We start from the raw sequence: 57,671 nt of genomic DNA, 5'->3' as shown, positions 1-57,671 counted from the left end.
AGGCCAAGGTGCCACCAGTCAACAACAGGATCAGGCAAGGCATAATCAGCTTGCTCCTCAAAGTAAGACATTGCTCACGGCAGAAAATGTACAGGATAGCGATACGCTGATCCTGCCCAAAGAATCCGTCTGCTATGACATGAAACACGTAGTTATCGATAAAACGGTCGCCCTCCCCCACTGGCTGACCTTTAACGATCTTATTCGCCAGGTTGAAAAGCATTGTATCGGAATACAGGGGATCACGGCTCTACATAAAGCCGTCCAGAATCGGTTAATCTCCCATGGATATATTACCAGTCGGGTGTTAGTTCCAGACCAAAATTTAAAAGAGGGAACATTAACCCTGCGAATTTTGCCCGGTCGTATCAGTGAATGGCTGTTACAAAATCAGGAAGGCCGCGCCGTTCATCGCTGGAATAACTTCCCGGAAGCTGAAGGCGACGTTCTTGATTTACGCGGTCTGGAACAGGGACTGGAAAATTTGCAGCGTATTCCCGGATCGCAGGCAAGTATTCATCTTGTTCCCGGTGAACATCCTGGCGATACTCGCGTAGAAGTCAGTCGCAGCCAGAATAAAGCATGGCGTCTGGGGACGTGGATGGATGACGCCGGAAGTAAAAAAACGGGGCGTTATGAAGGCGGTCTGGCCTTTTACCTTAATAACCCCACAACGCTGAATGACATTTTTTATGTTGCTTATGGCGGCGGTTTTAAAAATGAGTATGGACGTCGCAACGACAACACTTCCGCCTTCTACTCCGTCCCGTGGGGCTACTGGCTGCTTGAACTCTATGGCAGTAAATATCGCACGGTTCAGACAATCCATAGCGGTGATTACCACTATCAGTACAGCAGCAGTGAAAAATTACTGACTGCAGAAATCAAACGCGTTATCTACCGCAGCGCCAGTCAAAAAACAACGCTGGGTTTTAAAGGCATTAAACGTGATTCACACTATGACCTCAACGATGTTGAAGTGGAAGTACAGCGCCGGGACACCAGCAGCTGGCAACTCAACCTGGAACATTTAGCTTATCTGCCCTTTGGGCAACTCACCTCCCGACTGGGCTATCAACATGCCGCGCACTGGTTTGGCGAACAAGCCGATGCCGAAGAAATGGTAGGTAGTGCCGATCCCCTGGCACGCATTATTACCCTGAGCGTCGACGGCACATTTCCGTTTAAAGCTGGCGATCTGTCGATGAGCTATGAGCCGCATTTCATGCAGCAAACGTCACCGGATAAACTGACGCAGCCGGATAAATTTACTATCGGTAACCGCTGGACGGTACGTGGCTTCGACGGTGAATCCTCCATTTATGCTGATAAGGGTTGGTATCTGCGTAACGACATTAACCTGAATCTCCCCAGGTGGGGAATGCAGCCCTATCTTGGCTTTGATTACGGGGAAGTCAGCGGTTCGAAAAATGATTACTGGAGCGGCACACGCATCGCCGGTGCGGTTGCGGGTGTGCGAGGTGTTAAAGGCAACGTTGGCTATGATCTTTTCGCCGGCGTTCCGGTGATGAAACCTGATGATATGCAGACCAGTCCGTTTACACTTGGTTTTTCAGTGCAATGGCAATATTAAATCGATGCCTGAATGGATCAGTCTTAGAATGGACAGGACTTAAATAGCGCCATCTTGAGTGGGTACATACAACATCGATTTACCCACTCAAGAATATTATGCCCGCCCGAATGCTCGCGTTTTGCAAATCTGGGGAAACCTTCACGTCTTCCCGCCTTGTGCCGCTTTTTTTATACTTCCTGCTCAGTTTTTACTGGTTAGTGCTGATACATATTCCCTGGCCAAACAGCGTCGATTACGGCATGAATTTACCGATGAACCTGCTATCGTGGGCTGCGATTTTGCTTCAGGCGCTGATCGTCTGGCTGTCGCTGCAAGCGGATAAAATACGTCTGACACCCACGTTTTTATGCCTGCTGCTCAGTGCGATAGCATTTACGTTACCCGTCTTCTGGTCGCCTGATCAGGGACTCGCCATCGCTCTTCCTCGACTAACAGGGATCTGGGGAGGCGTGTTTACCTATCTCACCTTACTTCAGTACCCACCGCGGGAAAAAGAAATTGTTGCTCTGAGCTATATGATCGCTGCGGCAGCTTGCATTGAAACCGTTTATTCTCTGATGGGTTTCTGGTGCCCACAATGGCTTCCCTTCCCGCTTAACGCACTGGCTGAAAATTATTCCGGTGGTGCACCGGGTATTTTTCAACAGCGTAATGTCACCGCCACATTTCTGGCGACAGGTTTATCTCTTCTGCTGGTGTTGATGGCGGACAGGCAGCGAACGCTTAAATCGTTTCGTGCGGAAACTGCGCGGAGGTTCGCAATCTGTTTTGCAATTATCCTCATCTCTGCGACGCTAGTATTATGTCGTTCCCGAATTGGCTGGCTGGGCGGTCTGTGTGGAATTGCCTGCGCGTCGCTTCTTTTCTGTCAACAATGTTGGCGAGATAGAACCACGGCTTGCCAACGCCTTGCGATTATTTTCTTACCGATCATCGGTGGTCTGTTGGGTTCGGTTTTGCTCCAGGGTTCCGTATTAAATTCGTTGGCTCATGAAGAGTCAAATCAACAACGACTCCTGACGCTGGAATACACCGTGCGCCTTATCATGACGCATCCCTGGAGAGGGATTGGTTTAGGCATGCTTGAATCGGTGTATCAAAATTTTATGGCCGATCTTCCTTTCGCGAATCCTGGCCGGGAAATGATGCAGCATCCACATAATGAGACGTTATTTATTCAGGCGGAAGGCGGAATTGTCGCCCTCCTGGGCGGGCTGATTCTTTTATGGGGTTGGATTATTTTATTTCGCCGCCCAAAAAGCTTGTGGCAGTGGGTGACACTGTTAACCACCCTACCGATTTTGTTACACACTCAGGTCGAGTTTCCTCTTTATTACTCCGTTGCGCACTTTTTTCTCATCCTGCTACTGATGAGTGCAACTGAAAGCCGTAAATCCACGTTCACCTTGCCGGTAAAATATCTGCGTCCAGCCCTGGCCGCGACCGCACTGTACGGTATTGTGCTGTCAATGCAGCTCTTTCGCGCCAGTGTGACACTGGGATAATTCGAAACGGGCCGACTTGAACCACCGGAAAGTATTCGTCAATTATCCGTTCCCTGGCTGATGCAAATACGCTGGTAGCGGGATCTCTCCCGCTTACATCTGATGCATTTTAATCAAAGCGGTAATATTAATGAGCTAGATTTATTTGCTCAGGAGAATGCTGAGTGGATCACAATGCATATGGAAGAAGATGCCTGGAGCGACCAGATTAATATTCTGATGTTTCTGCAAAAGCGGGAAGAGGCACTGGCGCTAAGGCTGCGGGCTCAACGCTTAATGCCATGGGATGAGCGCTTTAATCCGGGTGAGTAAAAATAAAAGAAGCTGGCATCATAGTCGGCTTCCTGCATCATTTCACTGATAAGTCAGGTTTAGCATTGCCGTGGCGTTGGCAATAGCGGCTTTCACTTTATCTTTAGTCTGAATATCACTGACCGCAACTGTCGCCATCATCGTCGTTGATACAGTTGATTAAGAGTGACAATTTACGCTGGATTCATACACTGTCAGCGCCTGTCAGATAGGTTGATCGCGCTGTACAATTATCTGGGAGCGTTTATCTGTAACGAAGAATGGAATAAGTGCAGGTTATCGATATGGTCGCATAACAGTTTGTGGCACCCAAAAAGAGCATGTCCAACAGAAGGTTCATTCTTCGCCCCCAAACTGATTTTAAAATTGTGTACACACCGAACCTATCTACACACAGTTTTTATCAGGCATAGTTCACCACAATGAATCGCCACGGATAATCTAGACACTTCCGAGCCGTTGATAATACTGGTTTTCATATTCTGTCGGTGACATCTGTTCGCTAGAACCATGCCGACGCTTACTGTTATAAAACATTTCGATGTAATCAAAAATATCACTGCGGGCTTCTTCCCGCGTTCCGTAGATCTTTTTCTTTATCCGTTCACGTTTCAACAACTGGAAAAAACTTTCTGCAACCGCATTATCATGGCAGTTACCGCGACGGCTCATGCTACCCTCCAGGCCGTGTGATTTCAGGAACGACTGCCACTCATGGCTTGTGTACTGACTGCCCTGATCCGAATGAACCAGCACCTGTTTTTCGGGATTACGCCGCCATACAGCCATCAGCAGTGCGTTCAGGACAATGTCCTTTGTCATCCGGGATTGCATGGACCAGCCGATAATTTTGCGTGAGAACAGATCAACAACAACGGCAAGATACAGCCAGCCTTCGTGGGTCCTGATGTAGGTTATGTCCGTTACCCAACGCTCATCAGGAGCATCCGGATTGAACTGTCGCTGGAGCCTGTTGGGTGACACGATACTGGCCTCGCCTTTACGTGCCCGCGGGCTTCGGTATCCGACCTGAGCCTTTATTCCGACACGTTTCATCAGTCTCCAGACTCTGTTTACTCCGCACTGTTGCCCGCTGTCACGCAGATCCAGATGGATTTTGCGATAACCATAGACGCATCCCGATTCCAGCCAGAACTGTTTAATCTGTCCTGTCAGTCTCAGGTCTGCCTGATGGCGTTGTGAATGCGGCTGCTGAAGCCAGGCGTAAAAACCACTGGGATGAACATCCAGCACCCGACAGAGCAGGCGAACAGGCCAGCAACAGGAGTTGTCACGGATAAAGGCGTACCTCAGTCGGACAGCTTTGCGAAGTACGCCGCTGTAGATTCAATCTGTCAATGCAACACCCCTTTCAATTATCTCTTTCGGTGTTTTGAACTTCAGTGTCTTTCTCGGTCTGTTGTTTAGCTGAGCAGCAACCAGATCTAGTTCATGTTGAGTATATTGGGCAAGACATGTCTTTTTAGGAAAGTACTGCCGAATTAGCCCATTTGTGTTCTCATTTGTTCCCCGCTGCCAAGGACTCTGAGGATCGCAGAAGTAAACTTTAACGCCGGTGCTGACAGTAAATTCTAGATGTCTGGCCAGTTCCATTCCTCTGTCCCATGTCAGTGATTTTCTGAGTTCTGACGGTAAACTCAGGAATTTGTCGGTAAGAGCCTGATTTACTGAGACAGAATCTTTGCCCCTGAGTCTAAGGATGATCGTATAACGTGATTTTCGGTCTACAAGTGTGGCTATATGAGAGTTTTTTGTACCTGAGACTAAATCGCCCTCCCAATGCCCCAGAGAGCGTCTGTTATCGATATTTCGGGAACGTTCGTGAATTGGTGTTCCGTTCACTATGTTAATCGTACCTCTTTCGCCTTTGCGGGTATGACGCCTGCCATGGCGAAGGCTATGCGACCGTCGCAGATGCTGTATATTCAGGTGGTGTAGCGCTTCACGGCTACGAAAGTACAGCGTTTTATAAATTGTCTCAGGTGATATTCGCAGCGTTTTTTGACGTGGTTTTGTTCGCCTTAACCATCCTGATATTTGCTCTGGAGACCATTTCATCTCCAGCTTTTCCAGAACAAGCTTTCGCAATGGTAAATTTTGATCCAGTAAGCACGGTTTTGGCCTTTTCGCCATTCTGTTGGCTCGGTTATTAGCATCAACAGCTTTGTAATAGCGTCTGCCCCGATTACGCTGAACTTCACGTGAGATCGTCGAAGGACTGCGATTCAGCGCAGTAGCTATCGCACGAATGCTCATTTTGGCTGACAAACCAGCTCGTATCTCCTCGCGCTCAGACAGTGTCAGGTGAGCTACAGCCCGCTTACGCTCATGGGGTTTTATGCCGCCAGTATCCCTTAACATAGTGAAGATCGTTCCGGGTTTTGAACCCAGGATATTCGCTATTTCACTGAAGCCTGTTCCGTTCTTCCATAGTTCAAAAACAGAGGCTTTTTCCTCTGCTGTAAATGTTCGTCTCATTCAAAAAACCTCCGCAACCCCATGTTTTCACATAACTGTTGCGTTGACCAATTGAATCTACAGCGGCTTTTTTTAATATGTCCCGTTCGTCGGTAACCCGTTTCAGCTCTTTCTGGAGACGGCGGATCTCGGCCTGAGCATCTGACTGTTCTTTATTAGTGGAAGAATCCGGACCGTACTTCTTTATCCAGGCATAAAGGCTGTGGGTGGTGATATCGAGACGTGTTGCAACGCTGGCAACAGAATAACCGCGATCAACAACCTGTTTGACTGCTTCAGTTTTAAACTCTTCGGGATAACGCTTACCGCTCATGGGCACCTCTCTTTAAGCCATCTTAAATGACTCTGAGGTGTCTGTTAAACCCGTGGCGATTCACAAAGGTCACAGAAACATTTGCACTTCCTGGCGTCACATCATCAACTACAGACTGATAACTCGCTGAAAATTTAAGTTCAACGGAGTCCTCACCTCCTTTTAAAGGGATGCCTTCAGAAGGTTTATCGGGGGGGAGTAATTTCCCCTTACTGTCATAAATTGTATTAGCTCAGACCTGATCTGACAGTTACCGGTTATTTATACAGGTATCTGTCAGATTACATCTGGTTTAAGTTTTTCTCAGCCCAGATGCGTTTTCCATCAAGTAATGTTTCCACTGGCGTCCGGCCACAGCACATTTTCCCTGATGAGTTCGCTCATTATTATAGTGAGCCAGCCATTCATCAAGATCCGATTGTAATGAAGCAAGATCACCATATAACTTTTTGCGGAACGTTACCTGATAAAACTCGTTCAGGATCGTTTTATGGAACCGCTCGCAGATACCATTGGTTTGCGGTGACATTGCCTTCGTTTTCGTATGCTCAATGTCATTTATCGCCAGATAAAGCTGGTAATCGTGCTGCTCCACTTTACCGCAGTATTCGGTTCCTCTGTCAGTATCCTCAGCATCGGCAGGCCATGAGACTCATAAAACGGCAGTACACGATCATTCAGTAAATCAGCCGCTGTAATCGGCGTTTTAGTGACATAGAGCTTGCAGTGAGCCACTTTCGAGTACGTATCAACGGACGTCTGCTGATAGATACGCCCGACGCCTTTCAGATTGCCCACATAGAACGTGTCCTGTGGCCCCAAATAACCCGGATGAGCGGTTTCAATCTCACCACAGGCCTCGTCATCGCTAGCTTTACGTTCCAGCGCGGCGATCTGGCTGTCGGTCAGTTCAATACCATCGCGGGCCATTTTCTCTTCCAGCGCTTGCAGGCGTTTTTTGAAGTTCTCAAGGTTATGTCGTAACCAGACGGAACGGACACCACTGCCGGAGATAAAACGCCCTGTTTACGTAACTCGTTACTGGTCCGGTGCTGACCGTGAGCCAGGAATTCGACAACATAATCAACAACAGCTCGCTCAGTGGCCTCATCGGTACGGTTCTTTAGGTTAGGAGCACGACGGCTACGATTTAGCAGTGCATCCACGCCACCTTCATCGGCCAGTTCGCGATAACGGTAAAATGTATCGCGCGAGACGCCCATGATTTTGCAGGCTTTCGACACGTTACTGAGTTCTTCAGCCAGATTGAGCAAACCGGCTTTGTGTTTGATGACGGGATTGGTAGTATGAAGCATGAGAGTTACCTCGTGTTTTGTATAAGGATTCGACACCCATATCAAAACCGGTAACTCTCAACCTTTCAAGGCCATGTGTCAGATCAAGTCGCGACTAATACAACTTACTTTTGTGAGAACTGATACTATTGAGTCAGCGCTGTCGGTTGCTTAAGTCTGCAGCAAGAATACTGAGGTCAGTTATTTGCGACCTTTTAGACACATAATCCGTACGTACAGCACGTACTACGATCTGTGCAACTTTATCAATTTTAATTAGTTTCATGAATTATTCGCAGTCGTAAACTTTAACGCCAAATAAGCTCTTACACTTTCCTCATATAATATTCACCTTATAATATAATATAATCTTCAGATACCTTAATTAGAATTGCTATGCCATTATGAAGCCAGACACTCATGTCATCAATATAATCAATGCCGTTTCCGACACTTCTCGCATTTTGCATGCCCGGGAGCGGTGATCTTGACCCTCCATCTCCGAACAGCTTTTGTATCTTAAGTTAACGATGTCCGCTGCCGCCGGTATTCCCTCGGGGAGTGATATCCCAGCGCGCTGTGCGGGTGGTTTTCATTGTAATGCGTGAACGCTACTGCAAGGTTTCGCAGTGCTGTTCTCACATCCGGTTTTGGCATGAACGCGATATAGTCTTCTTTCATCGTTTTCACGAACCGTTCGGCCATGCCATTACTCTGCGGGCTGCTCACCGCTGTTGTGCAGGGCTCCAGATTCAGCTCTCTCGCGAACCTCCGCGTTTCATACGCGGTATACGCTGAACCGTTATCCGTCAGCCACTGCACCGCTGTGTCGGGCAACCTGTCGCCGAAGCGCTTTTCCACCGACCTCAGCATCACATCCTGCACGGTCGAACTGTCATAGCCTCCCGTGCTTGCTGCCCAGTCTATGGCCTCACGGTCGCAGCAGTCCAGCGCGAACGTTACCCGCAGTTTTTCGCCGTTGTCGCAGCCGAACTCGAAGCCATCTGAACACCAGCGCATATCGCTTTCTGCCACCGCTATCTTGCCCTTATGTTCACGCTTCGGTCGCTCTGGTTTGTGATGCAACAACAACAGGTTATGCTCACGCATTATCCTGTAAAGCCGTTTGGCATTCACAGGTGGCTGTCCCTCTGTGCGACGTTGCTTGCGCAGGATGCCCCACACGCGTCGATAACCATAACTCGGCATATCGCTGATAATGTTGAGGATAGCCGACAGTATTTCTGCGTCTGCTTCTTCATTACGCCGGTTACAGCGCCTGTCCTGCCAGTCGGCAGAACGGTTAATCCGCAGTGACAGTTGCGCACGCGACACGCCCATGGTCCGGCAGACCATGGCTATTCCCCGTCCTTTGGCAACAAGGGCGCGTGCGCTATCCATTTTCGCGACTGACCGTACTCCACGGCTTCTTTCAGGATCTCAACTTCCATCGTCTTCTTGCCCAGAAGGCGCTGAAGCTCCCGGACCTGCTTCAGAGCAGCAGTAAGCTCAGAAGCAGGAACGACTTCCTCTCCAGCCGCAACGGCGGTGAGGCTGCCTTCCTGATATTGCTTCTTCCACTTAAACAGCAGGCTGGGCTGGATACCATGCAGGCGGGCGACATGGGAGACATTCATACCCGGCTCCATCGTCTGCTGGATAATGGCGATCTTCTCCTGAGGAGTTTTACGTTTACGGACTTCTTGCCCTAACAGGATCCCGGTCATCTCAAAATTGGCGTTAGTGTTAGACATATATTCAAGCCTATCTCTTATCTGGAGATACAGCTACTGTCCGGTGTTTCAGGGGGCTACATCAGCATGCCCGGGAGCGGCAAATCATATCTCTCGGACACTATGCCGAATCGATGACTTTTGTATTACATAAAGGCACGGTAAGTGTTTACCGTAGCCACGACCAACTACTACTTAAGCATCTTAAAGCACCTATGATTGTTGGCATGAACTCGTTAATGAATACGAATGCTGATTTCTTCTACAAAGCCAACGGGGAAATCCTTTTCGAAATCATTCCGACATTACACGTAATGAGTGTCATTGCGGAGAAAAACCTTTGGCAGGACGCATCCTATACCTATATGTATGCCATAGATAAACTTCTTGAAGCACATCGTACCTCTGCTGGCCTCTCAACCTACGAACTGATCCGCACCAATCTTATTGCATTGTTGGCAGAGAAAGAAGAACTGCGTCTTGCGGTTAACGCGAGTGATTACATCCAGGAAAAAACGCATCTTTCGCGTAGCCGCGTGATGAAGATTTTGAGCGACTTGCGGCTGGGTGGCCATATCGAGATGGCGCGCGGTATTCTTACTAAGATCAATCGTCTTCCCGAACAGTACTGACCTGGCTCATTTGCATAATTTCCTTACAGCAGTCATCATAGGTCACTGTTTTGTAAAGGAGAGGTTATGCAGGAATTAATTACTCAGGTCGAGGATTTAGCGGGTATTGAAATGAATCACACCACCTCGCTGGTGATGATTTTCGGTATTATTTTTCTCACAGCCATCATTGTGCATATTATTTTGCACTGGGTGGTATTGCGCACCTTTGAAAGGCGCGCCGTTGCCAGCTCCCGTCTGTGGCTACAAATTATTACGCAGAATAAGTTATTTCACCGTCTGGCATTCACCCTGCAGGGTATTATCGTCAATATTCAGTCCGCACTGTGGTTGCAAAAAGGCAGCGAAGCCGCAGAGATTCTTACTGTCTGCGCACAATTGTGGATCATGATATATGCCCTGCTTTCATTATTTTCGTTACTCGATGTCATATTAAATCTGGCGCAAAAGTTCCCCTCTGCCTCTCAGCTTCCTCTCAAGGGGATATTTCAGGGTATAAAACTCATTGGCGCGATTATTGTCGGTATATTAATGATATCGCTATTAATCGGCCAATCGCCCGCGATTCTGATTAGCGGCCTGGGCGCGATGGCCGCCGTGCTGATGTTGGTATTTAAAGACCCGATTCTGGGGCTGGTTGCGGGCATTCAGCTTTCTGCTAACGACATGCTGAAACTGGGTGACTGGCTGGAGATGCCGAAATACGGTGCTGATGGCGCGGTCATTGATATTGGTCTGACGACGGTGAAAGTCCGCAACTGGGACAATACTATCACTACGATTCCGACCTGGTCGCTGGTCTCTGATTCGTTTAAAAACTGGAGCGGCATGTCGGCATCAGGTGGTCGGCGCATTAAACGCAGTATCAATATTGACGCCACCAGTATTCATTTTCTGGATGATGATGAAAAGCAGCAACTGTATAAAGCGCGCCTGCTGAAACCTTATCTGGAGACGCGCCATCAGGAGATAGATGAATGGAATCAACAACTGGATGCGCCGGAATCGGTATTGAACCATCGGCGGATGACCAATATTGGGACTTTTCGCGCCTACCTGAATGAATATCTGCGCAACCATCCACGCATTCGCAAAGATATGACCTTAATGGTACGTCAGCTGGCGCCAGACGATCACGGTCTCCCCCTCGAAATTTATGCTTTTACCAACACCGTCGTCTGGCTGGAATATGAAAGCATTCAGGCCGATATTTTTGACCATATTTTTGCTGTCGTAGACGAGTTTGGATTGCGCATTCACCAGTCACCTACGGGCAACGATATTCGCTCGCTGGCGGGAGTATTTCAACGATAACGCAAAAGCGCCGATCTCATTACGCGAATGAGATCGGCTTCCTCTCAGCGTACTTTGCGAGAAAGTTTAAACGCAACAAACAGGAAGATGACCCATACCGGCAGCAACATGGCTGACAAACGCATGTCGTCGATGGTGCACATCAGCACAAGGATCATCGCCAGGAAGGCGATGCAGATATAGTTTCCTGCCGGGTAGAGCAACGCTTTGAACTGGGTATCACGCCCTTTGCGACGCATCGCGGCACGAAAACGCAGATGCGCCAGACAAATCATGATCCAGTTCAACAGCAGCGTCGCCACCACCAATGCCATCAGCAGACCGAAGGCCTCTTTCGGCAGCAGGTAGTTGATGAGCACCACCAGCGAAGTGATCGCACCAGAGAGCAGTAATGAATTCACCGGCACGCCACGACGGCTGACACGGGTCAGAAACTTCGGTGCATTGCCCTGGACTGATAGACCAAACAGCATACGGCTGTTGGAGTAAACGCCGCTGTTATAAACCGACAAGGATGCCACCAGAATCACGAAGTTCAGCGCTGAAGCCACGACGTTACTGTTCAGATCGTGGAAAATCATCACGAACGGGCTGCTGTCAGATTTCACTTCCACCCACGGGTAGAGCGCCAGCAAAACCACCAGCGAACCGATGTAGAACAGCAGGATACGGTACACCACCTGATTAACCGCTTTCGGAATGCTTTTGTGCGGGTCACGCGCTTCCGCTGCGGTGATGCCGATAAGTTCCAGCCCACCGAAGGAGAACATGATCACCGCCAGCGACAGAATCAGCCCTTTCCAGCCCGTCGCCAGAAAACCACCATGCTGCCACAGGTTATCGATGGTCGCCCGCTCACCGCCGTTCCCCGAGAACAGCAGCCATAAACCAAAGCCGATCATGCCGATGATCGCCAGCACTTTGATGAGCGCAAACCAGAATTCGGTTTCACCGTACAGACGGACGTTCACCAGGTTGACGGCGTTAATGATGATAAAGAAGGACGCGGCCCAGACCCAGGTGGGAACCTCGGGTAACCAGTACTGCATGTAGATACCGGCGGCCGTCAGTTCAGCCATCCCGACCAGCACAAACATGACCCAGTAGTTCCAGCCTGACAGGAAGCCCGCAAACGGTCCCCAGTATTTATAGGCAAAGTGAGCGAAGGAACCCGATACCGGCTCTTCGACAACCATTTCGCCGAGCTGGCGCATGATCAGAAAGGCAATAACCCCGGCGATGCCGTAACCCAGCAGCACCGCTGGACCCGCCATCTGAATCGCGGGCCCGATGCCGAGAAACAGCCCGGTACCAATCGCGCCACCCAGGGCGATTAATTGAATATGTCGATTTTGCAAACCACGTTGCAGCGTCGGACTCTGTTCCGACGACGCTTCAAAACGGCCGTTGTCTGAAGCGGATGACGCGTCTTTCACGCCCTACCCCTGTCTCTTTTTTAGAAGGGGCACGTTTTAACACTTCATGCTGGAGGTAGCAAGTTAAAGGCACTGGAATGGAGGGGGCATCCTTGCCCCTGATAACGAGGTGGAACTCAGAACTCGTAACCAACGGACACTTTAAAGGTGCGCGCTTCTCCCTGGGTGACGTACGTGCCGGAATCATCAACACTGGCCCAGTAGTTTTCGTTGGTAACGTTGTCGATGCCCGCGCGAACGGTCATCTGATTTTGGTTCTGGTTAAGCGCGAAGCGATAGCGCATACCCAGATCCAGAGTAGTGTAGCTGTCGAGCTTTTTGCTATTAGCCAGATCCGCATACTGAGAACCGGAATGGTTCACGCGCGCGGTAGCGGTCAGACCTTCAATCGGCTTGATGTCGTACTCGGCACCCAGCACGGCGTAAAAATTCGGCACGCCGATCGCATCATTGCCCTGGTTCAAACCGTTGTTGGTTTTGGTCATCTCGGCTTGCAGCCAGGTGGCGCTGGCGTTCAGACGCATGCCCAGCATCGGTTCGCCGAAGATGTTCAGCTCAACGCCACGATTACGCTGCTCGGCATCCAGACCATAATGTTTGGTTTCACTGTCAAGAATTGCCGATGGCATTTTGATTTCAAACAGCGCCAGCGAACCGCCAACACGCCCGAAGTCCGCCTTCACGCCCACTTCATTCTGCTTAGAATGGACGATACCGGTGCTCTGACCATAGTTGGTTGCCGTGTTGGGCGCTGCTTTACCCGGCTGTAACGCTTCGGTGTGGTTGGCGTAGAAAGATATCTCTTCCCAAGGCTTGTAGACGACGCCGTAAGTCGGCATCCAGCGGCTACCGTCAAAACCGTCGGCGGCGTTTTCCGCGCCGGTAATTTTGTCATAACCCCGAATCACCACTTTCTGATGGCGTGCCCCGACGGTAAATAGCAGTTTGTCATCCAGCACGCCCAACGTATCGCTTAGCAACCAGCCCTGAGTCCGGGTGCGCCCGCTGGTCAACGGATCGCTGTAGTTACCGCCTTTACCGTTCGAGTTAGTACTGGCCGGCGCGTCAACGCCGCGGTTGTGATAGATGTTGGTATACGGGTTATCCGCCGCTTTAGACATTTTCCACGCGATTTTTTCGTTTTTGCTTTGTGCCGAGTAGCCAACGTTCACCTTGTGCGAGACAAAGCCCGTAGCGAAATTGCCGCGAATTCCCGCCATGCCGCTGACCGTGTCGCTGATACGGTTGGTATCAAGACGACTGGCGGTGGCCGTCCCGCTCTTATCCAGCAGTTTCGGCGCGCTGTAGAGACCTTCCTCGTGCGCGTGCTGAGCGCCAAGTGCTGTGTAGGCAGTCCAGTTGTCAGTGATGTCGTATTCGCTACGCCACATGCCGAACTCGTTTTCAATGTCGCTATACGCCCATTTCTGCGAGAAGTTACGGTCATTTTTTGGCGGCGCGGGAACGAAATCGACCAGAGAAATGTTGACGCTGGTTGGGCTGCCGTGGAAGGTTTTTTTCTGATAACCCACGTCCAGTGAGGTGCGGAAGTTATCGCCTCTGTAGTCCAGACCGGTGGAAAGCAGCGTAGTACGACGGCGATCGTCCTGAATCCGGGTTTCGCCTTCACGGTGGACCAGATTCACCCGCGCACCAAACTGATCGTTGTCGCCAAAGCGACGACCGGCATCCAGCGTGGTGCCAATCTGTGAATCCGACGTGTAGTCCACGCCGACTTTAGCCTGCGGGATGTCGCCTGCATGTTTCGGTTCAAGGTTGATCATCCCGCCGACGGCAGAACTTGCGGCGCCGTTCATCAGGGCGTTTGCCCCTTTGAAGATTTCGATGCGATCCACCATCTGCGCATCCACCACCTGACGCGGCAGAACACCAGACAGCCCGCCAAAGGTCATATCATCGCCGTCAAATTTCAAACCACGAATGCGAAAGCTTTCCGCGCTGTTGCCGTAGCCCTGGACATACTGCACGCCCGCATCGTTTGCCACGACGTCGGCGATGGTTTTCGCCTGTTGATCTTCAACCAGTTTAGAGGTGTAGCTGATGACGTTGAACGGTACGTCCATCGCACTTTGTTGACCGAGCATGCCGAGTCTGCCGCCGTTGGCGACTTGTCCATCAAGAAACGCCGCCAGCGGCGTGTCGCCACCCGGTTTGAAATCATTTTGGGTTGTCGCCTGGACCACAATGGTGTCCTCCGCTTTTTTCGCGGTGTCTGCCGCCCAGGCCGAGCCAGAGATTGCGCCCATCGTCAGCGCCAGAATAGTTTTGGTGTTGTTCATGTGAATGCCATCAAAAAGAGTCAATGTGGCGGGGGACAACATCCGTCCCCCGACTGATTTTTATTATTTATTCAGCTCAATACGCACAACGCTGTCCGGCACATCGGTTGAGTGGTCTTTATTAAATTTCTGTTTCACAGTGACATACAGCGTCTGGCCGTCAGCAGAGAGCAACAGGCTGTTTGGATTCGGCGGCAGGTCCCAGCTTTTTTTCACGCTGTAATCGCTCGCGTTGAGACTGAGCAGCTTCCCGGAATCACGCTGGGTGATGTAAATTTCGTTGCGTTTGGCGTTGAATGTCACCGCCAGAGAATCCCCAACGTCCAGTTGCTTCAGCACCTTGCCGGTGTGGATATCGAGCACCAGCGTGGTTTTCGCTTTGGCGTTATCGGTCACGAACAGACGTCCGGTTTGTGGGTCTTCCGCCATATTCAGCAACAGCGCCGGCTTGTCGCCCAGCGGCTTCCAGCGTTTCTCAACGTGCTGATTACGCGGGTTGATTACCAGGATTTCACCACCGCCATTCGCGGCGTAGATGCGCTGGGTCGTTTCGGAGTAGTGCAGACCGGTCATCCATTTGCCCGTATTTTTAATGCGCGTTTTCAGCTTCAGCGTTTCGGCATCAACCACCCAGATCACCGCAGGATCGGCGACCGCGCCGATATACAGCAGGCCGTTATGCAGCAACACCTGACGAGCGCCATACGGGAAACCTTCCGCGTTCCGCTCAGGAAACAGGACGCGATTTTTAACTTTGCCATCCGCAGTGTTCAACGCGCTCAGGCCACCGTCCAGCGAGTTGGTGACGTACACCGTTTTGCCATCAGGCGAAATCGCCATACCAAAGTTTTTCAGATCCGTGTGGCTGCGACCGATCGTCTTAAGGGTTTTGGCATCCAGTTTGTAGATCACTCCGCCCTGAACATCTTTAAAGCCTTCGGCACTGGCGACATACAACGCGTCCCCGGCAGGATTTAATGCCATCTCATACAGGCCATCCGCCAGCTCGCGTTTTAACGTATCGGTCGCCACCGCGGGCGTCGCCGCTTTTTCAACGGTATTTGACGGCGTAGTGACGGGCGTAGTGGTCGCGCAACCGCTTAATGCCGCCGCGATCAGCACGGCCAGCGCCGTAATATTTTTTTTCATCCTGGGTTCCTTACCAAAAAAGACACGCATCAAATAATAAAGAGAATGAGAACTATACTTATTCTCTTTTTCGAAGCAAGTGTCTTTCGCGCAAAAAATACCCTTAATGAAACAGAGGTTCGAATTGTGAGAGCTCAAACGAAAATGGCGAGTGAACGATAATTTCTGCGAATTATTCTGGACGAACAGGCCCCACAGGCCACAGAATGCGATTTGCACTTTTTTTATATTTTTCAAACGAATGACTTAACCTAAATATCGTCATTCATGTGTCGGTCACGCCAGGCAACGGTGTCATGAATAAAATCATCAAACGACTCGAAATCATTAAAAGCGCCATCGAACTTGAGGATGAGGAGATCATCCAGCAGCAGCTTGTGCATCTGCAGCGGGAATCTGGCGATCCTGTAATAACGGCAATTGCCCAGGCTATCGAGACGCGCCGCTTCAGTGATGCAATGCGTGAAATTGCTACCTGGCTACAAAATCAGCGCGCCATAACCAACTGGCAGGATCCGGCGATTGCCGCCAGCAAGCTGGAACTTAAGGCGCTGGAAAATCAGTTGCGTGAGCTGATTGACACCCGTAATACCCGCATTCAGATTCTGGATGAGTTTAACGACCAGTATCATCTGCGCCTCGGGCCATTAATGAGCCGTATTCTCGAGCTGCGTAAACAGCTCGCAGCCAGCGCCCTGCGTCGGCAGGAAGCGGAACGCAGACGCCGCGAGAAAGATTACCTCTCCTGTCAGCAGTACATCTCACTGGCGGTCGATCGGTTAGCCCAGCTTAAACAGCAATGGATGGGCATGGATTCAGCCTCTCGTGCCGCAGTCGACATCCGTCAGCGCATCCAACAGCAAACGGAGCTGATTACCGACCTGCTCGCCGAGATCCGTGAACTGGAAGCAGATTTTTCCCGCCAGGATGACAGCGACACGCGGCAGGCACAGGAAGAGGCAGCGCATGAATATGAGGAGTATCAGGAACAGCAGCAGGATGCTCAGCACCGTTTCGCACGCGATCAGCGCCTTTCACCGGATGAGCGTAATGAGCTTAAGCGCCTGTGGCGTCAGGCCAGCCGTTTGTGTCACCCGGACGTTGTCGCTGATGAACTGAAAGAGAAAGCGCACCAGATGATGGTGCAGCTCAATCTGGCGCGGCAAAACGCCGATCTGGCGGCCATTCGCGCCCTGCTCACTCAGTTGCAAAGCGGTCTGGAGCCAATGATGGCCAGCGACCGGTTGAACAATCTCGACCATCTGCGGCAGAAAATCCAGCAGTTGCGGATCCAGATTGATGCGCTGATAAAAGAGATCGCCGGGCTGGAAGCAGAAAATGCCTGGCGTCTGGCGACCTCGGTTCGCGATAAAGAAGCATACTTTTCAGAACAAGAACGCGCGCTGGCTGAGCTTCGCGATACGCTGGAGACCCAGGTTAAACATGTTGAACAGGATCTGCTGGCAGGTTAAGTTTTTTTGTAACAAAAGGGTGGCGAAGGAGTGCTGGCCAGTTGCCCGCCCATAAACAGCACAAAAAATCAAAAATAACACTTAATAACGTTAATTGAAAAACTCATAGAGTTTAATTCCACACAAACATCAATAAATCAGATTTATTCACTTAAAATACGTTAACCTCAAGAGCATTACGCAGAGGGAGTGTTTTTACGGTGACATTACCCAGGAATATTCTTAACTCCCGATTCCGCACATCATCACGTTTATCCCCTACCTCCACACCTCATGCCTTTACCTCCGATGGTCTCCGCTATTTTTTAAGACTTTCCCGCAAACGCTCCATTATTTTCCCAGCCGTTTTCATCAATCCATAAGTGAAATCTATCAATCATTCTTCAGAAGGTGAAATAAACGATTTATCTTAAATTTTAACAAAGCGTAATATTTCAATTGAGAATAATCCCAATACAGGTTGTGGATTTAAACAGATTCCCAGGCTGGGAAAGAACCCTTTTTTAAAATGTTAAAGAGGGGCAGGATGCTATTGCCGACTCAAGGAGAATTTAATGTCAAAAGCTATTTTTATGGGTGATGATTATTACACCTGGCTTGGCATGAAAAATATTCTGCGCGGCACATCACTCTATTATGGCATGCAATATTATGCAGCCAATTCACCGCCCTCTTCTCTCCCGGTTGTTCAGAATAATGATTACCTCATTATTCATCCCGAAGAGACGGATATTCTGAAATACGCCAGCATCATTCGCCGTCTCTCCTCGCGTGCGTCATTGATGCTTTTTGTGCTGACGAATGTCGAAACCTTTGCGGTATTCCAGACCATTTGCGGCATGCAGATGCACTTTCTTGACCGCACATTGAGCCTTGACGCACTACACGGCCGGGTGACTCAACTCATCAACTGCAAGAACACAAGTGTGAACCGACCGCTGGATAATGCCATGAGCGTTAATGAATTTAACGTCATGATGATGTATTCCCGTGGCTGGTCACTGTCCAGAATTGCCACTATTGCGCATAAAAGCGAAAAAACTATCGGTACCTATAAAAGCAATATTGCCAAAAAGCTAGGGCACAACAACACCCATCTGAAATATATATTCTCCCACTATCGCTAACAGCCTACTAAGGAAATACAACACGGACGACTGAGCATTAATTAAGACGTTATCAATCACTAAAAATTATTCCGCTCTGCGGAAGGGACTCCTGTTTTCGAAATTTGACAACCCAGGCCAACTCATCGTGAGCCACCCCTAACCACAAACGCAACGTGTCAACCAATTAAAAACAGAAATGCAGACGAGGTTATTATGAATAAGGTTTACAACATCATATGGAATGCGACACTCGGGCTTTGGGTTGTCGCCTCCGAATTATCAAAAGGGAAGAAAAAAAGCAGCTCGCGTAAAACAGGACTGCGTGTTGTTTCCGGTTTAGTTGCTGGCGTTTCTTTCACAGCCGCCGCCATACCGATCGTGACCGATGGCACACGCGATATCACCGTGGATTACCCGAATGTCATCTCCGCCGGTGTCCATCAGGACGTATTCAACTACGGTTTTTTATATGAAAACAAAAACAACGCCAGTGAACTGAATATCACCGGCGCGATCCCCAACATCGCCTACGGACAGACCGGCATTGTGGAATCGTCTACCATCCGGGATCTGTTGGAAAGCGGCAAAATTATTATTACCGCGACCAACCTCGCCCACGAGCAAAAATCTGTCACCACCATTGAAGAACTGGCGGAATACCTGAGTCATACACAGTCGTCTACGCCGCAGCAAAGCGTGGAATTTCAGGTGATTGACCCGGCCGATCCCGAAACAACCTCCACACTGAAGGTGTTTGATACCGCAAGCCTGGCAAACTTTATTAGCGTTTCGCAGATTGGCGATGCAGTGCTCAACACGTTTGATGCCAATGTGTCGCAAATCTATAAGCAGTTTGGCTTTGCCCTTGCCAAAGATGGCGCAACCGCCAATCTCAATATTGGCGATAATTCACTGAACGTAAGAGAAAATGCTATCCGTCTGCTGGCAAAAGACTCTTCTCTGCTCAAAGCGCAAGAACCGAACAGCAAGGTCAACTGGCAATCCGATAACTATATCCAGTTTGGTGCTGCGCCAGTCGTTCCGAGCAAAATCTTTGCGGGTTCGAAACAGACCACCGTATTTGGCAAAGACATTACCTTAATGACCTACGGCTACGACGAAGAGGGGAATGTCGTTGAAACGGGTAACCGCACCTTTTCCATCAAAAACACGGCGGATCTGGCAAATTTCAACAACTGGCTGATTGGCGCCGGCAGTGAGAGCGCCAAAACACCCGACGGGCAAGATATCAGCCAGATCCAGCTATGGCTGGATTCTGGCGCTATCAGTAAAGTTTCTGACGCACAGACCTACTACGCGAGCCTGATCAACCAACTGCTGACCTCCAGCACCAATGCCGACCTGCTGACCTGGGATTACGATGTCTGGACTGACGGACAGGCGCACACCAATAACACCACAGCGGCCACTGGGGAACTGCATGCCATCTATGCTAACGGACAAGGCACCACCGGTACATTGGTTGCGGGCGCGACTCTGGCTGTCGATGGCAGTATCAATGGGGCAATGAAGGCCGATGGCGGTGGTTCTGTCGTCAATGAAGGCGCCCTGAACGTGCTGCGAACGTCTACCGGACAGGGGCTGGCGATTGGCATGTTGGCCAGTGATGCCAGCGCCATTAACCACGGCACGATCAACTCCGGTTTGTTTATCGATAAGGATGGGAATCGGAAGGTCAACAGTTACGGTGCCTACGGTATGCAGGGGCTGGGAAACAGCACCGTCGTGAACGAAGGGACCATTAACCAGGCCATCACGACCAACAACTACGGTACGGCGGCGGCGGCCGATCCGTGGTCAACGGATAAACCGGACAGTTCTCTGACGCTCGCTATCGGTATGCAGTTGTCCGATCAAACCAGCGGGATCAACAGGGGTGAGATTAACGTCGTGGACGGACGCAGTAACGACGACTCATTTGGTAAGGGAACGGCTTACGGCGTTGAAGTGTCCGGTGAGGCCACCTTCACAAACACCCTTGATGCCGCCATCTATCTTGGGCGTAACGCTAACGATCTCACACAGGATGTCGATATGGCAGGTGGTGCCAGCCCCAGCGCCGGGATCCTGACCCGCAGTTCAGGTGATGTCACCAATGACGGGGCAATCACCCTTGGAACAGGCGTACGTAACGCGGCGGGGATCCTGGTCGGTAACGCCACCGGGAATGTGACCAACACCGGTAAAATCACCCTCAACGGCGACTCGTCATCCGGCACCAGCCATAACTTCGGTATTTCCGTGCGCGACAGCGGCAGCGAAAACGGCCAGCAGATCCGTAACGACGGTGAGATTAACGTCAACGGCCACAACAACATCGGGATCCATCTGACCGCCAGTTCGAAGAACGCGCATGTGACATCCAGCAATACAGGGGCAATCACGGTCGCGGGCGACGGTGGCACGTCGAACCGTAACTATGCAATCTGGGCAGAAGGGAGTAACACTGCTCAGGCCACCGTTGACGTGTCTTCTTCGATCACACTCAAAGAAGTCGGCAATATTGGCGTTCATGTCCGCGATAATGCGGTGGCTAACGTTAACAGTACCAGCAGTCCGCTATTCAAAAATAGCGATCAAATTGGCTACTATCTGTACGGCAAAGGTGCGACCGCCAATATCGGCGAAGCCGTGATGAACGATAACGGTCAGGCGCGCACCACGTTGTTCCGCATTGCTAATGGCGCAAACTTTGCCGGCAATACGTTCGACCCGCTGACGCTCCAGCCATCTAAACTCGAGATGACCCTAACGGGCGAAAAATCGATTGGCGTCTTTGCGACCGGTAAAGGCAGCACCGTGGATACGGGTGAAGCGACATTTACGGTAAGCGGCGACGGCGCGGCGGCGCTGCTGCTCGAAGGGGGTGCAGAAGGCACCATCAGCGATAAGACTCTTATTGAACTGACCGGATCAAATACCACAGCCGGGATTGTCGATGGTCAGGCGCACCAGTTGAACGGTAATAAACAGGGCACCCCTGTCGAAACCATTCTTAACTCCAGCGCCATTATTAAATCCCTGGATACCGGGCTGAACGTCATCGCCTATGTGGCGAAGAATCTAGGCAACATTGTTCTGCAACAGGACGCGGTTATCGATCTCGCCAGTAAAGACAGTATCGGTGTCGACGTGCAGGAAGGAGGACGGTTAACCAACAACGCATCCCAGGCATTGCATGTCAGCAATGGGATTGGCGTTCGCGCCTCTGGCAAAGATGCGCAGATCAAAAAGCTGGGCGCCATTGTGGTCGATGACGGTACCGCAGGCGTGCTGCTGACCAATGGCGCAACGCTGAATATCACGACGGGAACCGGTGGAGTAGCCGATACCATTACGACCAACGGCACGGCGGATGGAATTCGCCTTGCCGCCGGTGCGGGGTCGCTGACCGCCAAAGGCGTCACTATTAGCGCATTGGGCAGCGGCGCAGGGATTCAAAACCATGCCGAAAGTTCGGATATCACGCTGAACAACGTAACGATTAACGCCAACGACGGTCCGGGGATCCGCACCAGCGTGGCGCTGAATGTGAAAAACGGCGCCAATAATCTACTCAACGTCACCGGTGCGGGTTCAGGCTTTGCCTTCATGAAAGAGAACGGCGACAACGCGACCGGCGATTTGGTTATCGGCACGGGTTACACCGTGCTGGTACACAACAATACCGGAAACGCCACGGGGAACGGGATTGATGCCCGCACCAACGGCAGACTGACCACCCGCGCCGATATTACCATTCAGGACGCGACGGGCGGCTCAGCGATCCTGGCAAAAGACGTTTCCGCTATCACCAACAGTGGCAAAGTCACCTCCAATAGCGTGAACGGTCCGGTGGTGGATGCCAGTGGCGACAGTAGCAAAACCATCACCAATACCGGGACGATCCTCGCCGCTACCGACAGGGATGTCGCGATTCAGTCTGGTAAAGGCAATGACACTATCAACATCAGCGGCGGCAATACGCGGGGCGTCATCAATACTGGCGCCGGTAGCGATCGTTTTATCTGGAACAGCGGAACGTTCGCCGGGGAGGTGAACTTCGCCGGGACAACCAACAACAAGGCCAACATCGGCAACGTATCGCTGGCGAACACGCGTCACATCACCACGCTCGCTGGTACGGGTAACGCCCTCACCTTCACAAACACCCGGGGTAATATCGGTACGCTGCTGGCGGATGACCTCAGTCTGGGAACCCACATCGGCAGCGGCTGGAATACCTTAACGCTGACGGGCGCACAGGCGGATATGCGCATTGTGGATAGCCTGACGCTGGCTGACGGCACCCTGGCTGTTAACGATGGCGCGACGCTGCGCACAGGCGACCATCGCGATGCCAGTAATACCGGCGCGACCATTGGCAACTACAGCATTACCACCAGCGGTATAGCCAGCAACATCATCTTTGATACGCAGGGCAATGACGCTGACAGCCAGATTTATCAGGGCACCATCAGCGGTAGCGGCAACTTTGTCCGCGCAATGGGTGGCACGACGGTGTTCACCACTGACAATAGCTACAGCGGTTCTACGACGATCAAACAGGGCGGGATTTTACATCTTGGTCAGGGCGGTACAACGGGCGGTATCAACCCGGTTTCGCAGATCATTGATGACGGTATTCTGACCGTGAATCGCAGCAATAACGTCCTGCTTAACGGGGTGATTTCCGGTATCGGCGCGCTGGAGCAAATCGGTAAAGGTATTACCCGTTTAACCGGCGCCAACAGTTATAAAGGAGTGACTACCGTCGACAACGGCACACTGCTGGTCAATGGCGATCAGTCTGCCGCGACGGGCATGACAACCGTGAACGGCATTGCAACCCTGGGCGGCACCGGCACCCTCGGCGGTGACGTCGTGATGAATGACGCCACCACTCTTAGCGCAGGCGACGGCGGCGCGGGGACGCTGAAGATCAACGGAAGTCTGCAACTGGGCAGCAAAACCACCTCCGCGTTTGAACTGGGAGAAGCCTTCGTGCCCGGTGGCGCACAAAACGATCTGGTCGATGTCACCGGCAATCTACTGCTCGATGGCACGCTGAACGTCAGCCAAAGCACAGGCGGCACGTTTGGCCCAGGCGTCTACCGTCTCTATAACTACGGCGGCACCCTCGACAACCAGACGCTGGAATTAGGCGACGTTCCGGCGGGTCAGGATAAGCGCAATATTTTCGTCCAGACGGTGCTGGATAAGCAGGTCAACCTGGTTAACGCCAACGGCGTCACGCTGCAGTTCTGGGACGGCGCGCAGACGGGTGAAAACCACGGTAAAACCGGGATTGAAGGCAACGGTAAAATCGATGGTGGCGATGGCAAATGGATGGCTATCGGCAGCCTGGGCGATAACAACTGGACGCAGCAGGACGGTATCGGCAACGCGCCGTGGGCGCAAAAAGCCTTCGCGGTTTTTACCGGCAACGCCGGTACGGTCGAGGTCGATCAGAGCGCAGGCAACGTTCAGTTTTCCGGCGCGCAGTTTGACGCGGACGGCTATGTCATCAAAGGCGATGCGCTGAACGCATGGGAGACCACCGCAGGCAGCAATGAGCTGATGCTCCGCGTCGGTGCTGGTGGCGCAGGCGAAAACTTCACCGCAACGATCGAATCGACGATCCGCGAAGGCGACAGTACGGATAGCCTGACGCTGGTCAAGACTGACCAGGGGCGTCTGATCCTGAGCGGTGATAATACCTATCATGGCGGCACGCGCATAGACGGCGGTACGCTGCAAATCTCGGCGGATAACAACCTGGGCCAGTCCGGAACCGGCGTCACTATCAACAACGGCTCAACGTTCCAGCTGGGCGCGGATTTCACCACTCAGCGCACCCTCACCCTGGGGACGTCTGGCGCGGATGCGGTGTTCGATCTGAATTCGCACCACTTCTCCCCTGTCGGCGATATCACGGGCGCGGGTAACCTGAAAGTCACCAGCAGCACCCATGATGCGGCCAGCACGCTGTCGCTCGATCGGGCAAACCGCTATCAGGGCACGACGCTGATTGAAGGTACCGGACAAGCTCACAACGTTACGGTCAATGCCAGCCAGACGGGAACATTTGGTAGCAATGCCAGCAGCACGGTGAGCGTAACGAAAGGCGCGGCGCTGAACGTCAGCGGCGCGGCAACCAGTCTGCAATCCCTGACGATGGAGATTACCGACAGCCTGTTAACGCTAAAAGACACGGTCACTGCCGCCGACGCGACGCTGAATCTGAACGGCACCACAAAGGCGCTGATTGCAGGCAATGCAACAGCCGGACAATCCACGATTAACGTTTCAGAAACGAGCACACTGGTGCTGGAAGAGGATGCCAGCGGCGGCAGCGCAACGGTCACCAACAGCGGGCTGATGTCCTTTGCCGATCGCGCACTGGCGGAAATGACCACGGTGAAAAACCTCTCCACCGGTAGAGTGGATATCAGCCATGTCGACAGCGCGACATCCGTCGGTTCGCTGTCCGGCGCGGGTAACGTTGAGCTGGGCGATAAAACCCTCTCCCTCGGTAATCTGGGTCTCAACGACACCATCAGCGGCATCATCAGCGGTGACAGCGGTAATCTGGTGAAAATCGGCGACGGCATACTGACCTTAACCGGCGACAACACCTGGACCGGCACCACATCGGTCGATGAGGGCGTACTGCTGGTCAACGGCAATCAGGCGGCGGCGACCGGTGACGTAACGGTCAAGGCAGGCGCGACGCTGGGCGGCAACGGCATTATTGGCGGCGCGGTAAATGTTGCGGATAACGGCCATATTACCGCCGGTTCCACACTGAACAGCGTCGGCAAACTGACCACCGGCGCTCTGACGCTGAATGACCTGTCGCAACTGGATTATCAGTTTGGCCAGGCATATACCCCGGGCGGTGCCTTCAACGACCTGATTAACGTCAACGGCGATCTGGTACTCGACGGCAAGCTCAACATTGAAACCTCACCCGGCGGCAGCTTTGATGTTGGCGTCTATCGCGTCATTAACTACTCCGGTACGCTGACCAACAACGTGATGGACATTGCCAACGCCCCTGCGGCGGCAGACAGTCTGTACGTTCAGACATCGGTTAACAATCAGGTCAATCTGGTGAACCACGGCGGTCTGACCCTGCGCTTCTGGGACGGCACCGGCGGTGAAAATGGCGAACTGAAAAACAACGGCGTGATCAACGGCGGCGATGGTATCTGGCAATCCAGCCACGGCAACGATAACTGGACCACCGATGAATCCACGCCAGAAGGCGCGCTGAACGCCCCGTTCACCGATGCCGCGTTCGCTGTTTTCCAGGGGGTGGCAGGCAATGTCACCGTGGATAACAGTCTGGGCGATGTGATCATCAGCGGCGCGCAGTTTGCCACCGATGGCTACCGCGTAGCGGGCGATGCCATCACCACCAACACTGCCAATACGCTGATTCGCGTCGGCGACGGCACCATCGATGGCGCAGGGTATATCGCCACCATCGACAGTGAGATCCGCGGCGCCGGTGGCGTCAATAAGAGCGACCTCGGCACGCTGATCCTGACCGGCGAGAACAGCTACAGCGGCGGTACAACGATTACGGCAGGGACACTACAGGTTTCGGGCGATAAAAACCTCGGCGCAGCCAAAACCGGGATCACCTTTAACGGCGGCACGCTGAAGTATGGCGATGCGTTTAATACCGCCCGCCAGGTGACGCTGGAATCCGGCGGCGGGACCTTCGACACCAACGGCTTCAACGTCGAACTATTGACCGACGTTGAAGGCAGCGGCCAGTTAACGAAAACCGGTCAGGGTACGCTCATGCTCACGCTCGACACCTCCTACACTGGCGGCACCCACGTCGTGCAGGGCACGTTGCAGTTGGGTAATGGCGGTGAGATCGGCAGCGTACAGGGCGATATCATCGCTGACGGCATACTGGATGTGAAACGCTGCAACAGCTACACCCTGAGCGGCAATATCAGCGGCGAAGGACAGCTCCACCACACCGGTAGCGGCATCACCACGCTGGAAGGCGCGAACAGCTACAAAGGCGCAACGCTTGTCGCCAACGGGGTTCTGCAGGCCGGTGGCGCCAATACGTTGAGCGCAGCGTCCCATCACATTGTGGCGAGCGAAACCACGCTGAAAACGCAAGGCTACGACCAGACGATCGCCGGATTAACCAACGGCGGCAATGTGTCGCTGACGGGGGCGGCGATCGGTTCCGCGTTGACGGTGAAAGGCGATTACAGCGGCAAAAACGGGACGCTTGAATTAGCCGCAGCGCAGAACAGCGGCGGTCAGGGCATTGCGGACCGACTGGTGATCGATGGCGGTAAGGTCAGCGGTAGCACGCTGCTGAAAGTAGACGGTTCAGGGCTGGGTGCGCCGACGGTGGGAGACGGGATCGAAGTGGTGACGGCGAAAAACGGCGCCACCACCACGGCACAATCCACGCGTGACGGCTTCTATCTGGCGAATAACCGGATGTCTGCCGGGGCGTTTGAATACCAGTTGTATGCCGGCAACGCGAAAGGCCTGGGCGAAAACTGGTACCTGCGCAGTGAATACCGCCCGGAAACCATGCTCTACTCCGGTCTCGCCAGCGTAGTGCGTCAGGGCGACCTGAGCCTGTTAGGCAATATGCACCAGCGAATGGGGGATGACGTACGACCGGGTCTCGATGAAGACCACCGTGCATGGGCGAGAATGATTGGCTACTCCGCTAAAACCAAACTGGACGACATCACCGGCACGCAGACCACCAGCCACACGATGGGGATTCAGGCAGGGGTTGACCTTTACGCGGATACCAGCTGGAAAGCCGGTGTCTACACCAGCATTCTGGATATCGACAGCAGCGTCAAAGGCAGCCATGCGGGTAGCGCGGGTAAAGGCGGTAACATCGATGACAACGCGTTTTACCTGGGCGGTTATGTTACCTGGTTCTCCACCGATGGCATGTATGTGGATAACGTCCTGCAATACGGTAACCATGACGCTCGCCTGTCGGCATCCGGAAACAAGGGTTCCCATACCGTGAAAGGCCATACGCTGACCGCCTCGACGGAGATCGGCAAAGCGTTCCGCTTAGGAGCAAGCGCATGGAGTCTGGAACCCCAGGCACAGCTGATCTATCAGTACAGCGATTTTGATGACAGCACGCTGGGCGGCGCGGCGAAGACGAAGGTCAGACTCGATACTGCCGATGCCTTTACCGCCCGTGTCGGGCTGCGACTGAAAGCTGACTATGACACCCGTCACGGTAAGATTCAGCCATATGGACGCGTCAACCTGTGGCAGGGACTGGGGTCAAAAGACAAAACCCACTTCAGCAATGCGGTTGCCACCACAACGCTGGAATCTTCGCAGCAGTACTCCAGCACCGAAGTGGCCGCAGGTCTGAGCTGGAGCATCGACCGCGATCTGCAGGTGTACGGCGAACTGGGAACGCAGTTCAACAACGGCGGGCATAAATCGCAGGTGGAAGCGCCAGTCAATGCCTCCATTGGCTTTAAAAAGTCGTTCTGACAACCGCTGAGGGAATCAGGCCGGGTGAAGGCAATGCCTCACCTGGCCTACGTTGTTCAGGATAGCTGTAGGCCTGATAAGCGAAGCGCCATCAGGCTGATGACAAACTCAGGATAAAAAAGAGAACGGATGGTTGAATCTGACGATCAGTTTATTCAGTTCAGTCGAATGGGCCAGACCCAGCTTCGTGATGATTCGCATTTTATGCGTCTGTATCGTTTTATAGCTCACACTGATCAGATCCGAGATTTCATTTGGTGAATATCCACTCACCAGCAAACTGAGGATTTGCTGTTCACGATCGCTCAGCCGTTTTTGTGAACGGAATAAGCGGGGATTCCAGCACTCCCCCGTCAGGGTCGTCAGTCGGCCAAAATCACGCAGCGGTGATTTATCGGTCAGCACAATCACTTTTTCGACATACAGTAACTCAATGCACAATTTCGCCAGACGGTCATCGGCAATCACCACCACGGCATTATCGTAAACTTTAAAGCGATTCTTATTTAAATAGCTGACAAAATCAGCGTAGGACTGTTCGTGGCTGATGATATTAAAAATCATCATCCGATGGCGATAGCGTGCAGAGTAATCTACCATCACCTGCCAGGGGACATCCGTCACCTCAGCATTTTTACTTTTTAAATACGTTGAGACACTGCTACCGACAAAATCTTCATTTCCACACATCAACATAAAGTTCACCTTCCTTTATAAACTTTTTAATTTATTACTCATCAAAAAATGAATAATGACCTTTTCGACATCCAACGCGTCGCGTGGATGTTTGAATTCGAACTTGCAGGAGATCTGCTGACAGGAATAAAGCTGATTGTTTTCATCAAATTCGTTGATAGCAACAACGTTGACGACCCGGAGATCGCAATGCAAACGACCAAACTGTTCAAAATCCAGAGATGCCCCTTTAATCAGCGCATTTTTATAAAGAAAGCGGGTGTTTATTTTCTGTGAGATCAGCGCGCAACCGCCGCGAGAGATATTCTTAATCTGCAGCAAGTAATTCTCACCATTTTTATAGCGTCCAGAACAGTAGAAATGATACCCCTTTAAAAAGGAGAAACGCTGATGCTGGCGGCGCTGAACCAATAAGATCACTTCAGGTATGCGATACGCCAGTCCGCACTCCAGTTTATCGGTCAGCGACTGACTGAACCGGGCATTGAACCGGATAATGCCGCTGTCGCTGTGCAAGATAAAAGACTGGATAGAAGAGTGTGGGATGTCGCTGTTGTTGGTAATCACGAAGTAGTCGAAGTCAACCTTTTCTAATTGAGTGACCACGCTGGCGTCTTTAAATTTCAGTTCTACCTTCGTTTTTCTGAGAAGCTCTTCGCGAATAATGGCCACGATCTCAAATTTATTGTCCTTTGCCATCCCAAATCCCATAGTAAAATCCTTATTTTATATTTCAGATACTTCTCATTCGTGTTTAATGATAAAAGGCTAAAACTGGCTCCCGCAGATGGTTTTTTGATTACCATAAGGGATTACCTTTCAGATATTTCGCATGATATTAAGTTTTTGACTATTTTTACTGATTAATTGATATGTAAAAACATTCAGTGAAGTGTAAAAGTGGCCCGCATTATGCGTAAAAGAGAATGAACTTAACGAAAACTTGATAACAAAAATGAATAAAATGCGATTAACTGCACGATTCTGAAATATAAAACTGATGTTTACACTATTTGCAACACAAGGATGCGGGCTGTGCTTTTTATGCACAACCCGCTGAGAGGTAACGGCAAAATTAAATATCAGAGGGAACGAATAGCAATAACGGGAGATTCATAAAGGGATAACGCTTATCATCAGAAAAAGCATTTTACAGTATTGCAGAATATGTCAGAAAGAATGAAAAATCACCGTTAAAATGATTTTTCCGGCCCGCTTCATTTCAGCAGGCCGGATGATGAAGATGTTAACGGGATATTTTACGGTGACGATGTATCCACATCAACTTATAAGCCGCAGGGATAATAAACAGTGACAGTAGCGGCGCCGTAATCATACCGCCGATCATGGGCGCAGCAATCCGGCTCATCACTTCCGAACCGGCCCCTGTCCCCCACAAAATCGGCAGAAGACCGGCAATGATCACCGCTACGGTCATCGCTTTGGGTCGTACCCGTAGCACCGCCCCGTGATATAACGCGTCATCCAGTTTCTCTGCGCTGAACGTCTGCGGGTTGTCCAGTGAAGGATCGGCCTCAATGGCATGGCGCAGGTACATCAGCATGACCACGCCAAATTCCGCAGCGACCCCCGCCAGAGCGATAAACCCGGTTCCCGTCGCCACCGACAGATGAAATCCCATCCAGTACAGGAACCAAATCCCGCCCACCAGCGCAAACGGCACGCTGGTGATGATCAGCAGCGCTTCTCCGACCCGGCGGAACGCCAGATACAACAAGACGAAGATGATCATCAGCGTCATGGGCACCATCAGCTTCAGCTTATGGTTCGCCCGCTCCAGCAATTCAAACTGACCAGAAAACGCGACGCTGGTACCGGGCTTCAACTGAACGTTATCGGCAATTACCTGTTTCAGATCGTTAACCACAGAGACCATATCCCTGTCGCGCGCATCAATATAGATCCAACTGGTGGGCCGTGCGTTCTCCGTTTTTAGCATCGAGGGCCCCGGCGTGATGTTGATTGTGGCGACATCCCCCAGCGTAATTTGTTGCTTCATCGGCGTCAGGATTGGTAACTGGCGCAGCGCCTGCGGGCTGTCCCGGAAGCTCTGCGGATAACGCAGATTGATCGGATAACGGGCAATCCCCTCAACGGTCTCCCCAACCATCGCCCCACCGACGGCAGAGGTAATAAACAACTGCACGTCCCCCACCGTCATGCCGTAGCGGGCTGCTTTCTCACGGTTGATATCGATGTTGAGATAGCGACCACCTTGCAGACGCTCAGCGAGCGCAGATGTTACGCCAGGGACGGTGCGGGCAACCTCTTCAATCTGCTCGGCCATCGCGTCGATATCGGCCAGTACGTTACCAGAGACTTTAATCCCAATCGGACTCTTAATCCCGGTAGAGAGCATATCAATACGGTTACGAATCGGCGGCACCCACAGGTTTGCCAGCCCCGGCAGACGAACGGTGTTGTCCAGTTCCTCGATGATTTTTTCCATCGTCATTCCCGGACGCCACTGATCCTGCGGTTTGAGCTGAATCGTGGTTTCCACCATCTCCAACGGTGCCGAATCCGTGGCGGTTTCCGCTTTCCCGGTTTTGCCAAAGACCCTGGCGACTTCCGGTACGGTCATGATCAGCTTATCGGTTTTCTGTAACATGCTTGCCGCTTCTGCCGCCGAAATCCCCGGCAGCGTGGACGGCATGTACAACAGATCGCCTTCGTTAATCTGCGGTAAGAACTCGCCCCCCACTTTACTCAGCGGCCAGGCCACCGTCAGGATCGAGAGCCCCGCCACCAGCAGCGTGACTTTCGGCCAGTGCAATACTTTCAGCAGTAGCGGATGGTAAATACGGATCAAAAAGCGGTTAAGCGGGTTGCTGCTTTCCGCCGGAATTTTCCCGCGGATCCACAGCCCCATCAGGATCGGGATCACCACGATCGCCAGAAACGCCGCCCCCGCCATCGCATACGTTTTGGTGAACGCCAGCGGCCCGAACAGGCGTCCTTCCTGCCCTTCCAGAGTAAAGATGGGAATAAAAGAGAGCGTGATGATCAGCAAACTGATGAACAGCGCCGGACCAACCTCTACAGAGGCATTGGTGATCACCGTCCAGCGCGTCTCGTTATCTGGCACTTCGCCCGGATGCTGGTGTTCCCACTCTTCCAGCCGTTTATGCGCATTTTCGATCATCACAATGGCGGCATCCACCATCGCCCCCACGGCGATAGCGATCCCGCCAAGCGACATAATGTTGGCGTTCAGCCCCTGAAAATGCATCACGATAATGGCGATACACAATCCCAGCGGCAGCGAGATGATCGCCACCAGCGCGGAACGCACGTGCCAGAGAAACAGTGCGCAGACCAGCGCCACGACGATAAACTCTTCCAGTAGCTTATAGCTGAGGTTATCGATGGCGCGGTCAATCAACTGACTGCGATCGTAGGTGGTCACCACTTCCACGCCTTCCGGCAGACTACTTTTCAGCGTCTCGAGTTTATTTTTAACCGCCGAGATCACCTCACGCGCGTTTTTACCGGAGCGCAAGATAACCACCCCGCCGGCCACTTCTCCCTCGCCGTTAAGTTCGGCAATCCCCCGGCGCATTTCCGGGCCTGCCTGCACTCTCGCCACATCCCGCAGGTACACGGGTACCCCGTTTTCCCCTGACTTCAGAACGATATGATTGAAGTCATCCAGCGTTTGCAGATACCCGCTGGCGCGGACCATGTATTCTGCTTCCGACAGTTCCACCGATGAGCCCCCCGCCTCCTGGTTAGAGGCATCCAGCGCACCTTTCACCTCCGACAGGTTGATGCCGTACTGAGCGAGTTTCATTGGGTCGATCACCACCTGATACTCTTTCACCACGCCGCCCACGGAGGCCACTTCCGACACATTCGGGATAGTTTTTAACTCATATTTCAGAAACCAGTCCTGCAACGAACGCAGTTCCGCCAGGTCGTGCTTACCGCTGCGATCAACCAACGCATACTCGAAGATCCAGCCCACGCCGGTGGCGTCTGGCCCCATTTCCGCGCTGACGCCCGCCGGGAGCTTACCCTGTACCTGGTTGAGATATTCCAGCACGCGAGAACGCGCCCAGTACGGATCGGTGCCATCTTCAAAAATGACATAGACATACGAGTCGCCAAACTGCGAGAAACCGCGCACAGTTTTTGCGCCGGGTACGGACAGCATGGTGGTGGTCAGCGGATAGGTCACCTGATTCTCGACAATCTGCGGCGCCTGCCCCGGGTAGCTGGTTTTGACGATCACCTGCACGTCGGACAGGTCGGGCAGCGCATCCACCGGCGTGTTAACGATGGTCCAGGTCCCCCAGACGCTGAGAAAGAGTGCGCCAATGATCACCAGAAAACGGTTGGCGACCGAGCGGCGAATAATCCATTCAATCATCTGCGTTCTCCTCAGTGCGCATGGGCCGCAGGATCGGGCATCGCCGACGGTTGCTGCGTGCGCATCCGGTCTAACGCCCCCGAGATGTTGGCTTCTGAATCAATCAGGAACAGGCCGCTGGCAACCACCTTCTCGCCTTCAGCCAGCCCGGAACGGATCGCCGTTACCCCCTGCGAGGCCTGGAAGACAGAGACGGGTTTAGGGACAAAACGCCCTTCACCGTCCACCGTGATCACCCGCTGCTCGCTGCCGGTATCGATCAGCGCTTTAGACGGGATCAGCAACATCGGCTCACTTTCCGTTTTCAGATTAAGATAAGCGTTCATCCCCGGTTTCAGCGCTTCGTCGGGGTTATCGACTTCCAGGCGCAGTTGCAGCGTTCGGGTGGTGGCGTCGGCGCTGGGCAACAGCGTCCACTTGCGCACGGTGAAGGACTTGTCCGGACGCGCCGGAACGGTCAGCGAAAACGGCGACGCGTCTTTAATCAGCCACGCGATGGATTCAGGCACCGCAGCGGTTACCCACACTGGATCCATCCCCTGAATTTTCGCGACCACGTTATCTTTGGCGATGTTCATGCCAGCACGTAAATCAAAGGCGGTAATTACTCCGTCAATGGGTGCAGTAAGGATAAAGCGGGTCTGAATTTTGCGCGTTGCGGTCAAACGTCGAATATCCGTTTCCGGCATTCCGGCCAGGCGCAGCCGCTCCAGAATCCCCTCAACCTGGGTTGCCGTGCCGCCAGTTTCTTTCAGCAGCAGATATTCACTCTGCGCTTCCACCCAGTCAGGGATCGTGAGTTCAAGCAGCGGTGCGCCTTTTTTCACCTTATCACCCACGGTGAGCGGCCAGACTTTCTCGACAAATCCGGCGGCACGCGCCTGCATAATGACAAACTGGTACTCGTTATAGCTGACGTTGGCCGGGAACATCTGGGCAAAAGTGAGGGGTCCGCGACGCACAGCCTCAGTTTTCACACCGAGGTTTTGCGTTTGCGTCGGATCGATACGGACGCCCGGCGCAGTAGCGCTGGCAGACTCTTCATCGGCATATTTCGGCACCAGATCCATATCCATAAAGGGCGATTTGCCGGGTTTATCGAAGCGGGTATTCGGGTACATCGGGTCGTACCAGAACAGCACCTTGCGGGCTTCTTTTTCCGTGACTGGCGGTGTATTCGCCGACGGGTGCGCCGCGGCGAAATACGCGTAGCCGCCCACGGCGATAATGCCGCCCGCCATCATGCTGCCGATAATCAGCGCGATATTTTTCATGAGGTCATGCTCAACGTTAAAATAAGAGAGAATTACTGGCTTTTAATATCCTGCAATAAAGAGAGATTGCCCTGCTGGATAAATGTAAACGCCACGTTGTCACCGGGTTTAATATCGTTGAGCTGCGTTTGCGGTGTGATGGTAAAACGCATGGTCATTGCCGGCCAGTTCAGCGCGGGGATCGGCCCATGTTCAATGGTGACTTTTTTGCTTTGCGTATCAACGCTTTTTACTACGCCAGTGGCGCTGATCGCCGGGCTTTGTTCGGCGGCAGGCATGGCGCTCATCATATCGCCGTGATGGTGTTCATTGGCCTGAGCGTTAATTGCCAGCGTAGAGAAAATGGCGAATACCACCGCTTTACATACTGTGTTCATGTCAATCTCCTGTGATGTGTTTCGGTTTATTCCAGCCAACCACCGCCAAGCGCGGTATAGAGCGTAATTTCGTTAACCTGTCGGGCGTAATTAAGGTCAAGCAGGGTTTGTTGCGTCGCAAATAGCGAACGTTCAGCGTCCAGCACGTTGATATAGCTCACCGCTCCGTTGCGATAGAGCGCTCTCGCACGCTGAAGCGTGATTTGTAGCGAGGTCAGGTATCGCTGCTGACCGCGAATCTGATCGGTAAGGCTCTGGCGTAGCGCCAGCGCGTCGGCAACCTCTTTGAACGCGTTCTGGATCTTCTGCTCATAATTGACCACCGACTGCTGCTGGCGGATTTCAGCCAGATCGAGGTTGGCCTGATTACGTCCGGCATTGAAGATCGGTAGCTCCACTTTCGGAATGAAATTCCACATCCCGCTTGCCGTCGAAAACAGACTCGAGAGATCGCTGCTGCTGCCGGAGATCCCGCTGGTCAGCGTGATGGAGGGAAAAAACGCCGCCCGTGCCGCGCCGATATTGGCGTTTGCCGCCATCAGCGCGTGTTCGGCTTCCATGATGTCCGGACGCTGCAACAGGATTTGCGATGACAGCGATGGCGGTAACGTCACGCCGTTGATATCGCCGACATTCTGTCGCGCATCGTCCGGCAGCTTAGCGTAGCTCCCCAGTAACAGCTGCAACGCGTTATTCGCCTGCGCCAGTTCCCCCTGACGTTTCGCAATATCACTGCGGGTACTTTCAATCACGCCACGCGCCTGTTCCAGCGCCAGCACGTTAGTACTGCCGGTAACCAGTTGTTTTTCCACCAGCGCATATGCACGCTCATAATTGCTCAGCGTTTCTTGTGCCACCTGAAGTTGCGCGAAGGCCAGACGCTGATTGAACCAGCTCTGTGCAACGTTGGACACCAACAGGATATGCACCGCCCGGCGCGCCTCTTCGCTGGCGAAAAAGTTCTGTCGATCGGCTTCGCTCATGTTTTTCAGCCGCCCAAAGAAATCCAGATCAACGCTCAGGTTCAGCCCGGCCTCATATTCACGCGTACTGCGGGTGTCGCCTTTCAGTTTCCCGCTCCAGTTTCCGCTGCTTTCCGCATTCAACTGCGGATAGCGATCGGCATCAGTCACCCGATATTGCGCCCTCGCCTCCTGTACTTTCAGCGTCGCCATACGTAAATCGCGATTGTTACGCAGCGCCTCGTCAATCAGCACTTTCACCTGCGGATCGACAAAAAACTGCCGCCAGCCGCTGTCCTGATAACCTGTCGGTGATGTCACCAGTTGGTTCTGACTGAGAGAAAACTGCTGCGGTACCGGAAGCGCCGGGCGCTGATAGTCCGGGGCGAGTGAACATCCTGCCAGCAGTAACGCCATTGAGAGCGTGAGACGCTTAAAATTACGCATAAGCCTGATTTTCATGTGGGTTGATATCAGCCACTTTACCTGGCGCTCTCTGTTCAACCCGTGACAGCAAAATGACAAAGCTGTCATTTTCCCAGAATGCGATTGCTATCCGATCTGGCTTCTCTAGAATTGAGAGGCCCCATGACCGTCGCGTGGCGAAGGAGAATGTGTTGAAAATTTTGATCGTCGAAGATGAGAACAAAACCGGTGAATACCTGACCAAAGGACTGACGGAAGCGGGCTTTGTTGTCGATCTTGCTGACAACGGTCTGAACGGCTATCACCTGGCGATGACCGGTGATTACGACCTGCTCGTTCTTGATATCATGCTGCCCGACGTCAACGGCTGGGATATCGTCCGGATGCTGCGTGCCGCGAATAAAGGCATGCCGATTCTGCTGCTTACCGCGTTGGGAACCATTGAACATCGGGTAAAAGGGCTGGAATTAGGGGCGGATGATTATCTGGTTAAGCCGTTTGCCTTTGCCGAACTGCTGGCGCGCGTCAGAACCCTGCTACGCCGGGGGGCGGCGGTAATCGTCGAAAGCCAGTTTCAGGTGGCCGATCTGATCGTTGACCTGGTGAGCCGCAAAGTGAGTCGTAGCGGTACCCGCATCACGCTCACCAGCAAAGAATTTACCCTGCTGGAGTTTTTCCTGCGCCACCAGGGAGAAGTATTACCCCGCTCGCTGATTGCCTCTCAGGTGTGGGACATGAATTTTGACAGCGATACCAACGCCATTGACGTGGCCGTGAAGCGCCTGCGCGGCAAAATTGATAACGACTTTGAGCCTAAGCTGATTCAGACCGTGCGTGGCGTGGGATATGTGCTTGAGGTGCCGGATGGTCAGTAAGCGGTTATCCCGCCCTTTTTCGCTGGCGACGCGCCTGACCTTTTTTATCAGCCTCGTGACCATTGCCTCCTTTTTTGCCTTTGCCTGGATCATGATTCAGTCGGTAAAAGTGCATTTTGCCGAACAGGACATCAACGACTTAAGCGAAATCAGCGCCACCCTCGAACGTATCCTTAGCCCCTCCGACGAGCCGGAATCCCGCCGTCTGGAGATCCTGAAAAACGTGGTAGCCGGTTACTCAAACGTCATTATTTCGCTGGAAGATGCTAACCAGCAGGCGCTCTTTCATTCCCCTCATATGCCGGATATCCGCCAGTTTCTTGCCCGCGCCACGGTGGATAAAACCGTTCCGGGCGGCAACGTCTATTTGATTAATGGTCCGTCGATGCAGATGGCTGGCCACGGCACCCATTCCAGCTGGCGCATGATCCGCCTGCCGGTCGGGCCGCTGGTCGACGGTAAACCGGCCTATACCCTGTATCTGGCGCTGTCGATCGATTTTCACCTGCATTACATTAACGATTTGAAAAACAAGCTCATCATGACCGCCTCGATCATCAGCATGTTGATCATTTTTATCGTGCTGTTTGCCGTGTATAAAGGCCACGAACCGATCCGTAGCGTCAGCCGACAGATTCAGAACATCACCTCGAAAGATCTCGACGTCCGACTGGATCCCCGGTCGGTGCCTATTGAACTGGAACGGCTGGTGCTCTCGTTTAATCACATGATCGAGCGTATCGAAGACGTTTTTACCCGCCAGTCCAATTTTTCAGCTGATATTGCCCATGAGATCCGTACCCCTATCACCAACCTGGTGACGCAAACAGAAATTGTCCTCAGCCAGCCCCGTAGCCAGAAGGAGCTGGAAGAGGTGCTCTATTCCAACCTCGAAGAATTTAGCCATATGGCGAAAATGGTCAGCGATATGCTGTTTCTGGCGCAGGCCGATAACAACCAGCTGATCCCGGAGAAAAAAACGATCAATCTGGCGGATGAAGTCAGTAAAGTATTCGACTTTTTTGAGGCGCTGGCGGAAGAACGGGAAGTCGGGTTGCATTTTGAAGGGCGTCCATGCCTGGTATCCGGCGATTCAGGTATGCTGCGCCGGGCGATCAGCAATCTCCTCTCCAACGCGATGCGCTACACGCCATTGGGCCAGAGCATTACCGTCCGGCTGACAGAGGCGGACGAACAGGTGCACATCATCATTGAAAACCCGGGAACACCTATCCCTGCCGAACATTTACCACGGTTGTTTGATCGCTTTTATCGCGTGGATCCATCCCGCCAGCGCAAAGGCGAAGGCAGCGGCATCGGACTGGCGATCGTGAAATCGATTGTGACCGCACACCACGGAAAAGTGTCGGTGACGTCGGATGTAAACGTGACCCGGTTTACGTTGAGTTTACCGAAAGAGTGGGTCTGAGATCCTACCGGATTCGAATACAGGCCATATAACCATTGTTATTACAGCATTTTTAGCAGTTCGAAAAACGCCGAAGCCCACAATCGTATTTCGCTAAAAACACCCGTGATTTCGAGCCCGGTTATGGTAACGATGAACTATCGCGCTACCAGTATCCCCGGATAATGCTTAGTGAAAATGTCATTCAGTTTTTCTACAAGTTCTGACCGCTTAAAGGTAATGTGCGCAGTCGTCATTCATTCGCGTTGCCCCCGCCAATGCTGTCGGTGAGTGCAAAAATATCACTGAGCTGATGAATAAGGATTTCTGTCAGGCTCAGCGCAGCATTACGTCCGGTGATGATGCGTTCAATGCTGGTGGAGCAAATCACGTCAGTGTAATCGGTTAACAGGGTCTATTCTGAGCTGATGGGATTAAGTGTGGTCACTAACTGTTCGGCGCGCCTCAGACGCATTGCTGCGGATCTTGTCGGCGTTCCCTTCGATGTCGTCGTGACTTCCGAACAGGCTGATTTTTACAAGCAGCATCCTGAGCCGTATCGTCTGGCGTTGTGTAATACAGGCTTTGTTCCTGCCGAGGCTATATTTGTCGCAGGCTCTGCTTATGACATGCTTGGGACGCAAAAAGTGGGAGTGCCCACGTACTGGCATAACAGGGTTGGGCTGACAGCACCTGAAGGTGCGCCAGAACCTTTCACAGAGCGCGCCACGATCGACACGTTGTTGCAGGATATTGAGTCCATTGGCCGTTCTTAGGCTTCACCCTTTCTGGTTGCAATAGGGATTATCTCCCTCTCGCGCGGATTCGGACGTGTGCTGCTGGCCTGCAAAGAACGGGATCCGGTGAACCGCACCAGCTTTTTTGTCCGAGGTTTCTGACTTGATGATCCATCCATTTATCTAACGGGATGGAAATGTTCTGGGTTGCAGCGACACGAAACAATGAGAAACGCTTAAGACACAAAAAATGGGCATGGCATAAGGCTAATTTACTGATACCGTCCCCCTTTATCAGGTTATTGTTCAGAAAGAAAAATCTGAATTTTATAAAATTTACCCGGTCAGATTACGAATTACGGCTGCCACCCTCTCGTAACACTGTTTTTTTAACAAATTTTCATATCTAACGAAAAAACAAAAAAAGAATAATACAATCATAACGTTGTGTTTTTTACATGATATAAAAATGGAGATTATTAATTCATAACAACAACTTAGAAAAATATCATTATATACAATCACTTAAATTAAAATTACAAACCGCGCCCATTACTTTTTAGCAAATTGTGCTCTCGAGTGACTACTTCCAGCCTCATCTAATGTTTGTAATATTCTTATTGTCAGATGCAAATATCTCAACCTCAAAAGAGCAAGTGAGTGATATTTCCAGAAAAGACGCCCCTCATTTAAAACGACCACCAGGAATTATATAACTGGTTTGTCCAGCTGCGTTAATATTACTTTTTTAACATTTTAGCGCTGCTTGACTCTCTTTTAACACAGTGCAAAACTGCTATTGGGGAATAGCAAAAGGACAGATCCATAAAACCATTTCAACTGATAGTGTGTCGATATCATAAACAGAAAAAGAAAATGTCTTTATGATACTTTCTTATTTGTTCCCTTGTTGTTTTATTTTACAGAGGTCGTAGAAATGTAGACCATTCTCCGAGAATGCAGTTTGTCAGCAGACTGCAATACGTAATGAGTAGTTATATTTGCCGACCAGGCACCGTTCAGGTGCCTGTAAGGGCAGTAATGTCATTTCATTACCCCTTATATAAAACCTTAATGTAGGTAATAGGAAATATAACTACCCTCTCTAAGATTATTTTTTTTCGTGCTTCAGATATTGAGAGGCACCGGAAGTCTTTTATCGCTCTTACGGAAAAGAAAGCATTCGCTTGAACAACAAAAAAAACATAAAAAATCACCAACGAGTATATAGCATGGAACAACTAAAAATTCGCAATATCAATAATTCTTGGGGGCTGATTTCAGTACCGGAGAATTACTCTGGAAGAGGCAATAATCTCATCCGGACAAATAAAAAGACTGCGCCAATGATGCGTAGTGGTACAGGGAAGGCTCAGTACAGTGACAGAGCCGACACCTGTGTAGTCAGTATTGGCACGGTATAAGAGGTGTCTACTATGAACAAAATCTATCGCGTAATCTGGAACAGCACGTTGATGCAGTGGGTTGTCACCTCTGAGTTTGGACGCGCAAGAATCAAAAGAGCGGTCAGCAAATCAGTGAAGGCGGCGGGCCTGATGGCTGTGCTGTCAGCGGGAGCTATAGCAGCCACAACTACGTATACACCGGGAACCGCCAATAATAGCGGGCAGGCTATTAATGTCATCGATAACGGGACGTACAGTCTTGATGGCGATGTCAACTTCACTGGATCAACCGGATTACAATCTATTTATTCAGGTCTTATAGGGTTTTGGGAGAGAGGATATGTAACGGGTCCCGTTAATCCTAATACAATATCGTCTGTTACATATGGTTCCAGTGTTGGAATCTCAGTGACAGATCCCAATACACATATTACCTCTACAATCTCGACCTTTAACTCTGATAGTATAGCGACCACTCCAGGTGGATACAGTTCATACTGGACTATCTATGAACCGACCCCGGAAGGATCCAGTCCATTTATAGATGCTCAAATAGCAAATGTTTCTGGTGGTGGCACTTTTAATATGAATGCCTCCGGCACTGTAGGTGACACTACGGTGAAGGATACAGTCTATATAAAAGTTACTGATGGTACCGCTAACTGGAATTCAGTTAATAATATTCTGTTTGGTTCAGCTGTTAGCGCTCAACTTGAGCCCCAGATAATAAACGCGACCAGCTCAACCTTTAATGGAACGTTCACAGTCACTTTAGCTGATGGTTCTTCGGTACAACAAACTGTAAATAACTTAGCGGATTTTAAGCAATATAATACCTGGTTACAAAAACAAATTGCAGCAGGAACATTGGGTGCAGGTGCTACTGCTCAGGCGAATTACGACGCCGCGGTCCGTTTAGCTTATACAGACACGTCTGTCGCATTTACAGTTACCCCCCCACCTCTTGATCCTGATGATCCTGCTTTAATCCCTTTTGGTGAGCAAGTGGCTATGCTCGCGGATGGTCAGAATGCACAGGCTCATGTATCCTCAACAGGTAGCATGACTTATTCCAGTGGCGGGAATGCAATTGTATTAAGTGCTGTAAATGGCGGTACAGTAATTAATGACGGGACAGTGACAACCTCGGGCTACCAGTCTTATGCGATGCAGGCTAATAACGGCGGTCATATCATAAATAATGGGGTTGAGAATATCGGTATTGCAGGTGGTTATACCCCAACAGGCGTTGCCGATATCTATAGTGGGGCAGGAACGACCCTCAATAATTACGGCACTGTAAATATTGGTGGATTTTCAGTTAATTCAATAGCAAACTCATGGCTTGATATTAGCTCTGGCGCCGTTGCAACAAATAATGGCGCTGTTAACTACGGTGTTTCTAAGGATGGCACAGCTTCCTCGTATATTGTTCCCGTTGTAAGGGTATTTGGTGGCGGTACGTTTATTAATGCCGGTAAGAACAACAGTGTCAATGGTTTCGCCGGAGTGTTATATATAGGAAGAGAAGCGTCCAGTGATATCTCTTCAGATCCTTTATTACGCGGAGGGATGGACGTTGTTCATACATCCCGGGCAGCAGGGATCCAAGCTGTCGGGAATAGTACCGTAAAAAATGACGGTCAGATTATTATTGGTTCCGGCTTTGATGGCAGTCAGGCTATCAGCGTCAGTGGTACTAATGTTAATGTCACTGTTGGAGCGGATGGGGTTATCACCGACAACGGTAACTACCCTGTAGCTGAAGGTACTTCACCGCTACGTAATGCAGCAATTTACAGTAACGCCACCTCCGGTACCGTGAATAACGGCGGTACCATTAACCTTAACGGTGCCAACGGTGCCGGGCTGTATGTTTTCGGCGGTGGGCTTGCGTCCTCTTCCGGTACCATCAATGCCGGTGAGAGTCCCCTGTTTGCCACCACCGGTCTGCGTAACTACGGCATCTGGTCTACGGGTGATAACTCCCGGGCCACACTTACTGGCGCACTGAACCTGACGGGCGACGGCGCTGTCGGTGCCTATGCCGAAAACGGCGGTAACGTCACCATTTCCGGCAACGGGGCGGTGAACTTTAATAATGGCACTAACCAGCTCGGTTATTACGTTTACGGCCCAACAGCCTCCATAATCAACTATGGTACTGGTGCGCAGGATGTCAGCACTGAAGACTCCGTACTGTTCCGCGTTGATGGCGGGGCGGACTTTACCGGTGGTGCCGGCGCGGCGTCGGTACTGACGGCTTCCGGCGCGGGGTCAACCACCGTGGTCGCCAACGGTCAGGATACGGCCAGCGGCAATGTCTCTGCCTTTAACTCCGGCGGCATGACCCTTAACCTGTCCGGGCAGGATGCCACCGGTGTGGTTATCCAGGGCGGCGCGCAGGGCAAGATCACGTCGAATGCCACCCTCAACATGACCGCCAACGGCGCGGTGGCAGGGATTGCCGACGGCCAGGGCTATGATATCAACGGCAAGGCGCTGGGTACTCCGGTTGCGGGTGTACTGGCGAACGCAGCACTGGCAGCGGGTGCCGCAGGCTTCGGTACCGGCACCCTGCTGGTGACGGAAGCGGCGCTGAACTCGGCGCTGGATGCGGTCACCGGTTACATTGCCCGTAACGGGGCGGAAGTCAGCAACGCCGGGAACATTGTGTTCACCGGTGAAGATACCACGGGTCTGCTGGTCGAAGCTGGTGCCCGCGGGGACAACATCGGTAGTATCACCGTCGGGCAGGCGGCACCGGTATCGTGGCGCAGGATGCGACCGGCACCAATACCACCGTGGTCAACACCTCGGGGAATATTGTGCTGAACGGTGGCAATGTCGCTAACCGCACCACCGGGATTATCGCCAGCGGCGCGAATACCACCGTGAATATGACCGGCGGCACCGTGACCCTCAACGGCGACGGCGCCACCGGCGTACGTGCCTCTGACGGGGCGACAGTGAACCTGTCCGGTACCGCCACGCCGGACTTCTCTGACACCGCAACAGACCAGATACTGTTTGCACTGTCCGGTACGGGCTCCACCATCAATACGAATGTCCCGACCGGTACGGTGCTGGATGCGTCCGGCGAGCGTTCCACCCTGTTCCGTCTCGAAGACGGTGCGGCGATAGATGGCGACATTCAGGTGGCGGCCAGCGGGAAGAACGCCACCGCGCTGTACGCCACCGGTGAAGACACCACGGCGGTTATCGGCAACGGTAGTACCCTAGATATCAGCGGTGCTGGTGCCACGGGCGTGATTTCGTCCGGTGGTGCCTCCGCCACCACTGAGAGTGGTGCCACCCTTGACCTGACCGGTACTGGCGCGACGGCCGGTATTGTTGATGGCAACACCTACGGCGCTGACGGTTCGCTGACAGAGACCAGCACCGGGGCTGAACTGCTTAACGAGGCCACCATCAACTCTGCCGTGGACAGTGCCACCGCCTTTATTGCGAAAAATGGAGGAACGCTGGAAAACAGCGGCGATATCGTGCTCACCGGCAGTAACTCCACGGCCGTCAGGGTGCTCGGCGGTGAGGTCGACAACAGCGGCAATATCACCGCTAACGGTACCGCACTGTATGTCGGTGCCGGTGACCAGGGGCAGGCCTCTTCGGTGACCAACAGCGGAACCGTGCTGGCAACGGACGGGACTGCAGCCATCAACCTGGCCGCCGGGGCGCTGAACCTGGTCGGCAGCGGCGTGGGCACGGTTGAAGCCCGCGGCACGGCTGATGGTGTGCTGGTAAGCACCGGTGCCACCGGGCTTGATGTGAACGGGGCACACATCATCGTTAACGCGGCAGGTGCCACGGGGAACGGTATCGAGAACGCCGGTAACCTGACCGACCTGCAACTGACGAACACCACCATTGACGTGGCGAACGGTGCCGGGGTGCGTACCTCGGTGACCATCGACAAAACCAACAGCGGTCTCATCACCGTCAGCGGTAACGGTGAGGGGATTGCATTCGAAAACGCTGACGGCAGCGCCACCACCGGGAATTTTGACATTTCCGGCTCCTCCGGCCTGACCATTAACGTCACCGGCGCGGGCGGTACCGGGATTTATGCCAACACCACCGGCACTGTGGACACGGCGGCGTACGTCACCGTGGGCAACGCGGCGGGCGGCCCTGCCCTGAAACTGGGCAGCGGCGTCACGTCTGCCACCAACCGCGGCATACTGGAATCGGCCAGTGCCACGGCCTCCACGGTTGACACGGCGAACGCCACCACCTTCACCAACGCGGACACCGGGGTGATTACCGCCTCCGCCGCCGGCACACCGACGCTGGCGATGAGCGCGGCAAATGCCACGATGAACAACGCCGGGCTGATTAACGGTGACGTGGTGATGAACGGGGCGAACGCCACGGTGAACAACACCGGCACCGTCAGTAACAACATCATCACAAGCAGCGGCAATAACGCGGTGACGGTGGACGACGGTATCGTGGGCGGCAACATTGCGCTCAACGGCAGCGGCACCAACACCGTCCTGCTGACAAACGGAGCGGATGTGAACACCGTCAGCGGCTCTGCGGGTGTGGATACGGTCACCGTACTGGGCAACGGCAACACCTTTAACGCCCTGAACGGCGGTAGCGGTAACGCCACTGTGTTCTTTAAGGGGGTGACTGAAGGCTTCACCATGGACGGCACCGGTACGCAAATCAACAACTACAACCTGGTGAACCTGCGTGAGGCGTCCCTGTTCACGCTGAATAGTGGTTATGCGCTGGGCGGTAAACCCACCGGTGGCGCAGCGTTTGATATCGATGCCACCTCGGTTCTGGCGGTGAACAGTCCCGTTGACCGCACCTTCACCAACAGACTGACCGGCACCGGAACCATGGCGGTGAATGCCAGCGGGGCGGCGTTTAACTTTGCCACCACCACCGGCAGCACCTTCGCCGGGACCGTGGACCTGAGCAACGCGACCCTGTCCCTTGACAGTGTGAATACCACGGCCATGACGAATGCCACCCTGAACGTGAACACCGGCAGCTTCACCACCGTGGGTAACGGTGAACAGGCGATTGGCGGGCTCAGCTTTGAGGGCGGCTATATGGCCTTTAACGCCACCGCGCCGCATGACATCGTGGCCGCCAGCCATGTGACGGTGAACACGCTGGATGCCTCAGGCAGCGGCACGGTACAGGTGAACATTCCCGACCCGTATGTACCGGAAATAGCGACGGACACCACCTCGTCCCTGATGACCCAGGATGACGCCAACGTTGGTGTACAACTGGTCAGCGCAGCGAACGTCACCGGCAGCGGGGGTAACCTGACACTTGTGGACCAGTACGGCCTCGACATCCCGGCTGCGATGCAGGTCGATATTGCCCAGGGCGGGAACACCGTGGCGAAAGGTACCTACGATTACCGCCTGACCACCGCACCCGGTGACGGCCTGTACGTGAACTACGGCCTGACAGAGCTTGAGTTGCTGCAGGACCAGACCCTGACCCTTGCCGGAACCCCGGGAGCCACCGGCGCGGCGGCGGACCAGTCCGCCCGCATCACCGGCAGCGGTAATCTGGCTGTCAGCACCACCGGCAGCGACGTGCTGTCGCTGTCAAACAGCAGCAACGATTACACCGGTAATACCACCGTGGTGAGCGGGACCCTGCGTACTGACGTGGACGGCGCGCTGGGCGACACCGCAAAACTGGCGATTAACAGCGACGCGAAAGCGGACCTGAACGGCACCGCCCAGACCGCAGGCGAGCTGGCCGGCGATGTCAGTTCAGTCCTTGATGTTAACGGCGGCTCGCTGAGCCTAGCAAACGGCGGCTACAGCAATGGCAGCCTGACCGGCAGCGGTAAGCTGAACGTGGACGGCGGCGTGCTGGCCATCGACGGTGCCAACAGCAACCTGAGCGCCACCACCACCATCAGCAGCGGTGCGGAAGTCGTCATCAACGATGCTCAGGGTGCGGGTACCGGGGCCATCGCCGATGAAGGGACCCTGACGCTGGACGGTGCAACCGGCACACTGGCAAATAATATCAGCGGTACTGGTCATGTTGACGCGACTAACACCACAAACGCCGCCGTCACCGGTGACAACAGCGGCTTCAGCGGCCTGTTTAACATTGATGACGGCAGCAACCTGACCGTCAACAAACAGAACCACCTCGGTACCGCATCCGTCAACGATAACGGTCTGCTGACCGTGAACACCGGCAGCGACTGGACACTCAGTAACAGTGTCAGCGGCAGCGGTGACCTGACCAAAGCCGGTACCGGCACCCTGACCCTAACACAGGACGCTGCGGCGTACACCGGCGCCACCAGCATTAACGCCGGTGAACTGGCGCTGGGCAGTGACGCGGACTCCGCCGTGGATATGGCGAGTGGTCTGGTGAACGTGCACAACGGAGGCACCTTCACCGGTTACGGCAGCACCGCCGGGGATGTGAACGTCATGCAGGGCGGTACCATGCAGATGACCGATTTTCTGGTCGGCGGCAGCCTGACCAACAGCGGCTCAGTCCTGCTGACCCGTGAAGACGGAACGCCGGGTAACACCCTGACGGTGAACGGCAACTACACCGGGAACAACGGTCTGCTGGCGCTCAACACCGTACTTGGCGATGACAGCTCAGTGACGGACAAACTGACGGTAGAGGGCGACACGGCTGGCAATACCCGTGTCAGCGTGACCAATACCGGCGGGACCGGTGCACAGACGGTGAACGGTATCGAGGTCATCCAGGTCGACGGCAACTCAGCGGGGAGCTTCGCCCTGACCACCGGGACCGTGGAAGCCGGGGCCTACGTCTATACCCTGGCGAAAGGGGCCGGAGCAGCGGCGAAGAACTGGTACCTGACCAGTAAATGGAAAGACAGCACACCGCCGCAGGATGAACCAGATCCGATTGACGTTGACCCGTCGGAACCGACACCACCGGTAGTCGATCCGACCGCCCCGGACGCGCTGCGCCCGGAAGCCGGCAGCTATATCAGCAATATCGCGGCAGCCAACACGCTGTTTCACCACCGCCTGCACGACCGTCTCGGTGAACCGCAGTACACCGATGCGCTGTATAACGGTGAGGAGAACGTCAGCAGCATGTGGATGCGCCACGTCGGCGGTCACGAACGTTCATCTTCCGGTGACGGCCAGCTGCAAACACAGAGCAACCGCTATGTGCTGCAGATTGGTGGCGACATCGCGCAGTGGAGTTCTGACGGACTGGACCGCTGGCACCTGGGCGTGATGGGCGGCTATGCGAACGAGCACAGCAACACCCGCAGCGACCGTGTTGGCTACGGCTCTGACGGACGCGTCAGCGGCTACAGCGCCGGTCTGTACGGCACCTGGTACCAGAACGATGCGGACAAAACCGGCATGTATGTGGACAGTTGGATGCTGTACAACTGGTTTGACAGCAGCGTGGAATCAGACCACCGGGACAGCGACAGCTACAAATCGAAAGGTCTGACCGCATCCGTCGAAGCGGGTTATACCCTGAAAGCCGGAGAGTTTTACGGCAGCGAGGGCACACTGAACACCTGGTATGTGCAGCCGCAGGCGCAGGTCACCTGGATGGGCGTGAAAGATGATGCGCATCGCCGTAAAGACGGAACCCGCATCGAAACACAGGGCGACGGCAATATTCAGACTCGCCTCGGGGTGAGAACGTATCTGAGCAGTCACCACAAAATGGATGACGGTAAACAGCGTACCTTCCAGCCATTCGTGGAAGTGAACTGGATCCACAATACGGAAACCTGGGGCGTGAAGATGGACGGGACAAAAGTCAGCCGCGATGGCGCGCGTAATCTGGGCGAAGTCCGCACCGGGGTGGAAGGCAAGCTGAACGACCATCTGAGCGTGTGGGGCAACGTGGGTGTGCAGATGGGCGATAAAGGCTACAGTGATACCCAGGGCATGGTGGGGGTAAAATACAGCTGGTAAGTCATGTGTCTGAAATAGGCGGAGCCGGGAAACCCGGCTCCGTTTTTCGTGAAATCACCGGAGCCGTAATCAGGAATATGCATTTATCAGGAAGAGAGATGATGTCAAAAACAAAGCAGGAATGGCTTTTCCAGTTAAGGAAATGTACCTGTCAGGCAACGCTGGATAAAGTCATCGAAAAAAATAACGATGAACTGACAGAAGATGAACTGGCGAATTTTTACGCAGCAGCCGACCACCGACTGGCGGAGATAATAACGAACACCCTGTATGACAAAGTGCCGGCAGCCGTATGGTCGCTGGTTCGTTAAAAAAGAGGTGGTTTTTTTATATCTTCCGGGCATCCTCTCGCTTCAAGCGAGCCTCATCCAGAGATATATCAGGATTAACACCGACAGGGAATTTTTTCTCATTTCAGGGAATATAACGGATAAAAAGCGAATTCAGTAGAGGTGTATTGACTTCGAAATGGCGCCCCCTACAGGATTCGAACCTGTGACCGACGGCTTAGAAGGCCGTTGCTCTATCCAGCTGAGCTAAGGGAGCATTGAACTGCAATGCGGGTGATACAAAACTGGTCGGTATTATACGTTCACAACCTTAGCGGTCAATGGCTTTCCTCTCAACTGCTTGAGTTATGAGCATCCCGTCTGTTTGCAGGGCAAATCCCCTTCAGATAACCCTCTAAAACAACGCCAATAGTAAGCGGTAACTGACAACCGCCTTCACTTCTGACAAAATAGCGCCATCCCCTTTGACGTGAAGTAACAGATGGAATCCTCTCTCTGATGGCAGCAAAGATTATTGACGGTAAAACGATTGCGCAGCAGGTGCGCTCTGAGGTTGCTCAAAAAGTTCAGGCGCGTATTGAGGCCGGGCGTCGAGCCCCTGGCCTGGCGGTAGTGCTGGTAGGCAGCAACCCGGCTTCGCAGATTTATGTGGCAAGCAAGCGTAAAGCCTGTGACGAAGTGGGATTCGTCTCCCGCTCGTATGACCTGCCGGAAACCACCAGCGAGGCGGAACTGCTTGAGCTGATTGATACGCTCAACGCCGACAACACTATCGACGGTATTCTGGTGCAGTTGCCACTTCCGGCAGGCATCGATAATGTCAAAGTGCTGGAACGAATTGATCCGGATAAAGACGTGGACGGTTTCCATCCTTACAACGTCGGTCGCCTGTGCCAGCGCGCCCCGCGTTTGCGCCCCTGCACGCCGCGCGGGATTGTCACCCTGCTCGAACGTTACAACATCGACCTCTATGGGCTGAATGCGGTCGTGATCGGTGCCTCTAACATCGTGGGTCGTCCCATGAGTATGGAACTGCTACTGGCCGGTTGCACCACTACGGTGACCCACCGCTTCACCAAAAATCTGCGTCATCACGTTGAGCATGCCGATCTGCTGATCGTTGCCGTCGGGAAACCGGGCTTTATTCCAGGTGAGTGGATCAAAGAAGGCGCTATCGTGGTTGATGTCGGCATCAACCGTCTGGAAAATGGCAAAGTCGTCGGCGACGTGGTATTTGAAGACGCTGCCGCACGTGCCTCGTACATTACGCCCGTACCGGGCGGAGTGGGGCCAATGACGGTCGCCACACTTATCGAAAACACGCTACAGGCGTGCGTTGAATATCACGATCCTCAGGACAATTAATATGGCAACCTTTTCTTTAGGCAAGCATCCTCACGTTGAACTGTGCGATTTGCTGAAACTGGAAGGCTGGAGTGAAAGCGGCGCCCAGGCGAAAATGGCGATTGCCGAAGGTCAGGTAAAAGTTGACGGCGCGGTAGAAACCCGCAAGCGCTGTAAAATCGTGGCCGGCCAAACCGTGAGTTTTGCCGGACAGACCATCACCGTAACAGCCTGAGCGGTCTGACACCTCAACCCGATCTCTCCTTCGGAGATGTCGGGTTGAGGCTCCCCTTCTCCTCCCCTGTCACCCTACGACCATAGCGGTTAATTATCGATCAACTTCAAAGAATCACGATTTCATTTGATGAAGCGTGAAATTTCAGTTGCGCAAAATCCACGCCTTCATCACGATAAGTAGAACGTTCTACTATAACGTTCTACTTACAATAACAGCGTCAATAAAAACGCTACTCGGGGGAATCAGCATGAGTCTGATATCAGGGTTTGTTAAATCGTTGTCTAAATTATCAATGATTGGTCGCGCTTTAATGCTGCCAATTTCACTACTTCCTGCTGCGGGCCTGCTGCTGGCCTTCGGAGATAAATTCCATCTGCCGCTGATGATGAACGCAGGCGGCGTTATCTTTGATAACCTGCCGATGTTGTTTGCTATCGGCTCTGCCGTCGGTCTCGCTTCAGAATCGGGTATTGCCGCGCTGTCGGCGGCGGTCTCCGTGTTTGTCACCAATATCACCATCAGTACGGTGCTGAGCATCACGCCGGAGATGGCCTCCCAGGGCGGCAAATACGCGATGGTGGTCGGAATCCCGACCCTGCAGATGGGCGTCTTTGGCGGTCTGATCTGCGGTATTCTCGCCGCCTGGTGTTACAACCGCTTTCACACCATGCAGTTGCCGGAATTCCTCGGTTTCTTCTCTGGTAAACGTTTTGTGGCCATCGCCACCGCGTTTCTCTCCTTCGTACTCGGTCTGCTGCTGCCCTACGTCTGGCAACATATTCAGTCCGGTATCGATGCGCTCTCGGTGGTGGTTAACGGCGATAATCAGGCGGTCTCAACCTTTATCTTTGGCCTGGTTGAACGCGCGCTGATCCCGCTCGGTTTACATCACATCTGGTATCCCTCTTTCTGGTATTCCTTTGGAGATTACACCACTCAGGCCGGCCAGGTGATCCACGGCGATCAGACCATCTGGTTCAAAATGCTGGAGGAAGGGGTCAAATCCTTCAGTAGCGATACCTATCAAAACGCCGGTAAGTTTATGCAGGGCGAGTTCCCGCTGATGCTGTTCGCGCTGCCTGCGGCATGTCTGGCGATGTATCACGAAGCACACACGAAGAATAAGAAAATTGCCGCCGGTATTCTGTTCTCGGCGGCGCTCACCTGCTTCCTGACAGGGATCACCGAGCCGGTTGAGTTCACCTTTATCTTCGTGGCACCGATTCTGTACGTCTTCAACGCCGTGATGGCGGGTCTGGCCTATATGACCATGTACCTGCTGCATGCGCATATTGCCAAATCGTTCTCCGCCGGTTTCATCGACTACCTGTCGTTTGGCATTCTGCCGTCCTTCAATGGTTATCAGACCAACTTCCTGAACGCCATTATCATCGGTGTGCCGATGGCGCTGATTTACTACTTTACCTTCCGCTTTGTCATTCGCCGTTTCGATATCAAAACGCCAGGTCGAACCGAAGTGACCGCCAATGCCAACGACAAGACGGATACGGAAATTGCCACTGAAATCATCGGCCTGCTGGGCGGTGCGCAAAATATCGACTCCGTCGGCTCCTGCATCACCCGTCTGCGTCTGGAAGTGGCGAAAAGCGACGTGGTCGATAAAGACGGTCTCAACGGCCTCGGCGCGCGCGGCGTGGTCTTTGTCGGCGACAACGGTATCCAGGTGATTTTCGGTGCCAGAGCACAGTTTATCGCCCAGACCATGTCCACGATGATCGGCAAATAATAAGATGTCTGAGTGACACGTCTCCTGTACGCTGGGAGACGTTGTTGTATCAGGCTGATAACCGGTAATTTTCAGGGAGCGATTTTGAAGAAAGTCAGCATTATTGATGTGGCAAAGCTGGCAGGCGTTTCGGTCTCAACCGTTTCGCTGGTGCTACGCCAGAAAGGGAAAATCTCAGAGGCAACCATTGAGAAGGTTCATGCCGCCATCAATACGCTTGGCTATGTCCATAACATCGCCGCGGCGAATCTTCGCGCTAACACCTCTAATTTGATCGGCCTGATCCTGCGCGATTTTAGCGACAGCTTTTCCATCAAGGTAATGGCAAGCATTGTTCAGGAACTGGAAAAAAACGGTTTTATGGTTTTTCTCGGCCAACCGCTTAACGATGGCGATCACCTGGAGCGCTGTCTGCTGTCGTTTAAGCAGCAGGGCGTCGCCGGGGTGATTTACCTCGCCTCTGATAATCGCGCCTCAACATTGCCAGAGAAAATCCGCCACTGCCCGCTACCGCTGGTGGTGGTGTCTCAGTCGCTACTGGAAGACAAATGCGATCTGGTGATGCGCGATAATCGCCAGGCCGCGAATCTGGCGACCCGCTACCTCATCGAGCGCGGGCACCGTAATATCGCCTATATCGGCGGTCAGGAAGGCTGCCACATTCGTGAGCAACGACTGCTGGGTTTTCGCAGCGCGATGACGCAGAACGGCCTGGTGTATCGCGAAGAGTCCGCACCAGCCTGTAGTGACGACACTCAGGCGGCGGGGCTCGCCACACGCCAGTTACTGGAAAAAAACAACACCTTCACCGCCCTGCTTTGCCATTCTCCCGCCGCGATGATTGGCTCGTTCTCCGGCATTCATCAGGTTGGACGCACGGTCGGGAAAGATGTTTTCCTCACGCAACAGGTTGCCCTGATTGGGTTCGAAGACATGCTCCACGTGAATCTGACCTCGCCGTCATTGACCTATGTTTCATCCGCCAGTGAAGAGACCGGACGCCAGGCGGCAGTCCTTATGATGCGCAAGCTGAAAGAGCCGGCGCTACAAATCCAGCGCATTACCCTTTCCGGTCAACTGGTTGTGCGCGAATCGGCGTAAATTCGGAATTCACCCGCCTCCTCTCCCCGCTTGCCACTGCTATATTGCTATGATTTGCCAGGGATAATGACAATGCCTACCGTTATCACGCACGCCGCCGTCCCGATTTGCCTTGGGCTGGGTCTGGGACTGAAAGTCATTCCTCCACGTTTACTGTTTGCCGGGATCGCGCTGGCAATGCTACCGGATGCCGACGTCCTTTCATTCAAACTCGGCGTGTCCTACGGGAACGTGTTCGAACACCGAGGGTTTACCCATTCTCTACTGTTTGCGTTGGTGGTTCCGCTGCTCTGCGTGTGGATGGGGCGGCGATGGTTTAAAGCCGGGTTAATGCGCTGCTGGTTGTTTTTGACGGTTTCGCTGCTGTCGCACAGTCTGCTGGACGCAATCACTACCGGCGGCAAAGGAGTTGGCTGGCTGTGGCCGTGGTCGGACGAGCGCTTTTTCGCACCATGGCAGGTGATAAAAGTCGCGCCGTTTGCCCTGTCGCGCTACACCACGCCGTATGGGCATCAGGTGATTATGTCCGAGTTACTGTGGGTGTGGTTGCCGGGTGTACTGCTGATGGGGATGCTGCGGTGGTACCGGAAGCATTGAATTGCCGGATAACGACGCAAAACGTTTTATCCGGCACGGCTCAGGTATGTTGTCGACCGGATAAGGCGTTAGCCGCCATCCGGCAAGAACGTTACTTACGACGCCAGGTCGTCCCCTGCGGGCCATCTTCCAGCACGATGCCCATTTCGTTCAGACGGTCACGCGCCGCATCCGCCGCCGCCCAGTCTTTGGCTTTACGGGCATCCAGGCGCTGTTGAATCAGCGCTTCAATTTCCGCGACTTCACCGTCATCCGCCTGCGCACCGCTTTGCAGAAACGCTTCCGGATCCTGCTCCAGCAGTCCCAGCACGCCAGAAATCTTACGCAGATGTGAGGCCATCGCGTTCGCGGCGGCCATGTCTTCGCCTTTCAGACGATTCACTTCGCGCGCCATGTCGAACAGTACGGAGTAGGCTTCCGGGGTGTTGAAATCGTCATTCATCGCCTCAACAAAGCGCGCTTCAAACGCCTCGCCACCGGCTGGCGCGACCGACGTATCCGTCCCGCGCAGCGCGGTGTACAAGCGCTCCAGCGCAGAACGCGCCTGCTTCAGGTTCTCTTCACTGTAGTTCAACTGGCTGCGATAGTGGCCGGACATCAGGAAGTAGCGCACGGTTTCCGCGTCGTAATACTTCAGCACGTCGCGTACGGTAAAGAAGTTACCCAGCGATTTGGACATCTTTTCGCGGTCAACCATCACCATCCCGGAGTGCATCCAGTAATTCACGTACTCACCGTCATGCGCACAGGTGGACTGGGCAATTTCGTTTTCGTGGTGCGGGAACATCAGATCAGAACCGCCGCCGTGGATATCAAAGTGATTACCCAGCTGTTTGCAGTTCATCGCGGAACATTCAATATGCCAGCCAGGACGGCCTGCGCCCCACGGTGACGGCCAGCTCGGCTCGCCCTCTTTGGACATTTTCCACAGCACGAAGTCCATCGGGTTACGTTTCACATCGACCACATCCACGCGCGCGCCGGCCTGCAGTTGGTCCAGATCCTGGCGCGACAACTGGCCGTAGTTTGGGTCGGTCGGGACATCGAACATCACATCGCCGTTATCCGCCACATAGGCGTGACCTTTAGCAATCAGCTGTTCAGTGATTTCAATGATTTCAGCGATATGGTGAGTCGCGCGCGGCTCCAGGTCCGGACGCAGAATATTTAGCGCATCAAAGTCGTTGTGCATTTCGGCGATCATACGATCCACCAGCGCGACAAAGCTTTCGCCATTTTCATTTGCGCGTTTAATGATTTTATCGTCGATATCGGTGATGTTACGCACGTACTTCAGCTTGTAGCCCAGAAAGCGCAGATAGCGCGCCACCACGTCAAACGCCACAAACGTACGGCCATGACCAATATGACAGAGATCGTAAACGGTAATACCACACACGTACATGCCGACTTCCCCGGCATGAATGGGTTTGAATTCCTCTTTTTGGCGCGTCAGTGTATTAAAGATTTTTAACATCGAAGATTCCGTGTAAGACGTGTGTGGATAACAAAGTCTGTATAATACCCATAATTCGGACGGGAAGCAGCACACTTTGCGAGGTGATCGCAGCGTGCGGTTATGCTATAACACCTCCCTAACTCTGACCCTTAGTTGGGTTAAAGCACTACTATATCGGAACAGGATGCAAAAATGGTTACTTTCCACACTAATCACGGCGATATCGTAATCAAAACGTTTGATGATAAAGCGCCTGAAACAGTTAAAAACTTCCTGGACTACTGCCGCGAAGGTTTTTACAACAACACCATTTTCCACCGTGTGATCAATGGTTTTATGATTCAGGGCGGCGGTTTTGAGCCTGGCATGAAACAGAAAGCCACCAAAGACGCTATCAAAAACGAAGCCAACAACGGTCTGAAAAACACCCGTGGTACGCTGGCAATGGCGCGTACTCAGGCTCCGCACTCTGCAACAGCGCAGTTCTTCATCAACGTTGCCGACAACGACTTCCTGAACTTCTCCGCCGAAAGCATGCAGGGCTGGGGCTACTGCGTCTTTGCGGAAGTGGTTGAAGGGATGGACGTGGTTGACAAAATCAAGGGTGTTTCTACCGGTCGCAGCGGCATGCACCAGGACGTACCGAAAGAAGACGTCATTATCGAAAACGTGACCGTCAGCGAGTAATCGTGACGACACTGTTTATTGCAGATCTTCATCTCTGCACGGAAGAACCGGCGATCACCGCCGGTTTTCTGCGTTTTTTAGCGGGTGAAGCCCGTCAGGCCGACGCATTGTATATCCTGGGCGACCTGTTCGAAGCGTGGATTGGCGATGACGATCCCAACCCGTTACATCGTGAAATCGCTGCCGCTATTAAAGCGGTTGTTGATTCCGGCGTCCCCTGTTTCTTTATTCACGGTAATCGTGACTTCCTGATTGGCAAACGCTTCGCCTGCGAAAGCGGCATGACGTTGCTCCCCCAGGAAAAAGTGCTCAATCTGTACGGTCGCCGGGTGCTTATCCTGCACGGCGATACGCTGTGCACCGATGACGCGGGTTATCAGGCATTTCGCGCAAAAGTCCATCAACGCTGGCTGCAAACGCTGTTCCTCGCCCTGCCGCTGTGTATTCGCAAACGCGTGGCCGCCCGAATGCGAGCCGACAGCAAAGCTGCTAACCGCAGCAAATCGCTGGAAATCATGGACGTCAACCCACATGCGGTGATCGCAGAGATGGAAAAACATCATGTCCAGTGGCTGATTCACGGCCATACTCACCGTCCTGATGTCCACCCGCTCACGGCTAATGGCGAACCCGCCTTTCGCGTCGTGTTAGGTGCCTGGCATACGGAAGGATCGATGGTTAAAGTCACGCCGGACGATGTGGAACTGATCGCTTTCCCGTTTTGAGAAAAACATTCTCATTATAAAATCATGATTCAGATCATTACTCTCTAAGTTTGGTTGGTTATGCTAAAACAAATTTAAAAAGTAAGGGCAATGATGAATATCGATCAAGATTTTATTCGTACAACTGTGCTTAGTTTTCATCGGAGCTTAATGAGGAATGGTTTTTTATGTGACCATTCCGAATTTTTACCTTTGAATGATAACTATGATGACGAAGTCTACCAAAAAATATATGCGTTAAAATACCTTCCCGCCTACTATTTTGAATATTGTATTTTAGCCAATTTGCTTCTAAAAAGGCTAAATAACAATAACGTAACCGACATAAACATTGCCTCTATGGGGTGTGGTTTATACCCCGATTACTTTGCCCTCCTTCATAATCTTACGGGCATCAACTTTAACTATTATGGTTACGATGTATGTCACTGGAAAACAAGACAACTGCTTCCACAAGGAAAAGACAACTTATATCTGACATCACGTGCTGTTAACCAAATCAGCTCGAAGACTCTGGGCAAATTTGATGTATTTATTTTTCCCAAATCACTTAAAGACATTGAACAGTCATCAGATATTCAACAACTTGCCCATGATATTGTAAAAACCAAGAAAAACAAACTCTACTTTCTCAACTCTTATATAAATACTTCTTTTGAGCAGTCAAGTACACATGTAGGTATTTTCAAAATTATTCATGAGGCATTAATAAATAATGGTTTTTCAACAATTGACAAGCATAATGTTACTCAATATATGGGGAACGCAGGCCAGGGCCTGAAAGCG

The 57,671-nt window shown here is 52.7% G+C and carries 34 protein-coding genes, 1 tRNA gene and 5 pseudogenes (2 of these 40 running past the window's edge); 23 read left to right on the top strand and 17 right to left on the bottom strand.

Annotated elements, in window-relative coordinates:
- The 3 genes from ACQ0PY_RS06725 to ACQ0PY_RS06715 all read left to right on the top strand — a co-directional run.
- Positions 1-1,594, top strand: the 3' portion of a protein-coding gene (locus ACQ0PY_RS06725) for a ShlB/FhaC/HecB family hemolysin secretion/activation protein (RefSeq protein WP_109739980.1). The gene continues 86 nt to the left of window position 1, outside the view; only the last 1,594 of its 1,680 coding nucleotides appear in the window; its start codon lies beyond the left edge, outside the window; its stop codon occupies positions 1,592-1,594.
- Between the two features lie 281 nt (positions 1,595-1,875).
- Positions 1,876-3,102 carry an O-antigen ligase family protein gene (locus tag ACQ0PY_RS06720; protein WP_162301192.1) on the top strand — a complete coding sequence of 409 codons (1,227 nt, stop codon included), beginning with the start codon at positions 1,876-1,878 and terminating at the stop codon, positions 3,100-3,102.
- 174 nt (positions 3,103-3,276) lie between these two features.
- A complete protein-coding gene (locus ACQ0PY_RS06715) occupies positions 3,277-3,414 on the top strand; it encodes a hypothetical protein (RefSeq protein ID WP_157959986.1) in 138 nt (45 codons plus the stop codon).
- A gap of 441 nt (positions 3,415-3,855) precedes the next feature.
- Here the strand turns inward: ACQ0PY_RS06715 and ACQ0PY_RS06710 are convergent.
- The 5 genes and pseudogenes from ACQ0PY_RS06710 to ACQ0PY_RS06690 form a co-directional block, all read right to left on the bottom strand.
- Positions 3,856-4,749 (bottom strand): annotated as a pseudogene (locus ACQ0PY_RS06710) (IS3 family transposase); the annotation flags it as partial.
- A gap of 12 nt (positions 4,750-4,761) precedes the next feature.
- On the bottom strand, positions 4,762-5,913 hold the full coding sequence (locus ACQ0PY_RS06705; protein ID WP_001254932.1) for an IS30-like element IS30 family transposase: 1,152 nt from the start codon (positions 5,911-5,913) through the stop codon (positions 4,762-4,764).
- Positions 5,914-5,977: 64 nt separating this feature from the next.
- A pseudogene (locus tag ACQ0PY_RS06700) lies at positions 5,978-6,226 on the bottom strand (transposase); the annotation flags it as partial.
- 281 nt (positions 6,227-6,507) lie between these two features.
- Positions 6,508-7,542, bottom strand: a pseudogene (locus ACQ0PY_RS06695) (IS481 family transposase).
- Between the two features lie 498 nt (positions 7,543-8,040).
- A protein-coding gene (locus tag ACQ0PY_RS06690; protein WP_094487604.1) for an IS3 family transposase occupies positions 8,041-9,248 on the bottom strand; the annotation gives its coding sequence in 2 pieces (ribosomal slippage) (positions 8,041-8,927 and positions 8,927-9,248; 1,209 coding nt in all).
- A gap of 245 nt (positions 9,249-9,493) precedes the next feature.
- Between ACQ0PY_RS06690 and ACQ0PY_RS06685 the strand changes: the two genes are divergently transcribed.
- Positions 9,494-9,886: a helix-turn-helix domain-containing protein gene (locus ACQ0PY_RS06685; protein ID WP_052517431.1), complete on the top strand. Its 393-nt coding sequence runs from the start codon at positions 9,494-9,496 to the stop codon at positions 9,884-9,886.
- A gap of 66 nt (positions 9,887-9,952) precedes the next feature.
- The gene (locus ACQ0PY_RS06680) at positions 9,953-11,200 is read left to right on the top strand and encodes a mechanosensitive ion channel family protein (RefSeq protein ID WP_043001497.1); all 1,248 of its coding nucleotides are present in this window, start codon (positions 9,953-9,955) and stop codon (positions 11,198-11,200) included.
- A 44-nt stretch (positions 11,201-11,244) separates the two neighbouring features.
- Here the strand turns inward: ACQ0PY_RS06680 and pheP are convergent, their stop codons facing one another.
- The 3 genes from pheP to ACQ0PY_RS06665 all read right to left on the bottom strand — a co-directional run bounded on the left by pheP (position 11,245) and on the right by ACQ0PY_RS06665 (position 16,085).
- Positions 11,245-12,636 (bottom strand): phenylalanine transporter, encoded by a 1,392-nt coding sequence (gene pheP / locus ACQ0PY_RS06675; protein WP_043001498.1) that lies wholly within the window; start codon positions 12,634-12,636, stop codon positions 11,245-11,247.
- Positions 12,637-12,752: 116 nt separating this feature from the next.
- Positions 12,753-14,936: a TonB-dependent receptor gene (locus ACQ0PY_RS06670; RefSeq protein WP_109739977.1), complete on the bottom strand. Its 2,184-nt coding sequence runs from the start codon at positions 14,934-14,936 to the stop codon at positions 12,753-12,755.
- A gap of 63 nt (positions 14,937-14,999) precedes the next feature.
- Positions 15,000-16,085: a YncE family protein gene (locus tag ACQ0PY_RS06665; protein ID WP_109739976.1), complete on the bottom strand. Its 1,086-nt coding sequence runs from the start codon at positions 16,083-16,085 to the stop codon at positions 15,000-15,002.
- Between the two features lie 296 nt (positions 16,086-16,381).
- Here ACQ0PY_RS06665 and ACQ0PY_RS06660 point away from each other — a divergent pair, with 296 nt between their 5' ends.
- The 3 genes from ACQ0PY_RS06660 (at position 16,382) to ACQ0PY_RS06650 (ending at position 28,194) form a co-directional block, all read left to right on the top strand.
- Positions 16,382-17,557, top strand: a complete 1,176-nt coding sequence (locus ACQ0PY_RS06660) for a DnaJ family molecular chaperone (RefSeq protein WP_043001501.1) — start codon at positions 16,382-16,384, stop codon at positions 17,555-17,557.
- A gap of 554 nt (positions 17,558-18,111) precedes the next feature.
- Positions 18,112-18,684 (top strand): LuxR C-terminal-related transcriptional regulator, encoded by a 573-nt coding sequence (locus ACQ0PY_RS06655; protein ID WP_109739975.1) that lies wholly within the window; start codon positions 18,112-18,114, stop codon positions 18,682-18,684.
- Between the two features lie 195 nt (positions 18,685-18,879).
- Positions 18,880-28,194 carry an autotransporter outer membrane beta-barrel domain-containing protein gene (locus tag ACQ0PY_RS06650; RefSeq protein WP_109739974.1) on the top strand — a complete coding sequence of 3,105 codons (9,315 nt, stop codon included), beginning with the start codon at positions 18,880-18,882 and terminating at the stop codon, positions 28,192-28,194.
- 108 nt (positions 28,195-28,302) lie between these two features.
- Here the strand turns inward: ACQ0PY_RS06650 and ACQ0PY_RS06645 are convergent, their stop codons facing one another.
- The 6 genes from ACQ0PY_RS06645 to ACQ0PY_RS06620 form a co-directional block, all read right to left on the bottom strand.
- Complete coding sequence (locus tag ACQ0PY_RS06645; protein ID WP_044269019.1) at positions 28,303-28,890, bottom strand: helix-turn-helix transcriptional regulator; 588 nt, start codon at positions 28,888-28,890, stop codon at positions 28,303-28,305.
- Positions 28,891-28,905: 15 nt separating this feature from the next.
- The gene (locus ACQ0PY_RS06640; protein WP_044256689.1) at positions 28,906-29,601 is read right to left on the bottom strand and encodes a flagellar brake protein; all 696 of its coding nucleotides are present in this window, start codon (positions 29,599-29,601) and stop codon (positions 28,906-28,908) included.
- A gap of 535 nt (positions 29,602-30,136) precedes the next feature.
- Positions 30,137-33,283, bottom strand: coding sequence for a CusA/CzcA family heavy metal efflux RND transporter (locus ACQ0PY_RS06635; protein WP_109740794.1), 3,147 nt, complete (start codon positions 33,281-33,283; stop codon positions 30,137-30,139).
- 11 nt (positions 33,284-33,294) lie between these two features.
- Positions 33,295-34,557 carry an efflux RND transporter periplasmic adaptor subunit gene (locus ACQ0PY_RS06630; protein WP_104446118.1) on the bottom strand — a complete coding sequence of 421 codons (1,263 nt, stop codon included), beginning with the start codon at positions 34,555-34,557 and terminating at the stop codon, positions 33,295-33,297.
- Between the two features lie 32 nt (positions 34,558-34,589).
- Entirely contained in the window at positions 34,590-34,934 is a 345-nt protein-coding gene (gene cusF / locus ACQ0PY_RS06625) for a cation efflux system protein CusF (RefSeq protein WP_044256696.1), read from the bottom strand.
- Between the two features lie 26 nt (positions 34,935-34,960).
- Positions 34,961-36,343, bottom strand: a complete 1,383-nt coding sequence (locus ACQ0PY_RS06620) for an efflux transporter outer membrane subunit (protein ID WP_044269041.1) — start codon at positions 36,341-36,343, stop codon at positions 34,961-34,963.
- 170 nt (positions 36,344-36,513) lie between these two features.
- Between ACQ0PY_RS06620 and cusR the strand changes: the two genes are divergently transcribed.
- Together cusR and ACQ0PY_RS06610 are read left to right on the top strand one after the other, a co-directional pair.
- Positions 36,514-37,197 (top strand): copper response regulator transcription factor CusR, encoded by a 684-nt coding sequence (gene cusR, locus ACQ0PY_RS06615; RefSeq protein WP_044269013.1) that lies wholly within the window; start codon positions 36,514-36,516, stop codon positions 37,195-37,197.
- Complete coding sequence (locus tag ACQ0PY_RS06610; RefSeq protein ID WP_109739972.1) at positions 37,187-38,626, top strand: Cu(+)/Ag(+) sensor histidine kinase; 1,440 nt, start codon at positions 37,187-37,189, stop codon at positions 38,624-38,626. The genes cusR and ACQ0PY_RS06610 overlap by 11 nt, the downstream gene beginning before the upstream one ends.
- Positions 38,627-38,861: 235 nt before the next feature.
- Here the strand turns inward: ACQ0PY_RS06610 and ACQ0PY_RS06605 are convergent.
- Positions 38,862-39,017, bottom strand: a pseudogene (locus ACQ0PY_RS06605) (DUF4942 domain-containing protein); the annotation flags it as partial.
- Positions 39,018-39,045: 28 nt separating this feature from the next.
- Between ACQ0PY_RS06605 and ACQ0PY_RS06600 the strand changes: the two are divergent.
- The 5 genes and pseudogenes from ACQ0PY_RS06600 to hha all read left to right on the top strand — a co-directional run bounded on the left by ACQ0PY_RS06600 (position 39,046) and on the right by hha (position 49,008).
- On the top strand, positions 39,046-39,381 hold the full coding sequence (locus ACQ0PY_RS06600; RefSeq protein WP_231912840.1) for an HAD hydrolase-like protein: 336 nt from the start codon (positions 39,046-39,048) through the stop codon (positions 39,379-39,381).
- Positions 39,382-40,778: 1,397 nt separating this feature from the next.
- A pseudogene (locus ACQ0PY_RS06595) lies at positions 40,779-40,862 on the top strand (ESPR domain-containing protein); the annotation flags it as partial.
- Between the two features lie 1,458 nt (positions 40,863-42,320).
- Positions 42,321-43,583 (top strand): hypothetical protein, encoded by a 1,263-nt coding sequence (locus tag ACQ0PY_RS06590; RefSeq protein WP_166444201.1) that lies wholly within the window; start codon positions 42,321-42,323, stop codon positions 43,581-43,583.
- Complete coding sequence (locus ACQ0PY_RS06585) at positions 43,520-48,697, top strand: autotransporter outer membrane beta-barrel domain-containing protein (protein WP_109739970.1); 5,178 nt, start codon at positions 43,520-43,522, stop codon at positions 48,695-48,697. The genes ACQ0PY_RS06590 and ACQ0PY_RS06585 overlap by 64 nt, the downstream gene beginning before the upstream one ends.
- 101 nt (positions 48,698-48,798) lie before the next feature.
- Positions 48,799-49,008 carry a hemolysin expression modulator Hha gene (gene hha, locus ACQ0PY_RS06580; RefSeq protein ID WP_043001997.1) on the top strand — a complete coding sequence of 70 codons (210 nt, stop codon included), beginning with the start codon at positions 48,799-48,801 and terminating at the stop codon, positions 49,006-49,008.
- A gap of 158 nt (positions 49,009-49,166) precedes the next feature.
- Here the strand turns inward: hha and ACQ0PY_RS06575 are convergent.
- Positions 49,167-49,243: transfer RNA gene (locus ACQ0PY_RS06575), tRNA-Arg, on the bottom strand.
- 242 nt (positions 49,244-49,485) lie between these two features.
- Between ACQ0PY_RS06575 and folD the strand changes: the two genes are divergently transcribed.
- From folD to ACQ0PY_RS06550, 5 genes are all read left to right on the top strand, one after another.
- Positions 49,486-50,352 (top strand): bifunctional methylenetetrahydrofolate dehydrogenase/methenyltetrahydrofolate cyclohydrolase FolD, encoded by an 867-nt coding sequence (folD, locus tag ACQ0PY_RS06570; RefSeq protein WP_043001513.1) that lies wholly within the window; start codon positions 49,486-49,488, stop codon positions 50,350-50,352.
- Position 50,353: 1 nt separating this feature from the next.
- Positions 50,354-50,566 carry a ribosome-associated protein YbcJ gene (gene ybcJ / locus ACQ0PY_RS06565; protein WP_043001514.1) on the top strand — a complete coding sequence of 71 codons (213 nt, stop codon included), beginning with the start codon at positions 50,354-50,356 and terminating at the stop codon, positions 50,564-50,566.
- 250 nt (positions 50,567-50,816) lie between these two features.
- Positions 50,817-52,316 carry a PTS transporter subunit EIIC gene (locus tag ACQ0PY_RS06560; protein WP_043001515.1) on the top strand — a complete coding sequence of 500 codons (1,500 nt, stop codon included), beginning with the start codon at positions 50,817-50,819 and terminating at the stop codon, positions 52,314-52,316.
- Positions 52,317-52,400: 84 nt separating this feature from the next.
- On the top strand, positions 52,401-53,417 hold the full coding sequence (gene malI / locus ACQ0PY_RS06555; protein ID WP_043001516.1) for a Mal regulon transcriptional regulator MalI: 1,017 nt from the start codon (positions 52,401-52,403) through the stop codon (positions 53,415-53,417).
- Between the two features lie 72 nt (positions 53,418-53,489).
- Positions 53,490-54,014, top strand: coding sequence for a metal-dependent hydrolase (locus ACQ0PY_RS06550; protein ID WP_109739969.1), 525 nt, complete (start codon positions 53,490-53,492; stop codon positions 54,012-54,014).
- A gap of 91 nt (positions 54,015-54,105) precedes the next feature.
- Here ACQ0PY_RS06550 and cysS read toward each other — a convergent pair whose 3' ends face one another.
- On the bottom strand, positions 54,106-55,491 hold the full coding sequence (gene cysS / locus ACQ0PY_RS06545) for a cysteine--tRNA ligase (RefSeq protein WP_043001518.1): 1,386 nt from the start codon (positions 55,489-55,491) through the stop codon (positions 54,106-54,108).
- Between the two features lie 174 nt (positions 55,492-55,665).
- On the opposite strand from cysS, the gene ppiB reads away from it, so the two are divergent.
- From ppiB to ACQ0PY_RS06530, 3 genes are all read left to right on the top strand, one after another.
- Positions 55,666-56,160, top strand: coding sequence for a peptidylprolyl isomerase B (gene ppiB / locus ACQ0PY_RS06540; protein ID WP_042324369.1), 495 nt, complete (start codon positions 55,666-55,668; stop codon positions 56,158-56,160).
- Between the two features lie 2 nt (positions 56,161-56,162).
- Positions 56,163-56,885 (top strand): UDP-2,3-diacylglucosamine diphosphatase, encoded by a 723-nt coding sequence (gene lpxH / locus ACQ0PY_RS06535; protein ID WP_043001519.1) that lies wholly within the window; start codon positions 56,163-56,165, stop codon positions 56,883-56,885.
- A 90-nt stretch (positions 56,886-56,975) separates the two neighbouring features.
- Positions 56,976-57,671 carry the 5' portion of a hypothetical protein gene (locus ACQ0PY_RS06530; protein WP_150547064.1) on the top strand. 141 nt of this gene lie beyond the right edge of the window, so only the first 696 of its 837 coding nucleotides appear in the window; its start codon is at positions 56,976-56,978; its stop codon lies beyond the right edge, outside the window.

The sequence above is a fragment of the Citrobacter sp. LST-B2 genome (assembly GCF_057983045.1).
Note: the sequence above shows the minus strand (reverse complement) of the source record. Positions and strands in the feature narration are given on the sequence as shown.

Bases quoted from the DNA above. Each gene is read 5' to 3' on its own strand.
- ACQ0PY_RS06650 (WP_109739974.1), top strand. From the start codon at position 18,880: ATGAATAAGGTTTACAACATCATATGGAATGCGACACTCGGGCTTTGG.
- ACQ0PY_RS06610 (WP_109739972.1), top strand. From the start codon at position 37,187: ATGGTCAGTAAGCGGTTATCCCGCCCTTTTTCGCTGGCGACGCGCCTG.
- folD (WP_043001513.1), top strand. From the start codon at position 49,486: ATGGCAGCAAAGATTATTGACGGTAAAACGATTGCGCAGCAGGTGCGC.
- ACQ0PY_RS06670 (WP_109739977.1), bottom strand. From the start codon at position 14,936: ATGAACAACACCAAAACTATTCTGGCGCTGACGATGGGCGCAATCTCT.
- ACQ0PY_RS06640 (WP_044256689.1), bottom strand. From the start codon at position 29,601: ATGGGATTTGGGATGGCAAAGGACAATAAATTTGAGATCGTGGCCATT.
- ppiB (WP_042324369.1), top strand. From the start codon at position 55,666: ATGGTTACTTTCCACACTAATCACGGCGATATCGTAATCAAAACGTTT.
- ACQ0PY_RS06665 (WP_109739976.1), bottom strand. From the start codon at position 16,085: ATGAAAAAAAATATTACGGCGCTGGCCGTGCTGATCGCGGCGGCATTA.
- cusF (WP_044256696.1), bottom strand. From the start codon at position 34,934: ATGAACACAGTATGTAAAGCGGTGGTATTCGCCATTTTCTCTACGCTG.
- ACQ0PY_RS06550 (WP_109739969.1), top strand. From the start codon at position 53,490: ATGCCTACCGTTATCACGCACGCCGCCGTCCCGATTTGCCTTGGGCTG.
- ybcJ (WP_043001514.1), top strand. From the start codon at position 50,354: ATGGCAACCTTTTCTTTAGGCAAGCATCCTCACGTTGAACTGTGCGAT.
- ACQ0PY_RS06715 (WP_157959986.1), top strand. From the start codon at position 3,277: ATGCATATGGAAGAAGATGCCTGGAGCGACCAGATTAATATTCTGATG.
- ACQ0PY_RS06680 (WP_043001497.1), top strand. From the start codon at position 9,953: ATGCAGGAATTAATTACTCAGGTCGAGGATTTAGCGGGTATTGAAATG.
- ACQ0PY_RS06635 (WP_109740794.1), bottom strand. From the start codon at position 33,283: ATGATTGAATGGATTATTCGCCGCTCGGTCGCCAACCGTTTTCTGGTG.
- ACQ0PY_RS06685 (WP_052517431.1), top strand. From the start codon at position 9,494: ATGAATACGAATGCTGATTTCTTCTACAAAGCCAACGGGGAAATCCTT.
- ACQ0PY_RS06705 (WP_001254932.1), bottom strand. From the start codon at position 5,913: ATGAGACGAACATTTACAGCAGAGGAAAAAGCCTCTGTTTTTGAACTA.
- ACQ0PY_RS06620 (WP_044269041.1), bottom strand. From the start codon at position 36,343: ATGCGTAATTTTAAGCGTCTCACGCTCTCAATGGCGTTACTGCTGGCA.
- ACQ0PY_RS06660 (WP_043001501.1), top strand. From the start codon at position 16,382: ATGAATAAAATCATCAAACGACTCGAAATCATTAAAAGCGCCATCGAA.
- hha (WP_043001997.1), top strand. From the start codon at position 48,799: ATGTCAAAAACAAAGCAGGAATGGCTTTTCCAGTTAAGGAAATGTACC.
- ACQ0PY_RS06645 (WP_044269019.1), bottom strand. From the start codon at position 28,890: ATGTTGATGTGTGGAAATGAAGATTTTGTCGGTAGCAGTGTCTCAACG.
- ACQ0PY_RS06590 (WP_166444201.1), top strand. From the start codon at position 42,321: ATGGACGTTGTTCATACATCCCGGGCAGCAGGGATCCAAGCTGTCGGG.
- cysS (WP_043001518.1), bottom strand. From the start codon at position 55,491: ATGTTAAAAATCTTTAATACACTGACGCGCCAAAAAGAGGAATTCAAA.
- ACQ0PY_RS06655 (WP_109739975.1), top strand. From the start codon at position 18,112: ATGTCAAAAGCTATTTTTATGGGTGATGATTATTACACCTGGCTTGGC.
- ACQ0PY_RS06630 (WP_104446118.1), bottom strand. From the start codon at position 34,557: ATGAAAAATATCGCGCTGATTATCGGCAGCATGATGGCGGGCGGCATT.
- ACQ0PY_RS06560 (WP_043001515.1), top strand. From the start codon at position 50,817: ATGAGTCTGATATCAGGGTTTGTTAAATCGTTGTCTAAATTATCAATG.